The 48,622-nt window shown below is 66.7% G+C and carries 49 protein-coding genes and 1 pseudogene; 7 read left to right on the plus strand and 43 right to left on the minus strand.

Annotated features, from left to right (window positions below):
- Both phzG and phzM read left to right on the plus strand, forming a co-directional pair.
- Window positions 1–270: pseudogene (gene phzG, locus AC4OR5_RS30070) on the plus strand (phenazine biosynthesis FMN-dependent oxidase PhzG); the annotation flags it as partial.
- Window positions 271–523: 253 nt separating this feature from the next.
- Window positions 524–1,732: a pyocyanin biosynthetic protein PhzM gene (phzM, locus tag AC4OR5_RS30075; protein ID WP_003093633.1), complete on the plus strand. Its 1,209-nt coding sequence runs from the start codon at window positions 524–526 to the stop codon at window positions 1,730–1,732.
- 104 nt (window positions 1,733–1,836) lie between these two features.
- Here the strand turns inward: phzM and AC4OR5_RS30080 are convergent, their stop codons facing one another.
- The 10 genes from AC4OR5_RS30080 to pchR all read right to left on the minus strand — a co-directional run bounded on the left by AC4OR5_RS30080 (window position 1,837) and on the right by pchR (window position 22,418).
- Complete coding sequence (locus AC4OR5_RS30080; RefSeq protein WP_058160758.1) at window positions 1,837–3,081, minus strand: MFS transporter; 1,245 nt, start codon at window positions 3,079–3,081, stop codon at window positions 1,837–1,839.
- The gene (locus AC4OR5_RS30085; RefSeq protein ID WP_015502305.1) at window positions 3,074–4,579 is read right to left on the minus strand and encodes a PepSY-associated TM helix domain-containing protein; all 1,506 of its coding nucleotides are present in this window, start codon (window positions 4,577–4,579) and stop codon (window positions 3,074–3,076) included. The genes AC4OR5_RS30080 and AC4OR5_RS30085 overlap by 8 nt, the downstream gene beginning before the upstream one ends.
- A gap of 1 nt (window position 4,580) precedes the next feature.
- Complete coding sequence (locus tag AC4OR5_RS30090; protein WP_003111968.1) at window positions 4,581–4,862, minus strand: hypothetical protein; 282 nt, start codon at window positions 4,860–4,862, stop codon at window positions 4,581–4,583.
- The gene (fptA, locus tag AC4OR5_RS30095) at window positions 4,862–7,024 is read right to left on the minus strand and encodes a Fe(3+)-pyochelin receptor FptA (protein WP_003111969.1); all 2,163 of its coding nucleotides are present in this window, start codon (window positions 7,022–7,024) and stop codon (window positions 4,862–4,864) included. The genes AC4OR5_RS30090 and fptA overlap by 1 nt, the downstream gene beginning before the upstream one ends.
- 91 nt (window positions 7,025–7,115) lie before the next feature.
- Window positions 7,116–8,840, minus strand: a complete 1,725-nt coding sequence (gene pchI / locus AC4OR5_RS30100) for an ABC transporter ATP-binding protein PchI (protein ID WP_058160757.1) — start codon at window positions 8,838–8,840, stop codon at window positions 7,116–7,118.
- Entirely contained in the window at window positions 8,837–10,549 is a 1,713-nt protein-coding gene (pchH, locus tag AC4OR5_RS30105) for an ABC transporter ATP-binding protein PchH (RefSeq protein ID WP_058160755.1), read from the minus strand. Before pchH ends, pchI begins: the two co-directional genes overlap by 4 nt.
- Entirely contained in the window at window positions 10,546–11,595 is a 1,050-nt protein-coding gene (gene pchG / locus AC4OR5_RS30110; protein WP_003137472.1) for a pyochelin biosynthesis thiazoline reductase PchG, read from the minus strand. Before pchG ends, pchH begins: the two co-directional genes overlap by 4 nt.
- Complete coding sequence (gene pchF, locus AC4OR5_RS30115; protein ID WP_122379243.1) at window positions 11,592–17,021, minus strand: pyochelin non-ribosomal peptide synthetase PchF; 5,430 nt, start codon at window positions 17,019–17,021, stop codon at window positions 11,592–11,594. The genes pchG and pchF overlap by 4 nt, the downstream gene beginning before the upstream one ends.
- The gene (gene pchE / locus AC4OR5_RS30120) at window positions 17,018–21,334 is read right to left on the minus strand and encodes a pyochelin non-ribosomal peptide synthetase PchE (RefSeq protein WP_058160753.1); all 4,317 of its coding nucleotides are present in this window, start codon (window positions 21,332–21,334) and stop codon (window positions 17,018–17,020) included. Before pchE ends, pchF begins: the two co-directional genes overlap by 4 nt.
- A 193-nt stretch (window positions 21,335–21,527) precedes the next feature.
- On the minus strand, window positions 21,528–22,418 hold the full coding sequence (pchR, locus tag AC4OR5_RS30125; RefSeq protein WP_058160752.1) for a pyochelin biosynthesis transcriptional regulator PchR: 891 nt from the start codon (window positions 22,416–22,418) through the stop codon (window positions 21,528–21,530).
- Between the two features lie 229 nt (window positions 22,419–22,647).
- Here pchR and pchD point away from each other — a divergent pair, with 229 nt between their 5' ends.
- The 4 genes from pchD to pchA are packed head-to-tail and all read left to right on the plus strand — an operon-like array spanning window position 22,648 to window position 26,775.
- Complete coding sequence (gene pchD / locus AC4OR5_RS30130) at window positions 22,648–24,291, plus strand: pyochelin biosynthesis salicyl-AMP ligase PchD (protein ID WP_058160750.1); 1,644 nt, start codon at window positions 22,648–22,650, stop codon at window positions 24,289–24,291.
- Entirely contained in the window at window positions 24,288–25,043 is a 756-nt protein-coding gene (gene pchC, locus AC4OR5_RS30135) for a pyochelin biosynthesis editing thioesterase PchC (protein ID WP_003114687.1), read from the plus strand. The genes pchD and pchC overlap by 4 nt, the downstream gene beginning before the upstream one ends.
- Entirely contained in the window at window positions 25,043–25,348 is a 306-nt protein-coding gene (gene pchB, locus AC4OR5_RS30140; RefSeq protein ID WP_003106950.1) for an isochorismate lyase PchB, read from the plus strand. Before pchC ends, pchB begins: the two co-directional genes overlap by 1 nt.
- Window positions 25,345–26,775, plus strand: a complete 1,431-nt coding sequence (gene pchA, locus AC4OR5_RS30145; protein WP_058160748.1) for an isochorismate synthase PchA — start codon at window positions 25,345–25,347, stop codon at window positions 26,773–26,775. Before pchB ends, pchA begins: the two co-directional genes overlap by 4 nt.
- 88 nt (window positions 26,776–26,863) lie before the next feature.
- Here pchA and ssb read toward each other — a convergent pair whose 3' ends face one another.
- On the minus strand, window positions 26,864–27,361 hold the full coding sequence (gene ssb, locus AC4OR5_RS30150; RefSeq protein ID WP_003114685.1) for a single-stranded DNA-binding protein: 498 nt from the start codon (window positions 27,359–27,361) through the stop codon (window positions 26,864–26,866).
- Between the two features lie 16 nt (window positions 27,362–27,377).
- Window positions 27,378–28,766, minus strand: a complete 1,389-nt coding sequence (locus AC4OR5_RS30155; RefSeq protein WP_058160746.1) for an MFS transporter — start codon at window positions 28,764–28,766, stop codon at window positions 27,378–27,380.
- Window positions 28,767–28,979: 213 nt separating this feature from the next.
- On the opposite strand from AC4OR5_RS30155, the gene uvrA reads away from it, so the two are divergent.
- The gene (gene uvrA / locus AC4OR5_RS30160) at window positions 28,980–31,817 is read left to right on the plus strand and encodes an excinuclease ABC subunit UvrA (protein WP_003093663.1); all 2,838 of its coding nucleotides are present in this window, start codon (window positions 28,980–28,982) and stop codon (window positions 31,815–31,817) included.
- Between the two features lie 71 nt (window positions 31,818–31,888).
- Here uvrA and bfr read toward each other — a convergent pair whose 3' ends face one another.
- The 31 genes from bfr to AC4OR5_RS30315 all read right to left on the minus strand — a co-directional run.
- A complete protein-coding gene (bfr, locus tag AC4OR5_RS30165) occupies window positions 31,889–32,353 on the minus strand; it encodes a bacterioferritin (RefSeq protein ID WP_003093668.1) in 465 nt (154 codons plus the stop codon).
- Between the two features lie 130 nt (window positions 32,354–32,483).
- Complete coding sequence (katA, locus tag AC4OR5_RS30170; protein ID WP_003103909.1) at window positions 32,484–33,932, minus strand: catalase KatA; 1,449 nt, start codon at window positions 33,930–33,932, stop codon at window positions 32,484–32,486.
- Window positions 33,933–34,213: 281 nt separating this feature from the next.
- Window positions 34,214–34,603: a 50S ribosomal protein L17 gene (gene rplQ / locus AC4OR5_RS30175; RefSeq protein WP_003093672.1), complete on the minus strand. Its 390-nt coding sequence runs from the start codon at window positions 34,601–34,603 to the stop codon at window positions 34,214–34,216.
- A gap of 43 nt (window positions 34,604–34,646) precedes the next feature.
- Window positions 34,647–35,648, minus strand: a complete 1,002-nt coding sequence (locus AC4OR5_RS30180; RefSeq protein ID WP_003093675.1) for a DNA-directed RNA polymerase subunit alpha — start codon at window positions 35,646–35,648, stop codon at window positions 34,647–34,649.
- Window positions 35,649–35,670: 22 nt separating this feature from the next.
- A complete protein-coding gene (gene rpsD, locus AC4OR5_RS30185; protein ID WP_003093678.1) occupies window positions 35,671–36,291 on the minus strand; it encodes a 30S ribosomal protein S4 in 621 nt (206 codons plus the stop codon).
- Between the two features lie 16 nt (window positions 36,292–36,307).
- Window positions 36,308–36,697: a 30S ribosomal protein S11 gene (gene rpsK, locus AC4OR5_RS30190; RefSeq protein ID WP_003093689.1), complete on the minus strand. Its 390-nt coding sequence runs from the start codon at window positions 36,695–36,697 to the stop codon at window positions 36,308–36,310.
- Between the two features lie 18 nt (window positions 36,698–36,715).
- Entirely contained in the window at window positions 36,716–37,072 is a 357-nt protein-coding gene (rpsM, locus tag AC4OR5_RS30195) for a 30S ribosomal protein S13 (RefSeq protein WP_003093692.1), read from the minus strand.
- A gap of 130 nt (window positions 37,073–37,202) precedes the next feature.
- On the minus strand, window positions 37,203–37,319 hold the full coding sequence (rpmJ, locus tag AC4OR5_RS30200) for a 50S ribosomal protein L36 (protein ID WP_003093693.1): 117 nt from the start codon (window positions 37,317–37,319) through the stop codon (window positions 37,203–37,205).
- Between the two features lie 28 nt (window positions 37,320–37,347).
- Entirely contained in the window at window positions 37,348–38,676 is a 1,329-nt protein-coding gene (gene secY, locus AC4OR5_RS30205; RefSeq protein ID WP_003093694.1) for a preprotein translocase subunit SecY, read from the minus strand.
- A complete protein-coding gene (gene rplO, locus AC4OR5_RS30210; protein WP_003093695.1) occupies window positions 38,677–39,111 on the minus strand; it encodes a 50S ribosomal protein L15 in 435 nt (144 codons plus the stop codon).
- A 3-nt stretch (window positions 39,112–39,114) separates the two neighbouring features.
- The gene (gene rpmD / locus AC4OR5_RS30215) at window positions 39,115–39,291 is read right to left on the minus strand and encodes a 50S ribosomal protein L30 (RefSeq protein ID WP_003093696.1); all 177 of its coding nucleotides are present in this window, start codon (window positions 39,289–39,291) and stop codon (window positions 39,115–39,117) included.
- A gap of 2 nt (window positions 39,292–39,293) precedes the next feature.
- On the minus strand, window positions 39,294–39,794 hold the full coding sequence (gene rpsE, locus AC4OR5_RS30220) for a 30S ribosomal protein S5 (protein WP_003093697.1): 501 nt from the start codon (window positions 39,792–39,794) through the stop codon (window positions 39,294–39,296).
- Window positions 39,795–39,797: 3 nt separating this feature from the next.
- Complete coding sequence (rplR, locus tag AC4OR5_RS30225) at window positions 39,798–40,148, minus strand: 50S ribosomal protein L18 (RefSeq protein WP_003093698.1); 351 nt, start codon at window positions 40,146–40,148, stop codon at window positions 39,798–39,800.
- 10 nt (window positions 40,149–40,158) lie between these two features.
- Window positions 40,159–40,692 carry a 50S ribosomal protein L6 gene (gene rplF / locus AC4OR5_RS30230; RefSeq protein WP_003093699.1) on the minus strand — a complete coding sequence of 178 codons (534 nt, stop codon included), beginning with the start codon at window positions 40,690–40,692 and terminating at the stop codon, window positions 40,159–40,161.
- 11 nt (window positions 40,693–40,703) lie between these two features.
- On the minus strand, window positions 40,704–41,096 hold the full coding sequence (gene rpsH, locus AC4OR5_RS30235) for a 30S ribosomal protein S8 (RefSeq protein WP_003093700.1): 393 nt from the start codon (window positions 41,094–41,096) through the stop codon (window positions 40,704–40,706).
- Window positions 41,097–41,285: 189 nt separating this feature from the next.
- A complete protein-coding gene (gene rpsN, locus AC4OR5_RS30240; protein ID WP_003093701.1) occupies window positions 41,286–41,591 on the minus strand; it encodes a 30S ribosomal protein S14 in 306 nt (101 codons plus the stop codon).
- A gap of 13 nt (window positions 41,592–41,604) precedes the next feature.
- Window positions 41,605–42,144 carry a 50S ribosomal protein L5 gene (rplE, locus tag AC4OR5_RS30245; protein WP_003093703.1) on the minus strand — a complete coding sequence of 180 codons (540 nt, stop codon included), beginning with the start codon at window positions 42,142–42,144 and terminating at the stop codon, window positions 41,605–41,607.
- 19 nt (window positions 42,145–42,163) lie between these two features.
- Complete coding sequence (gene rplX / locus AC4OR5_RS30250) at window positions 42,164–42,478, minus strand: 50S ribosomal protein L24 (RefSeq protein WP_003093711.1); 315 nt, start codon at window positions 42,476–42,478, stop codon at window positions 42,164–42,166.
- 12 nt (window positions 42,479–42,490) lie between these two features.
- The gene (gene rplN, locus AC4OR5_RS30255; protein WP_003093714.1) at window positions 42,491–42,859 is read right to left on the minus strand and encodes a 50S ribosomal protein L14; all 369 of its coding nucleotides are present in this window, start codon (window positions 42,857–42,859) and stop codon (window positions 42,491–42,493) included.
- Window positions 42,860–42,882: 23 nt separating this feature from the next.
- Window positions 42,883–43,149, minus strand: coding sequence for a 30S ribosomal protein S17 (gene rpsQ, locus AC4OR5_RS30260; RefSeq protein WP_003093717.1), 267 nt, complete (start codon window positions 43,147–43,149; stop codon window positions 42,883–42,885).
- 2 nt (window positions 43,150–43,151) lie between these two features.
- Complete coding sequence (gene rpmC, locus AC4OR5_RS30265) at window positions 43,152–43,343, minus strand: 50S ribosomal protein L29 (protein ID WP_003093720.1); 192 nt, start codon at window positions 43,341–43,343, stop codon at window positions 43,152–43,154.
- On the minus strand, window positions 43,343–43,756 hold the full coding sequence (rplP, locus tag AC4OR5_RS30270) for a 50S ribosomal protein L16 (RefSeq protein ID WP_003093723.1): 414 nt from the start codon (window positions 43,754–43,756) through the stop codon (window positions 43,343–43,345). Before rplP ends, rpmC begins: the two co-directional genes overlap by 1 nt.
- Before the next feature lie 11 nt (window positions 43,757–43,767).
- Window positions 43,768–44,454: a 30S ribosomal protein S3 gene (rpsC, locus tag AC4OR5_RS30275; RefSeq protein WP_003093727.1), complete on the minus strand. Its 687-nt coding sequence runs from the start codon at window positions 44,452–44,454 to the stop codon at window positions 43,768–43,770.
- Window positions 44,455–44,466: 12 nt separating this feature from the next.
- A complete protein-coding gene (rplV, locus tag AC4OR5_RS30280) occupies window positions 44,467–44,799 on the minus strand; it encodes a 50S ribosomal protein L22 (RefSeq protein WP_003103908.1) in 333 nt (110 codons plus the stop codon).
- Between the two features lie 12 nt (window positions 44,800–44,811).
- Window positions 44,812–45,087, minus strand: a complete 276-nt coding sequence (gene rpsS, locus AC4OR5_RS30285) for a 30S ribosomal protein S19 (RefSeq protein WP_003093734.1) — start codon at window positions 45,085–45,087, stop codon at window positions 44,812–44,814.
- 16 nt (window positions 45,088–45,103) lie between these two features.
- A complete protein-coding gene (rplB, locus tag AC4OR5_RS30290; protein WP_003103878.1) occupies window positions 45,104–45,925 on the minus strand; it encodes a 50S ribosomal protein L2 in 822 nt (273 codons plus the stop codon).
- 11 nt (window positions 45,926–45,936) lie between these two features.
- Window positions 45,937–46,236 (minus strand): 50S ribosomal protein L23, encoded by a 300-nt coding sequence (gene rplW, locus AC4OR5_RS30295; RefSeq protein ID WP_003093736.1) that lies wholly within the window; start codon window positions 46,234–46,236, stop codon window positions 45,937–45,939.
- A complete protein-coding gene (gene rplD, locus AC4OR5_RS30300; RefSeq protein WP_003093737.1) occupies window positions 46,233–46,835 on the minus strand; it encodes a 50S ribosomal protein L4 in 603 nt (200 codons plus the stop codon). Before rplD ends, rplW begins: the two co-directional genes overlap by 4 nt.
- Window positions 46,836–46,848: 13 nt before the next feature.
- The gene (gene rplC, locus AC4OR5_RS30305; RefSeq protein ID WP_003103877.1) at window positions 46,849–47,484 is read right to left on the minus strand and encodes a 50S ribosomal protein L3; all 636 of its coding nucleotides are present in this window, start codon (window positions 47,482–47,484) and stop codon (window positions 46,849–46,851) included.
- An 82-nt stretch (window positions 47,485–47,566) separates the two neighbouring features.
- Window positions 47,567–47,878: a 30S ribosomal protein S10 gene (rpsJ, locus tag AC4OR5_RS30310; RefSeq protein WP_003103876.1), complete on the minus strand. Its 312-nt coding sequence runs from the start codon at window positions 47,876–47,878 to the stop codon at window positions 47,567–47,569.
- A 156-nt stretch (window positions 47,879–48,034) separates the two neighbouring features.
- The coding region (locus AC4OR5_RS30315; RefSeq protein WP_034059950.1) for an EF-Tu C-terminal domain-related protein at window positions 48,035–48,622 on the minus strand (588 nt) is incomplete at its 5' end.

A 48,622-nucleotide genomic window follows, 5' to 3' on the forward strand; every position in this document is an offset into this window, starting at 1 on the left:
GCCCAGTGGCTGAGCCGCCCGTACCAGACCCACCCGATGTCGATCGCCTCGCGGCAGAGCGAAACCCTCGCCGACATCCACGCCCTGCGCGCCGAAGCCCGGCGCCTGGCGGAAACCGATGGCCCGCTGCCGCGCCCGCCGGGCTACTGCCTGTTCGAACTGTGCCTGGAGTCGGTGGAGTTCTGGGGCAACGGCACCGAGCGGCTGCACGAGCGCCTGCGCTACGACCGCGACGAAGGAGGCTGGAAGCACCGCTACCTGCAACCGTGACGACACCGCTGCGCCGGCGTTTCATGGCGGATAACCGCACGCGGTTATTCGCCCTACGCGGCCTCGGAGCCCACCCGTTTCATGGTGGGTAACCGCACGCGGTTATTCATCCCACACGGCCCCGGAGTCGGGCCGTAGGGCGAATAACGCCACCGGCGTTATCCGCCGCTGCGCCGACGTTTCATCGCGGTAAACGGTCATCCGTCCCAGCCGAACACCCATCGATTCGAACACTCGAGAAAAGGAAGCACCCATGAGCGAACCCATCGATATCCTCATCGCCGGCGCCGGCATCGGCGGCCTCAGTTGCGCCCTGGCCCTGCACCAGGCTGGCATCGGCAAGGTCACGCTGCTGGAAAGCAGCAGCGAGATACGCCCCCTTGGCGTCGGCATCAATATCCAGCCGGCGGCGGTCGAGGCCCTTGCCGAACTGGGCCTCGGCCCGGCGCTGGCGGCCACCGCCATCCCCACCCACGAGCTGCGCTACATCGACCAGAGCGGCGCCACGGTATGGTCCGAGCCGCGCGGGGTGGAAGCCGGCAACGCCTATCCGCAGTACTCGATCCATCGCGGCGAACTGCAGATGATCCTGCTCGCCGCGGTGCGCGAGCGTCTCGGCCAACAGGCGGTACGCACCGGTCTCGGCGTGGAGCGCATCGAAGAGCGCGACGGCCGCGTACTGATCGGCGCCCGCGACGGACACGGCAAGCCCCTGGCGCTCGGTGCCGATGTGCTGGTCGGCGCCGACGGCATCCACTCGGCGGTCCGCGCGCACCTGCATCCCGACCAGGGGCCGCTGTCCCACGGTGGGATCACCATGTGGCGCGGCGTCACCGAGTTCGACCGCTTCCTCGACGGCAAGACCATGATCGTCGCCAACGACGAGCACTGGTCGCGCCTGGTCGCCTATCCGATCTCGGCGCGCCACGCGGCCGAAGGCAAGTCGCTGGTGAACTGGGTGTGCATGGTGCCGAGCGCCGCCGTCGGCCAGCTCGACAACGAGGCCGACTGGAACCGCAACGGACGCCTGGAAGACGTGTTGCCGTTCTTCGCCGACTGGGACCTGGGCTGGTTCGACATCCGCGACCTGCTGACCCGCAACCAGTTGATCCTGCAGTACCCGATGGTCGACCGCGATCCGCTGCCGCACTGGGGCCGGGGACGCATCACGCTGCTCGGCGACGCCGCCCACCTGATGTATCCGATGGGCGCCAACGGCGCTTCGCAGGCGATCCTCGACGGCATCGAGCTGGCCGCCGCGCTGGCGCGCAACGCCGACGTGGCCGCAGCCCTGCGCGAATACGAAGAAGCGCGGCGGCCGACCGCCAACAAGATCATCCTGGCCAACCGCGAACGGGAAAAAGAGGAATGGGCCGCGGCTTCGCGACCGAAGACCGAGAAGAGCGCGGCGCTGGAAGCGATCACCGGCAGCTACCGCAACCAGGTGGAACGGCCACGCTAGCAACACCGGGCAGGCCACCGCGCCTGCCCTCTCCCGCCTCTCCCGTCCGCGGGAGAGGCGGCATCCGTGCGGGTGCCGGGCGCTGCGCGCCTATCGGCAGCGCCTCAGGCCTCTTCCACCCGCCCCTTCCACTCCCCGCGCCCCTCGCCGGCCTGCAGGCGCAGGGCGAGCAGCAGGGCCAGCACCGCCAGGGCGCTGCCGGTGAGGAAACCGCCGGCATAGCCGATCTGCGCGGTGAGGCTGACCAGGAACGAAGACGCCAGCATCTCGCCGAGGTCTCGGGTGCTCTGCACCGCGGTGACATCGGTGCCGGCCTGGCCGCCCTGGCCGGCGAAGCGCATCGCCGCGGTGAGGATCGCCACCGAGGTGATGCCGGTAGCCAGCGAGCCGATCAGCACGCAGGTCCACGCCAATCCTTCACTCAGTGCCAACCAGCGACCGGCCTGCAGATACCAGAGCAGCGCCGAACAACCGGCGAGCACCACGCCAAGGGCGAAACCGCGCCACAGGCCGATCCGCCTGACCAGCCAGGCGCCGCCGCCGCAGCCGAGGAATACCGTGACCAGGCCACCGCTCATGCCCAGCCGGCCGATGTCCTGCAAGGCCCAGCCGGCATCGCTGAGGTACAGCTTGGACAGGCCGAAGCCGGATACCGCGGTCATCGCCGACAGCAGTGCCAGCGCCAGCAGCGAAGGCGCCAGCGGCCGACGCAGGAAGCGCAGCAGGCTGGCCTTGGCGGCCGGTGCCGGGGGGAGTTCGTGGGGGTCGCCGCGCCCCAGGGCGAGCACGCAGCACAGGCTTGCCAGCGGCACGCAGGCCATGACCAGGAACGCCGTGCGCTGGCCGAAATGCCCGGCGAGGATCAGGCTGCCGGCGCCGCCGCCGAAGAAGCCGATCATCACCCCGGCGATCTGTACCGCGTTGACCTTGGCCAGCAGCTCGCCGCTGAAGTGCTCCGCCGCCATGCCGTCGGTGGCGATGTCCTGGGTCGCGCTGGCCAGCGAAGCCAGCGCCAGCAGGCCGACCGCCCAACCGGCGCTGGCCACGCCGAGGCCGAGCGTCGCCAGGCCGAGCAGGCAGGCGAGGACGATGCATTGCATCGGCAGGATCCAGCTACGCCGCCGGCCGAGACGGCGCGACCAATGGTTGTCAACCCAGGGCGCCCAGAGGAACTTGACCACCCAGGGCAGCCCCACCAGGGGCAGGAACGCCAGCGCCTGCAATGGCGCGCCATCCTGGCGCAGTAGGGTGGGCAGGGCGTCCATGGCCAGGCCGATGGGAATGCCCTGGGACAGGTAGAGCAACGCCAGGGTGATGACCAGGCGGCGGTGGCGATACAGCTCAAGCATGGTGGTCTCCGGTGACACGGGGGTGGGCGGGTGGCGCGGCGGCGCGCGCCTGCATCCAGGCGTGCCGGATGAGCAGCGCGCCGCAGAGGATCAAGGTGAGGTCGGAGCCCAGGGCCGGCAGCCGGCCGCGCATGAGCCAGGGCGCCAGGTGCGCGACGGCGGCCGCCAGGCAGGCCAACCCGGCGACGCCGAGCAACCCGCGCGCCAGCGGCCAGTCGCCCGGCAGCAGCAACGCCGCCAGGCCAGCGGCGGCCCACAGGACAAGGAACAGCCGCCCCGGCCAGGGTCCGGCGAGTAGCTCCGAGGGGGCGAGTTGCAGCCCCAGCAGGAGCAACGCGGCCGCCGCCACCAGGCCGGCACAGAAACCCTGGCTCAGGCGCTGCAAGAGCCGTACGCGGGCGTCCGGCGCCGAGGCGCGTCGTTGCAGCCACAGGTACAGGCCGCTGGCGCAGAGCAGGCAGGCGCCGAGGCCCATCGCCAGGTGCAGGCCGCGCAACGCGGCGGACCAGCCCGGCCCGAGCCACTGGTACTGGGCGAAATGCAACGGCTGCACGGCGATGAAGGCACGCAGCCAGAACCCGCGCTGCGCCGAGCTGCGCTCGCCGAGCAGGGCGCCGTCGGCCAGCCGATAGCGGTGCCGCTCGAAGTTCGCGGTACTCGGCAGGCCACGCTGGATACCGGCGATCTCCACGCTGCCGGCGACATCCCCGGCATGGCTGAGGCTCAAACGCTGGGCGACGAAGCCGGGCGCCCGCACGGCATCGCCGGCAAGCAGGCGGTCGAGATCGATGCGGGACGCCAATGGCCGCCCCTCGGCGGCGGGCGGCGGCGGTCCCATCAACTCGACGAACACCCGGTTCGGTTCCTGCGGGTAGGCCACCGGCGCCAGCAGCAGGGTCCCGAGAGCGCCCAGCCCGCTGAGCGCGCCGGTGAAACCGAACAACAGCAGCCAGGGCAGTCCCCAGATGCCGATCAGGCCATGCAGGTCGAACAGCGCCAGGCGCAGCCCGCGATCCCGCCGCCAACGCCGCAGGTCGCGCCAGCGGCGGCTGTGCAGCAGCACGCCGGCCAGGCACAGCAGCAACAGCGATACGCCGAACAGGCTGACCAGCACCCGCCCGGGGAAGCCGACGAACAGGCTCTTGTGCAGGTTCAGCAGGAGGTCCAGCGCCGGCGTCGGTGGCAGCACCCGGCCGCTGGCCGGGTCGAGGTCCAGCCGGCAGTCCAGGCGCGCATCGCAGACGCTGAAGGCGGCATGGCCGGGAGCGGGCAGCAGCAGGGTCGCATCGCCGATGTCGACGCCTTCCTCGCCCGCCCGTTCGAGCAGGCGCTCCAGCGCAAGGGCTTCTCCTCCCGCCTGCGCCGGGGCCCGCAGCCACTCGCGCAGGTCGTCGTGGCCAAGACTCCAGGCGCCACTGAACAGCACCACGAACAGCAGCACGCCGAACAGCGCGCCGGCGCCACCGTGCAGCGAGAGCAGGAGAGGACGCGCCGCCACTTCAACCGCGCCCCGCCAGCAGCCACAACGCCAGGCCCAGTGCCAGCAGGCTACCGCCCAGGCGCCAGGCGAAGTTGCCCGGATCACGCGCCAGCAACCCGCCGACAAGCAGCAACAAGCCCACCCCGAGCGCGCCGAAGAGCCCGGCGTAGAGACGCTCGAGCGGGTCGTCCAGGGGCAGCCCGCGAGTCAACAGATAGCCGCTGGCGGTCGCCGCCGCCAGGCTGCCGGCGAGTGCCAGCGGAACCCGCCAGGCCCAGCCGAAGCCCGGCCGGCGCGGCATCAGAACGCGCCCCGCAGGCTGACGTTGAAGCTGCGCGGTTCGCCGTAGCGGTTGTTCCAGTTGGGGTTGGACAGGCTCTGGTAGTAGGTCCGGTCGAACAGGTTGTTGACGTTGACCGCCGCCGTCCAGTGCTCGTCGATCTTGTAGCCCAGGCGCATGTTGACCAGTGCGTAGCCGCCCTGGCGCATGCTCACGCCACGGTAGTCGACGCTGTAGTCGCTCTGCGCCTGGAGTCCGCCGCCGACGCTCCAGCGCCGATCCTGCCAGGGCAGGTCGTAGTTGCTCCACAGGCGCAGCAGGTGCCTCGGGGTGAAGGTGGAGTAGCGCGTCCCCGAGTCGTTCTGGCTGTCCTTGAGGTACTCGGTGCTGGTGTAGGTGTAGCCGGCCGAGAGACTCCAGTAGGGCGTCAGGTAGCCGGTGCCTTCCAGCTCGAAGCCCTGGCTGCGCACCTTGCCGCCGCTGATGTAGAACGGATTGTTGGGCGGCCCCGGATGGTCCGGGTCTTCCTGCGGATTGTTCTCCAGGTCGATGCGGAACGCCGCCAGCGACAGGTTCAGGCGGCCGTCGGCCAGTTCGCCCTTGATCCCGGTTTCGTAGGTCTTGCCTTCCACCGGGCTCAACGGCTCGCTGTTCCAGGTCTGGCGATCCGCCTGCGGCTGGTAGACCTCGGCGTAGCTGACATACCACGACCAGTCCCTGGCGAAGTCCCAGATCAGCCCGCCGTAGGGCGTGAACTGGCGACCGGGCTTGAAGCGAGTGGCCGGGGTGTCCTGGTCCCACCAGCTTTCGCGGCCGCCGACCACCAGGGTCAGCGGCTCGGCGAGCTTGATCCGACCCAGGGCATAGAGGCCTTTCTGGGTGGTGGTGGTGGTGCCCGGCGAAGTGTACTGGCCGATCTGCGGGCGCGGCACGCCGTGCGGGTCCCAGCGGTAGACATTGACCGGGGTGTTCGGCAGGTTGAGGAAGCGTGCGGTGTCCTGGCGGGTCTCGCCCTGGGCGTAGGTGACCCCACCGAGCAGTTCGTGGGTCAGGCCGAACAGTCGCACCGGCCCATTGAGGTTGGCGTCGAGGCTGCGCTGGATGCTCTTGAACTTGTAGGCGGCGCCCATCAGCTGGCCACCGTCGCCGGTCTGCGGGTCGATGGCGCCGAAGGAGCCGGCGTAACGCAGGCGCGAATCGGCTTCCTGGTATTCGGCGCTGACCTTGCCTTTCCAGCCGCCGCCCAGTTGCTGTTCGAGGGAGCCGAAGGCGCGGTAGGTGTCCCACTTGAAGCGGTCCCAGTCGACATCGAGGTAGGTGTCGCGGGACAGTCCGAGATTGGACCCATCCTTGGCCATCGGTACCCCGGCCATGTTGGTGATCGAGTCGATGTGCTGGTATTGCGCACCGACGGTGAGCAGGGTGTCGGGGCTCAGGTCGAACTCGGTCACCCCGTAGAGCAGGCGGGTGCCCTGGTCGGCCACGTCGTAGAAGTAGTCGCGGTCCTCGTAGGCGGCCACCGCTCGGCCGCGCACGTTGCCGCTGGCACTCAGCGGGCCGCCGACGTCGACCTCGGCGCGGTAGCGGTCCCAGCGCCCGGCGCTGAGGGTGGTGCTGGCGGCGAACTCGCGCTGCGGCCGCTTGCGCACCAGGTTGACGGTGGCCGCCGGGTTGCCGGTGCCATGCAGCAGTCCGTTGGAGCCGCGGAGGATCTCGACCCGCTCGTAGATCGCCATGTCCTGCGGCGAACTGGCGGTATTGCCGAGCAGTGCCGGCACCCCGTCCAGCTCGAAGGAGTCGACCTTGAAGCCGCGCACGTAGTAGGCGGTGGTCAGCAGCTGGAACGGCTGCACGGTGACCCCGGTGGCCTGCTGCATGGCTTCGTCGAGGCTGAACAGGTTCTGCTGTTCGAGGCGCTCATGGTCGATGACACTGGCGGACTGCGGCAGCTCGCGCGGCTTGAGCGGCACCTTGCCCAGGGTAGTCACCCCCGGCGGCTGGGTGGCAGACGTGCTTTCTCCGCTGATCACCATGTCCGGCAGTTCCGTCTCGCCGTCCTTGCGCGCGTCGGCCACGGCCGCGGCCAGCGGACTCAGCGCCAGCAGCAGGCCCAGGCACAACGGGGTGTGCCGATTGCGGGCGATGCCCTGGCGTCCCTTGATCACCTTCGTCTCCGTTTTCATCGTTCGAACAGCCTCGGGGGATATACGATTTGATAATGCTTATCATTATGAAGAAATCATCTCCGGGGCTTTTTCGATTGCCGGTCTTTCTTTATCGATCCACGGCCGTCGCGGAACTTTCCTCGCCCGCCAGCCCGACGAAGCCGGCATACCAGTCGTCCCGGACGAGCAGATCGGCGTGACGTCCGCTGAGGCGCAGGCGCCCCTCCTCCAGCAGCAGTACCTGGTCGGCCTGACGCGCCAGCGCCGGGCGGTGGGTCACTACCAGCAGGGTGCGCTGGCCGCGCAACCCGAGCAGGCTGCGCAGCACCTGCGCCTCGCTGGCGGCATCGAGGCTGGCGGTGGGCTCGTCGAGCAGCAGCAACGGCGCCGTCGAGAGCAGCCCGCGAGCCAGGCACAGGCGTTGCCGCTGGCCGCCGGAAAGCAGCGCGCCGCCGGGGCCGACGTCGCTGTCCCAGCCCTGCGGCCAGGCCTCGATCTCTTCCAGCAGGCCAACCGCCCGCGCCGCCTCGCGCAGCGCTTCGAGATCGGCGTCCGCTCGCGCCATGCGCAGGTTCCAGGCAACGCTGCCGCGGAACAGGCCGTTGTCCTGGAACACCAGGTTGCGACTGGCGGCGAGGGTCGTTTCGCTCAACCGGCGGATATCCACGCCACCCAGCAGGACACGCCCGGCATCGACGTCGTAGAGCCGCCCGAGCAGCGCCAGCAGGCTGCTCTTGCCGGCCCCGGAGGGTCCGACGAGGACGTTCAGCGAACCCGGCTCCAGCCTCAGGGAAATGTCCTCGAGCAAGGCGCGGCCATCTTCCAGGCGCAATTCCACGGCCTCGGCCGCCAGGCTGGCGTCGTGCGGCCGCTCGCCCGGCTCGGGGCTGTGCAACGGAGCCAGGGCGAAAACCCGCAGCAGGGTGTCCAGCGCCTGCCAGGCGCCGCGCAACGCCTGGTCGAGATGGGTGAGCTGGGCCAGCGGCTCGATGAAGCGCACCAGCAGCACCAGCACGGCCACCAGCCGCGCGCCGTCCAGCCATTGCCGCTCCACCGCCCAGGCGCCGCCGAGCAGGGCGAAGGCGAACGCCGCCTGCACCGCCAGGGCGAAGCCGAGGCCGCTGGGCAGGCTGCGCCGCAACAGTTCCAGGGTGCTGCGGTGGAGACTGCGCAAGGCCTCTTCCAGCCCCTGGCGGGCGACGCTTTCGCGCTGCGCCGCGCGCAGCAGCGGCTGGCGTTCGGCGAACGCCTGCAACTGCCGTGCAGCGTCGCGCTCGGCGGCCAGCCGGGCATCCTCCGCCGCCAGATTGCGCCGCCCGCTCCAGCGCAACAGCGCAGCAAGGACGGCACCGGCAAGGAGCAGGCCGAGGGCGATGGACGGGTCGATCAGGAACAGCCCGAGGATCACCCCGAGCGGCGTCACCAATGCGGCGATCAGCGGCCCCAGCAGGTGCGCCGGAATGCCCATCGCCTGCATCACCGGGCCGCGCAGCAGGCCTTCGGCCGGCGCGACCCGGCGCAGCGCCGGCGGCGCCAGGCGCGGCAAGCGCGCCACCAGGCTGCGCACCAGTCCAGCCGCCAGCGAGCCGCCGGCGGCGAAACCGCGACGCAGGGCCAGGTACTGCAACAGCGCCTGCGCCAGGCTCAAGCCGAGCAACGCGGCGACCCAGCGCCAGGGCAACGCGCCTTCGGCGAACCAGGCCTCGACCAGCGGCACCAGCAATACGCCGCAAGCGGCGTCCAGCAGCGCCGCCAGGACCGCCCAGGCGCTCGCCCGGCGCAACGCGGCACGGCAGTCTTCGGGCAGCGCACGCACTCGTTCGAACAGGGTCATGCCGCCACCTCCGCGCCGTTCTGTTCACGCCACAAGCGCGCATAGGCGCCGTCCGCCGCCAACAGCGCCGCGTGCTCGCCGCGTTCGACCAGACGGCCAGCGACCAGCACCAGGATCAGGTCGGCATCGCTGACTTCGGCCAGACGATGGGCGACGATCACCCGGGTCCGGCCGCCGCCGCGTTCGCGCAGGTTGCGCAGGACCTGCCGGGCGGTCTGCGGATCCAGCGCCGAGGTCGGCTCGTCGAGCAGCAACAGGCGCGCCGGCGATAGCAGCGCACGGGCCAGGGCCAGTCGTTGCAGTTCGCCGCCGGACAGTTGCAGGTCGCGTCCCGGCACGCTGTCGTAGCCACGCGGCAGGGCCATGATGCGCTCGTCGAGGCAGGCGTCACGGGCCGCCTGGCGAATCTCCTGGAGATCGGCATCGGGGCGGAACAGGGCGATGTTGTCGGCCAGGGATATCTCCAGCGCCGCCGCCTGCTGGCCGACCAGCGCGATATGCCGATGGCGCACGGCATCGGGCATGTCCTTCAGTGCCAGGCCGCCAATCTCCAGTTCGCCGCGCTGCACGTCCATGTAGCGCGCCAGCAGGTGCAGCAGGGTGCTCTTGCCGGAGCCCGAGGGGCCGACCAGGGCCACCAGGCTGCCATCCTCCAGCTCCAGGTCGATATCGGCCAGGACCTCCACGCCTTCATAGGCATGGCCCAGGCCGTGCAGCGCCACCGCGCCATCGACCGGCTCGCGGGTCGAGCGGCCCTCGGCCAACGGCGCCTGGTCGAATACCTGCTGCAGGCGCTCGGCGGCGGCGCGCGCGCCCAGCAGCGCGTCGCCGCCGTGGCCGAGCGCCTGCACCGGGGCGGCCAGGGCCCGCAGCAGGAGCAGGAAGGCACAGGCCTGGCCGAGCGCCAGCGGCACGCCGAGGGCATCCAGGACCAGCGCGCCGAGCAGGACCCAGGCCAGCAGCCAGGGCGTCGACAACTGCACGTAGACCAGCGCGGCGAGGTGGCCGACCCGCTTCACCCAGGCGCCGAACGCTTCGCCGAAGGCCGCCGCCGACGCCTCGGCGCCCTGTTGTATGCCGGCGCCGGGGTACTGTCGGGCCAGCAGCAGGTTGTGGGCGAATTCGCCATAGTCCGCCGAGAGCCTTTCCAGCGCGGCGTTGCGCCGCAGCACCAGGTCGCGGTAGCGCGCCGAGCGCAGCAGCAGGAAGCCGGCGGCGGCCAGCACCAGCGGCAGCAGGCAGAACAGCAACAGCCAGGGGTGCAGCCAGGCCAGCCAGAGCAACGCGACGAGCGGCACCACCAACAGGTTGCTGAGATCGTTGGGAGCGTGCGCGATCAGTTGGTGCAGGGCCCGCACGTCCTGCTCCACGAGGCGCGCCACGCCGTCCGGGCCCTGGCGACCGAACCAGTCCAGCGGCAGCCGTTGCAGGTGCGCCAGCAGGCGCAGGCGCAGGTCGTTGCAGAGGTCCGCGTCGACCCGGTGGGCCAGGTGCGCGGCCAGCGCCTGGCAGCCCAGCCAGGCCAGCACCGCCAGCAGCACCAGGGCCAGCAGGGCCGGCTGCGCCTGGCCGCGCGCCAGCGGCTCGGCGAGCCAGGCGAGAAGCATCCAGGGCAACAGCGAGCAGAGCCCGGCCAGGGCCTGCAACCCCATGGCCGCCGCCAGCCGCCAGCGATAGGCGCGCAGCAGGCGCCACAGCACCGGGGTCACGAGGCGTGCTCCAGCACCTGTTCCAGGCTCGCCGGCGCCAGCGACGCCGGCGGCGCCTCGGGGAAGCCAAGGCGCTCGCCGATCCGCTGCCACAGGGCGGCGACCTCCAGGCTGCGTTGGTTGCGCCGACGCACCTCGTCGCCGTCGGCGAGCAGCGCCAGCGCCTCGGCCGCCGCCGCCGGCCACAGGCGCTGGTGCACCTGGGCCCAGCTGCACGGTTCGGCATACCAGAGCTGGGCGCTGGGCAGCGGTTCGCCGGCTATCTCGTCGAACAGCGCGAACAGGCCGTCGTCATCCTCTGCCGGTACCGCCACCGCAGGCGTCCACAACAACGGGCCATGGGGGCTGAGCAGGCTCAGCGTGCCGCGATCGGTGGTCAGGCTGACGCGCTGCAACAAGGTCATGCGCCCATCGTCGGCGGCCGCCAGTTCGTTGAGCACGTGCAGGCTCAACGGCACTTCCGCCAACACCAGAGACAGCCCGCGCATCGCCGACAGGTCGTTCGAGGGCGACTCCAGCGACCAGGGGCCGACGCCCTCCAGCAACGCGGCGAGGATGTCCAGGGTGGCGAAACCGACCTGCACCCCGCAGGCCGCGTCCAGGTGGCGGATGCCGCGCCGGCGATGCAACTGGCGGCCCAGCTCGATGAAACGCGCCACCGCCGGCAACTGCGGATAGAAGGTGTTGAGCAGGCAGCGCCGGCCCAGGCGCTCGGCGCTGCGCAGCAGGTCCTGCCATTCGCGCGGCAGCAACGGATGCTCGATCAGCACGTCGATGCCACGCGCCATCAGCGCCTCGGCCAGCGCCGGGCCCTGCTCGCCGCGTGCCGCGCCGCCGACCGCGACGCAGGCCAGGCGGACATCGTCCGGCAACGCCTCGACCTCGCACCAGGTCTCCACCCCGAGGCGCTCGGCCAACGCCCGCGAACGCCGGCTGCCCTGGCCAAGGATGCCGCGCAGGACGAAGCGCGGATCGGCGGCGACGCCGGCGGCATAGAACTGGCCGAACCGGGAACCGGCGACCACCACGGAACGGACGTCGCTCATTGGCTCGCCTCCTCTGGCATGGGTTTCGACAGGGATTGCGCCAGGGCTTCGCCCAGGCAGTCGAAGTGCCCGCCGGGCACCTCGTAGATGCCGCACGCGCCGAGCGCGGCGGCCCGCCATTGGGTCTCCAGGGCCTCGGCGTAGCGCGGCACCAATGGGTTGCCGGCGTCCGGCACGAACAGCCGCAGCGCGCCGACGTAGGGCTCCGGCGCCTCGGCCTGGCTGGCACGCACCGAGTGACAGAACAGCCGATAGAGGGTGTCACGTTCGACGCTGGCGGCGTCGGCGCTACCGCTGGCCGCCTGTAGCACGCGGCCGCGCAGGGCGACGAGATCGGCCAGGCCCGGTAGCTCCGCCAGCGCCTCGGCGGCGAGTCCTTGTGGCGTCCGCGCCAGCGCCGCCTGCACCACCTGGCCGAGACATTCCGGCGCGGGGAAGCCGAGCGCCGCGGTATCCAGGCCGAGGGTCGCGGCGAAGCTGAACAACAGCAGGCGCTCGTCGTCCACCCGGTAGGGAATCCGGTAGCTGGAGACGATATCCAGCTGGCGCACGCGCACCCCGCGCTGGACCAGGGACTTGGCGGTCTCCAGGGCGACCAGCCCGCCGGAGCAGTAGCCGAGCAGGTCGACTTCACGCAGCCCGGCGCCATGGAGCGCCTCGGCGTAGCGGCGGCCGAGGCAGGCGTTGAGATGCTCGGCGGGGATCGCCAGGTAGGCGTCGCTGTCATGCACGGCCAGCCCCAGCAACGGCCGCCCCTCACCCAGGGCGCGAAGCAGCGGGCGGTACGGCAGCAGCGTGCCGAGGCCTTCGTGGACCAGCACCCGCGGCACGCCCTCGCCGGGCACCAGGCGCACCAGCGGGTCGAGCGCCACCGCGCCCTCGGCGAGCGGTGCGCGCGACACGCCGGCCTGCGCCGGGGCGACGCCGCGCGCCGTGGCCAGGGCTGGCCCACGGCCCTCTTCCGGCGCGCTGCGCAGGCGTTCGGCCAGGCCGCGCGGCGTCGGCTGGCTGAGCGCCCAGCGTAGCAGGCGATCGAACGGATGCCGACGGGCGCTTTCCAGTCGTTCGCGCAAACGGGCGATCAACTGAGCGATCAACAGCGAGTCGCCGCCAGCCCCGAAGAAGTCTTGCTCGACGCCCAGCGACGGGTTGTCCAGCACCTCCCGCCAGAGTGCCAGCAGCGCATTCTCCAGTTCGTCGGCCGGTGCCTGCGCGACGCCATGCCGAAGGTCCGCCTGGGGCTGGCGGGCAAAGCCGGTCAGGGCCTTGCGGTCGATCTTGCCGTTGCCGGTGACCGGCAGGCGTTCGAGCACGCGCAACTGCGCCGGGAGCATGTAGCGCGGCACCCGCGCTTCGACGAAGGCCAGCAGCTCGGCCGGCTCCAGGCGGGCGCGGTCGGTCTTGCAGCGGGCCAGCAGGACATCGTAGCCAAGCAGGTCGAGAGCGCTGCCCGGCGGCACCACCCCGCAAGCCAGGTCGCCGCCCTGTGCCGCCAGCCACTCCAGCCATTGCCCGGTGTGGACGAACAGTTGGCGGCGCTCGTCGCGGAGGTCGCGCGGGTTTTCCATCATCAGGCTCTGGCTGACGCTGATCTCGTTGTGCTCGCGCGTCAGTTCCTGGATCACCAGCCAGGCGTCGGCGCTCAGCAGCTCGCGCAGGCCGGCCAGCAGCGCCGGGGTGTCCAGCGCGTTGTTCAAGGCCCCGGAGCTGAGCAGGATATCCACCGAGTGCGGCGCCACGCCCTGGTCGAGAAGATCGCCGTTCATGTCGAAGCGGCCGAAGCGTACCCACGGCTGGTCGGCGAAGCGTTCGCGGGCGGCGGCGAGGAAGTAGCTGGAAACGTCGGTGAACAGGTAGTCCACCTCTGCCCCTCGCTGCACCAGCGGCGCCAACCGGGCGATCACCGCGCGGCTGGCGGCGGCGGTGCCGGCGCCAAGCTCCAGCAGGCGCCAGCGCCGTTGAGGCTGGCGCTCGACGATGGCAGCGATGGCCTCGGCCATGGCCTCGTGCAGCGCCTGGGCATGCAGGCCCTGGCTGTACATGGCCTCGGCGATGCGCGCCGAGCCCTGCGGGAACATCAGCGCCGCCGGGCTGATCCGCCCGGCCAGTTGCTCGCCGAGGGATTGCGCGCTGTCACGCAGGTAGGCGACCAGCTCGGCCGGCCAGAGCGCCGCCGGCGCGCAGCCGGCGAACGCCGTCCAGGCGTCCTCCGGACTCTGCGCGGGACGCTCGGCGCAGCCCAGCCAGCCCTCGCCCTCGGCGCGCAGGTAGCCGCCCTCCTCCAGCTGGCGCAACCAGTGGCGCAGCAGGCGCTGGCGCGCCTCGGCGATACCCAGGCGCTGGCACAGGGTGGCGAAGTCCAGCGGCGTCGCACTGGCGAACAGACCGCTGCCGGCCAGCCAGGCGGCCAACGAGGCGAGGCAGGCACGGTCGAGTGCGGCCACCGCCGCGGCGATGCCCTCCTCGCTGCCCCAGTCGCGGCGCAAGGCCTGGGCCGCCCGCTGGCGCACCGCGTCGAGCGCCGTACGCGGATCCTCGCCAGCCTCCACCGGCGCATGCAGGGTGACGAAGCTGGCCAGGCTGCGCTCGTGGGTCTCGCCGAGCACCACGGTGGCCGCCAGGTTGACCTGCGGATGGGCGCACAGCGCGGCGTCCAGCTCGGCCAGTTCGATGCGGTGGCCGCGAATCTTCACCTGGTCGTCCTCGCGGCCGAGGAACTCGATGCTGCCGTCGGCCAGGTAGCGGCCGAGGTCGCCGGTGCGATACAGGCGACGGCCATCGGGGTGACGGACGAAGCGTTCGGCGGTGCGCTGCGGATCGCCGGCGTAGCCGAGCGCCAGGCCCACCCCGCCGATATGGATCTCGCCGCGCACGCCCGGCGGGCAGCGCCGCCCGCGGGCATCCAGGACTTCCACGCTCTGCCCGCGCAGGGCGTGGCCATAAGGGATGCTGGCCAGCTCGGTGTGCTGCGGGCGGATCGGTTGCTCGATCGACCAGATCGCCGCCTCGGTGGCGCCGCCCAGGCTGAACAGCGCGCTGTCCGGCCAGCGCCGCCACCAGCGGGTCGGCAGGCTGACCGGAATCCAGTCACCGGACCAGAGCACGCAGCGCGGTCCCGGCAGGTGGCGTTGCGGCTCGCTCTCCAGGTAATCGATGAGCATCTGGCCCTGGGCCGGCACCGAGTTCCACAGGGTGATGGCGTGGCGTTCCAGCAGTTCCGCCCAATGCGAAGGATCGCTGCCACGCGCCGGGTCCGGCAGGACCACCTGGGCCCCCGCCGCGGTGGCGCCGAAGAAGTCGTAGACCGAAAGGTCGAAGCTCAGCTCGGCGAGGCCGAGGACGCGGTCGTTGGCGTCGACGCCGTAGCGCTGGTTGATGTCGAGCAGCGTGTTGCTCACCGCCGCATGGCTGAGCATCACGCCCTTGGGCGTGCCGGTGGAGCCGGAGGTGTAGATCACGTAGGCGAGGTCGTCCGCCGCCACCTCCGCCGCGGACGGCGGCGGCCAGTCGCTGTCGGCGGCCAGCCGGTCGATGGCCACGCAGGCGCAGCCGGCGTCCGGGACATCGCTTTCCAGGCAGACCAGCGCGACCACTTCGGCGCTGGCGAGGATCGCCTGGCGCCGCAGCAACGGCTGGCGGATGTCCACCGGCACATAGGCGGCGCCGGCCTGGAGGATGCCGATCACCGCGACCAATTGCGCGGCGCTTTTCGGCAGCATCACCGCGACCCGCCGGCCACGGCCCGCGCCGTGCGCTTCCAGGACACGGCGCAGGGCGCTGGCGTGCTGGGCGACCTGGCGGTAGCTGTAGCTGCCGGCGGCATCGTGGATCACCGTGGCGTCGGGGGTCAGCAGGGCACGCTCGGCGAAACCGGCGGCGATGCTCCGGGCACTACCGGGCAACGCCTGCGGCGGCGCCTCGACGGGTTCCGTGGCATCACCGTCGGTCCAGGCGCGCGGGCTCTGCGCCAGGCGCCGGAGCAGCCCGACGAAGTCGTCGAACATGGCTTCCGCCTGCCCCTCGGGGAACAACCCGAGGCGTACGTCCCAGCCGATCTCCAGGCCGCCGAACTGGTCGGTGACCTGGCAGTCCAGCCAGACCTGCGGGGTCTGGCTGATCATGTAGCGTGGCGCGCGCGGCGCCTCGCCATCGCCGAGCAGGCGCTGCACGCTGCCGATGCCACTGGTGAACACCACCGGCATCAGGTCGGCGCCGCGACCGCGCCGGCGCGCCAGTTCGCGCAGCAGGTCGACGCCGCTGAAGGTCGGGTGGTCGAGGTCGTCGAACATCTGCTCGCCGATGCGGCGGGCGCGCTCGACGAAACTGTCGCCGTGGCGGCTGTCCACCGCCAGCAGGCTGAGCGCGGTGAAGTCACCGAGCACCTGCGCCAGCTGCGGATGCAGCGGCGGCCGGTTGAGTACCGTCAGGTTGAGACAGAACGCCGGTGCCTGGCTCCAGCGACCGATGGTCTCGGCGAAGGCCGCCAGGGCCACGCCGGCAGCGCTCAGGCCGTGTTCGCCGGCGCGCGCGCCGAGCGCCTGCCAGGCGGCCTCGTCGAGGCGCGCGTGGAAGTGCCGGAAGCGCGTGGACCGGGTGTCCGGCTGCGCCCGCAGCGGCAGGTCGGGACGCCCCGGCAGCGCGTCGAGGCGCGCCAGCCACCAGTCGCGGTCGCGCTGCCAGGCCGGCGACTGGCGTCGGCGCTGCTCGACGCCGACATAGTCGCGGAAGGTCGCCTCCAGCGGTTCCGCCGTCCATTGCGGATCGAGATAGCGGCGGCGCCATTCGCCAAGCAGCAATTGCAGGCTGGCGTAGTCGACCAGGGTGAAATCCACCGAGCAGTGCAGTACGCAGGCATCCCGGCCGATACTCAGCTCGGGGCGCAGGACCGGCCACTGGTCGAGCGCCGCGCAGGCGTGGTCGAGGCGTTCGCGGACCCGCTCCAGGTGCGCCTGGAAAGCGGCCTCGTCGAGCCCCGCGCAGGCATGTACGGTCAGCCGCTGCCAGGGCACCTCGGGCAGGACGCGCTGCCAGGCGTTGTCCTCGATCACCGCGCGCAGCATCGGGTGGCGCTCGACCATGGCGTTCCAGGCCGCCTCCAGGCGCGCCGGATCGGTGTCGGCCGGCCAGTCGTACTCGGCGTACAGCTGGCAGGCGTTACCGCCGTAGTCGAAGGCCGCCTGGCGGCCCAGCACGTAGGCGGCCTGCACCGGGGTCAGCGGGAAGCGCTGGTGGGCCAGGTCGGGTTCGGCGCGCCAGCCAGGGCCGCCTTCCAGGTGTTCCAGCAGGGCCTCGCGCTCGGCCCGCAGGCGCTCGGCGAGGCCGGCGTCGAGGGCGCCCTGGGGGGCGCGATAGCGCAGGCGGCCCGCCTCGCTCCAGAGTTCGATGCGCCGGCTGCGGCAGGTTTCCAGCAGTTCGCCGAGGCTCATAGCACGCCCTCCTCCAGTTGGGTTTCCTCGATCTCGACGGTCTGCGCCTGCAAGTGGCGGGCAAGCCCGGCCAGGGTCGGCTGGCGATAGAAGTCGGCCATGCCCAGGCGTACGCCGAAACGCTCACGTATGCCGGCCAGCAGGCGGGTCGCCAGCAGGCTGTCGCCGCCGAGGCTGAAGAAGCTCGCCTCGCGACGACGCACCGGGCGTTTGAGGACCGCTTCCCAGCACTCGGCCAGCGCCTGCTCATGGGCTTCCAGCGGCTCCTCCGCCGAGGGCTCGTCACGACACTCGCCGAGTGCGCGGGTCATGCTCTCGGCCAGGCGGCGACGATCGACCTTGCCATTGCCGTTCAACGGCAGGCTTGGCAGGCACCACAGGCGTTCGGGCCGCATCGCCTGGGGCAGGCGTTGCTCCAGACCGGCCTGGAGCGCGGCGGCGTCGAGACCGAGCCCCGGCGCCAGCGCCTCGACCAGGGCGATCCGCTCGCTGCGCCACAGGCAACGCGGCGCCAATCCCGCAGCGGCGAGATCGGCCAACAGGCTCGGCAGCTCCGCCAGGCGCAGCGGCCGGTCGTCGAGCAAGGCCGCACCGAGCAGCGCCAGTGGCGACTCGCATAGCAGGTCCACCAGCAACAGGCGGCCCTGCGGGCGCAGCAGCGCCGCCGCCAGCGCCAGGCCTTCGCGGCTGGCCGCGTAGGCGTGCAGCGCGGCGAAGCTGATCACCCGGTCGTAGCGACCGAGGTGCTCGGCAGGTAGCAGGCCGTCGTCCAGCGCCTGCACCACGATCCGTTCCGGCAAGCGGGTGGCGGCGGCGTCGAGGAGGACGCGGCTGCGTTCGAAGAGGGTCAGTTCCAACCCCGGGCGCAACAGCGAGGCCATGCCCTGGTCGAGCCAGAGCCCGGCGCGGGTATCCAGCACCGCCACCCGCAGGCGTTCGCCGGCAGCCGGCGTCGGCAGCGCTTCGAGCAGGCGCGCCAGGGCCTCGCGGCCGTCCGGCAGGCGCGCGGCCACCGCCTGCGGCGCCAGCCAGGGATCGAGGAGCAGCGCGGCCGGCGCCTGTTCGCCGGCGAGCAGGCCGCGCAGAGCGTTGCCCATCGCGGTCAGCCCCGCGGCCTGCCAGCCGAGCCGGCGCAACGCCTCGTCGAGCGGCGGCAGCGCGCTGGCGGCGGAGTCCGCCAGCCAGTCCAGCCAGCGCCGGCGCAAACCGTCGTCTAGCTCCAGCGGCGCCTCCAGCAGCGCGCCGAGGATTTCCCGGGTGAGTACCGCCTCGGCCTCTGCCAGGCCGGCGAAGGGCTGTGCGGCCGGCAGTTCCATGGAGCCTTCGGCCCGTGGCGCCAGGCGCGGTACCAGCACCGCGCCGAGGCTCGCCACGCCACCGCCGAGCACCGCCGCGCAGGCGCTCTCCACGCCAGCCTGGGCGCACAGCGCGGCCTCCACCTCGCCCAACTCGATGCGCTGGCCGCGCACTTTCACCTGCTGGTCGACCCGACCGAGGAATTCCAGGGTACCGTCGCCCCAGTAGCGACCGCGATCGCCGGTGCGATACCAGCGGCCCTGGGCATCGTGGACGAAGCGCCGGGCGCTGAGTTCGGGATCGTTGCGATAGCCGCGGGCCAGGCTGGCGCCGCCGATCCACAGCTCGCCGACCACCAGGTCCGGCACGTCGCGCCCGTGGGCGTCGACCACCCGGTAGGCCTGTCCCGGCAATGGCCGGCCGTAGGGAATCGAACGCCAGTGCGGCGGCACCGTATCGACGCTCTGCAGGTTCGACCAGATGCCCGCTTCGGTAGCGCCACCCAGCACATGCAGGCGGCAGCCTTCGGCACAACGTGGGCGCAGGCGGCCGGGCAGGTCCAGGGCCACCCAGTCGCCGGACAGCAGCACCGCCCGCAGACTGCGATAGTCGGCCTGGCTCGCCGGCAGGCTGAGGGCCATCTCCAGCAAGGCCGGCGCCGAGTTCCACAGGCTCACCGCATGCCGCTGGATAGCCTCCGCCCAGGCGGCGGCATCGCGCGCCTGTTCCTGGGCCGGCAGGACCAGGCTGGCACCGGCGCCGAGGCCGCCGAACAGGTCGAAGACCGACAGATCGAAGTCCAGCGCGGAGACCGCCAGCAAGCGGTCCGCTGCGTCCACCCGCAGCAGGTCGAGCAGCGCGTCGATGGTATTGATCGCCGCCGCGTGGCTGACCTCGACGCCCTTGGGCACCCCGGTGGAGCCCGAGGTGTAGATCACATAGGCGCTGGCCTGCGGCGCCAGCGGCGCGGGGGCGGCCAGCGCCGGGCCGCGCAGCAGGCGCTGGACATCCAGGCGCGGCGGCAAGGCCTGCGGATCGTCCTCCTCGGTGATCGCCTGGCATACCCCGGCGGCCTCTTCGATCAGGCGCCGCCGTGCGGGCGGCTGGTCGATGTCCAGCGGCACGTAGCAGGCGCCTGCGGCGAGCACACCGAATACCGCCGCGACCTGCTGCGGTCCGCGCGGCAGGCTGACCTCGACCGCGTCGCCGGGGCGCACCCCGGCTTCGCGCAGGCCGCCGGCGATGCGCAGCGCACGCTCGGCCAGTTCGCCGCGGGTGACACGTTGGTCGCGATAGAGCAGCGCGTCAGCATCCGGCGCCTCGGCGGCGCGAAGGAAGAAGTCGCGATGCAGGGTGCGCGCCGTGGCGCATGCCGGCTGGCCGTTGAGCAGGGCCCGGCGCGCCTGCTGCGCCCAGGGCAACGGCAGATCGGCGGGCTGCTCCCAGGCGCTGTCGCAGAGACGCTGGAGCAGCCCCACGTAGGCTTCGAACATGGTTTCCGGCAGACCTTCGGGGAACAGGCCGACGACGCTGTCCCAGGCCAGCAGGATACCGTCGCCCACCCGGTAGAGCTGGTGGTCGAGCCAGACCTGCGGGGTCTGCGAGAGCATGTCGTGGAGATCGCCGAAAGCGTCGCGGAAGGCCGCCGGGACGAAGCCCTCCTCGCCCAGGTTGCTGGCGAACACCACCGGCGCCGAGCGCGGCTGGCCCCGCCGGCGCGCCTCGCGGAGCACCTCCAGGGCGGGGAATGCGGCGTGGTCGATGGCTCCGTGGAGGTTGCGCTGGAAGCTCTTCACCGCCTCGGCGAAGGACACCCCGGCCTGCATCCGGCACTCCAGCAGCAAGAGGGTGGTGAAGTCGGCGATCACCTCGCCGATACGCGGGTCGTCGGCATGCCGATCGAACAACGGCACGTTGAGGAGAAATTCCGCGCTTTCGCTCCAGCGCGCCAGGACCAGCGCGAAGGCGCAGCCGAACACACTGGACAAGGTCACGCCATGCTGCGCGGCAAGACGCTCCAGGCGCCGGCTCTCGCCGGCGGAAAGCTGGAATGCCAGGCGCCGGGTGCGCGGCTGGCGGATGCTTTCCGGCGCGCAGGCCAACGGCAGGGCCGGCGCGTCCGGCAAGCGTGGCAGGCGTTCCAGCCAGTAGTCGCGGGCCCGCGCCGCGGCCTCGGCGCGTTGCGCCGCACGGCGCGCCAGGTAGTCGGCGAAATGCAGCGCCGGCGGCTCCGCCAGGCGCTCCGGCGCCAGGTAGGCAACGCCCAGTTCGGCCAGCAGCAGGCGCAGGCTTTCGACATCGGCGGCAAGCAGGTCGAGACTCAGCCAGAGGCGATCCTCGCCGCCCGGCATGCGCACCAGCCCGAGCAGGAACACCTGGCCACGCTCCACCGCCAGGCATTCATGGGCGCGCCAGTCGCGCAGCGCCTGCCAGTCGCGCTCGGCCTCGTCCACCTGCAAGGTGCGCCAGTCCTGCAGGTCGAAGCAGGGCAGCGGCGGCGTCGGAAGGATCTGCTGGCGACCGTCGAAGAAGCGCGCCCGCAGCATCGGGTGGCGTTGACGCACGCACTCCGCCGCCACGGCCAGGCGCTGCGGGTCGACATCCCGCGTGCGGAATTCCAGGAAGGCATGGCAGCTGACGTTGCCCAGCACCTCGCCGGCGCCACGTCCCAGCCAGTAGGCCTGCTGCACGGAAGACAGCTCGAACGGCTGGTCGCGATCCTGCGCCGTCGGCAGCGCGACCGTTGCCGGGGCGGACAGCCGGTCCGCGCAGGCCAGCAGGTCGAGCCAGGCCCCCAGGCAGGGGCGCTGCGCCAACTGGGCGAAGTCCAGCGTCGAGCCACGCGCGCGCAGGCGTTCCTGCAGGTACATCAGGCGGATCGAGTCGAGGCCGCAGCCCAGCAGGTCGTCGTCGTCCGCCAGGGCGCGCACGTCGGCAAGCGGTTCGCCGAGCAGGTCGGCGAGCTGCTCGGTCAGCCAGTCGCGCAGGGCGGTACGGGAATCGGGGGGCAGATCCATGGGGGCTCCCTAGGGCAAGCATCTGAAGTCGGTTGCCAGTTCCTGGCAACGATTATCAAATGCGACCTTATCTCACTTGCCTGGGAGGCCTGGCCGGCAATGCTTTAGACAGCCGGACTGTTTCGTTAGATGCAGCGTCATCCCGCAGCGGCGACGCCCCTCCCGTGGCCGGGCCGGGGGTCGTCGCGGAGACTCAGCGGATCTCGCTGGGGGAGATGCCGTAGCGCTTGCGGAAAGCGATGGAGAAATGCGCCGGGCTGTAGCCCACCCGGTAGGCCACCGTGGAGACGTTCGCCTCTTCGTCGCAGAGCATCCGGTGCGCCTCGCGCAGGCGGTACTCCTGCAGGTAGCCGAATACGCTGGCGCCGAACACCTTGCGGAAGCCGGCGGTCAGCTTGCGCGGGTTCATGCCCACGCGGCTGGCCAGCGTGTCCAGCGACGGTGGTTCCTGCAAGGCGCCGACCAGCAGGTCGCGGGCGGCGTGGATGCGCTCGACCTCGGAGCAGGTGATGCGCGGCTTCTCGACGGGGCGCCCCTCGCCGGAAAGGAACTGGGCGCTGAGCGCGGCCAACTCCAGGGCCTTGCCGCCGAGGTAGAGATCGCGGGTCGGACCGAGCATCTGGCAGGTGGCGATCTGCGAGGCCAACGCCTGCATCGCCCGCGGCGCCGGGCAGCTCATGATCCGCGGATCGCCGCCGGGACGGCGTATCAGTTGCTCGGGCAGCCAGCCGAGGCGGCTGTCCAGGGCTTCGACGCCGAGCTGGACGATGGTGTAGCGCAACGGCTTGTCGGTGCCGTAGATCTGCGCCGAGGTGAAGTCGCCGTCGTTGGCGATGGTGCACAGGCTCGGCCCCTCGATGAGGTGCTCGGGCTGGCCGGGGATCCGGCAGCGCAACTGGCCGCTCTGCACGAGGATCAGGCGCAGGCCGCGCTCCAGCGGTTCCTCGAACCAGTCCTCGCTGGCCGAACAGAAGGTTCCGGTCACCAGCTTCATGTTCGGATCGATGTGCGCGATGCCGGGCCGGTTGCCCGGTGCCGGCGCGGCGGCATCGGCCTGTGGCGGAGCAATGATGGTGATGGTCATCAGGTTTTCCTGTAGCCCGGGCGCTGCCGACGCGGCGACGCCTTCCTGGATACGTGGGGGCAGGGGGACTTTTTAGCGGAGATGGACAAAGCGCCCTGCACTCCGCCCCTGCAGCGAATGAAAAAGCCCCGCAATCGAAAGGCGCGGGCTTGCGCGGTCCCTGCCGCCCGCCAATGATAATAAATCTCATTTCCCAGCAATGGCAATCGACCGCATCCACGGAGATCGCATGACTTCCTCGCCCGTCACCCCATCAGCCGTCGACGACGCCCCCGACTGGCCCGCCGCCTTCGTCCGCCGCTATCTCGACGCCGGCCACTGGCAGGACCAGAACTTCGCCGAAGCCCTGGCCGCCAGCGCCGCGCGCCATCCGCGGCGGATCGCGCTCTGCGACGACGACCAGCGGCTCAGCTATGCCGACCTGCTCCAGCGCTGCCGCCGCCTGGCAGCCGGACTGCGCCAGGCCGGCCTCGCACATGGCGACACGGTGGTGCTGCACCTGCCCAACGGCATCGCCTTCGTCGAGACCTGCTTCGCCCTGTTCCAGCTCGGCGTACGCCCGGTGCTCGCCCTCCCCGCCCATCGCCAGCATGAGATCAGCGGTTTCTGCCGCTTCGCCGAGGCCAAGGCCTACATCGGCGCCGAACGGATCGACGGCTTCGACCCACAGCCGATGGCCCGTGAGCTGCTCGCCAGCGGCGCCTGCCGGATGGCGCTGATCCACGGCGAGGCCGAGGCGCCGCTGCAAGCGCTGGCACCGCTGTACCAGGCCGACGCGCTGGAAGACTGCGCCGCCCGCGCCGAGGATATCGCCTGCTTCCAGTTGTCCGGCGGCACCACCGGCACGCCGAAGCTGATTCCCCGGCGTCATCGCGAGTATCTCTACAACGTCCGCGCCAGCGCCGAGGTCTGCGGCTTCGACGAGCACACGGTGTACCTCACCGGCTTGCCGATGGCGCACAACTTCACCCTCTGCTGCCCCGGAGTGATCGGCACGCTGCTGGCCGGCGGCCGCGTGGTGGTCAGCCAGCGCGCCGATCCCGAGCATTGCTTCGCCCTGATCGCCCGTGAGCGGGTCACCCACACCGCCCTGGTACCGCCGCTGGCGATGCTCTGGCTGGATGCCCAGGAAAGCCGCCGCGCCGATCTATCCAGCCTGCGTCTGCTCCAGGTCGGCGGTTCCAGGCTCGGCAGCAGTGCCGCGCAACGCGTCGAACCGGTGCTCGGCTGCCAGTTGCAACAGGTGCTGGGAATGGCCGAGGGGCTGATCTGCTACACCCGCCTGGACGATCCGCCCGAGCGCGTATTGCATACCCAGGGCCGGCCGCTGTCGCCGGACGACGAAGTGCGGGTGGTCGACGCCGAGGGCCGCGAGGTCGGCCCCGGCGAGGTCGGCGAACTGACCGTGCGCGGTCCCTACACCATCCGCGGCTACTACCGCCTGCCCGAACACAACGCCAAGGCCTTCAGCGCGGACGGCTTCTACCGCACCGGCGACCGGGTCAGCCGCGACAAGGACGGCTACCTGGTGGTGGAGGGCCGCGACAAGGACCAGATCAACCGCGGCGGCGAGAAGATCGCCGCGGAAGAGGTGGAGAACCTGCTGATCGCCCATCCGCAGGTGCACGACGCCACCGTCGTGGCGATGCCCGACAGCCTGCTCGGCGAGCGCACCTGCGCCTTCGTCATCCCGCGCCAGCCGGCGCCCTCGGCGCTGAAGCTGAAGCAATACCTGCACGCCTGCGGGCTGGCCGCGTTCAAGGTGCCGGACCGCATCGAGCTGGTCCCGGCCTTCCCCCAGACCGGCATCGGCAAGATCAGCAAGAAGGACCTGCGCGAGCGCCTGCGCCGCGAGCTGGAGGCCCGCGCATGAGCGCCGCCTGGGTCCGGCCGTTCCGCCTGACGCCGATGCCGCGCCTGCGCCTGGCCTGCTTCCCCCATGCAGGCGGCAGCGCCAGCTTCTTCCGTAGCTGGAGCGAACGCCTGCCGCCAGACATCGACCTGCTTGCCCTGCAGTACCCGGGTCGCGAGGACCGCTTCAACGAGGCGCCGGCCACCCGCCTGGAAGACCTCGCCGACGGCGCCGCCCTCGCCCTGCGCGATTTCGCCGACGCGCCCCTGGCGCTGTTCGGCCACAGTCTCGGCGCGGCGCTGGCCTACGAAACCGCCCTGCGCCTGGAAAGCGCCGGCGCGCCGCTGCGCCACCTGTTCGTCTCCGCCCATCCGGCACCGCACCGGCAACGCGGCGGCGCATTGCACCGCGGCGACGAGGCGGCGCTGCTGGAGGACGTCCGCCGCCAGGGTGGCGCCAGCGAGCTACTCGAGGACGCCGACCTGCGCGCGCTGTTCCTGCCGATCCTGCGCGCCGACTACCAGGCGATCGAGACCTACCGACGGGCGCAGCCCATCGCCCTGGCCTGCGCCCTCGACGTCCTCCTCGGCGAGCACGACGAGGAAGTCAGCGCCGCCGAGGCGCAGGCCTGGAGCGACGCCAGCCGGACTCCCGCCAGGCTGCGGCGCTTTCCTGGCGGCCACTTCTACCTGAGCGAGGGGCGCGACGCGGTGATCGAGCACCTGCTGCGCCGCCTCGCACATCCCGACGCCCTTTCCCGAGAGGTTGCATGATGAAAACTCCCGAAGACTGCACCGGCCTGGCGGACATCCGCGAGGCCATCGACCGGATCGACCTGGATATCGTCCAGGCCCTCGGCCGCCGCATGGACTACGTCAAGGCGGCGTCGCGCTTCAAGGCCAGCGAGGCGGCGATTCCGGCGCCCGAGCGGGTCGCCGCGATGCTCCCCGAGCGCGCCCGCTGGGCCGAGGAAAACGGACTCGACGCGCCCTTCGTCGAGGGACTGTTCGCGCAGATCATCCACTGGTACATCGCCGAGCAGATCAAGTACTGGCGCCAGACACGGGGTGCCGCATGAGCCGGCTGGCGCCCCTGAGCCAGTGCCTGCACGCCTTGCGCGGCACCTTCGAGCGCGCCATCGGCCAGGCGCAGGTGCTCGATCGTCCGGTCCTGGTGGCGGCGTCGTTCGAGATCGACCCATTGGACCCGCTGCAGGTATTCGGTGCCTGGGACGACCGGCAAACGCCCTGCCTGTACTGGGAACAGCCCGAGCTGGCGTTCTTCGCCTGGGGCTGCGCCCTGGAGCTGCAAGGCCACGGCGAACAGCGCTTCGCCCGGATCGAGGAAAACTGGCAATTGCTCTGCGCCGACGCCGTGGTCGAGGGCCCGCTGGCGCCGCGCCTGTGCGGCGGATTCCGCTTCGATCCGCGCGGCCCGCGCGAGGAACACTGGCAAGCCTTCGCCGATGCCAGCCTGATGCTCGCCGGCATCACCGTGCTGCGCGAGGGCGAACGCTACCGGGTACTCTGCCAACACCTGGCCAAGCCCGGCGAAGATGCCCTGGCCCTGGCCGCCTACCACTGCTCGGCGCTACTGCGCCTGAGGCAGCCGGCCAGGCGCCGGCCCCCGGGGCCGACCGCTGGCGCGCAGGGCGACGCTTCGACGCTGGAGCGCAGGCAATGGGAAGCCAAGGTAAGCGACGCGGTAAGCAGTGTCCGCCAGGGACGCTTCGGCAAGGTCGTGCTGGCCCGCACCCAGGCCCGGCCTCTCGGCGACATCGAGCCGTGGCAGGTCATCGAACACCTGCGTCTGCAACATGCCGACGCCCAGCTGTTCGCCTGTCGCCGCGGCAACGCCTGCTTCCTCGGCGCCTCCCCGGAACGCCTGGTCCGCATTCGCGCCGGCGAGGCGCTCACCCATGCCCTGGCCGGAACCATCGCCCGCGGCGGCGATGCCCAGGAAGATGCGCGGCTCGGACAGGCCCTGCTGGACAGCGCCAAGGACAGGCACGAACACCAGTTGGTGGTGGAGGCGATCCGTACGGCCCTGGAACCCTTCAGCGAGGCGCTGGAAATCCCCGATGCGCCCGGCCTGAAACGACTGGCGCGAGTCCAGCACCTGAACACGCCGATCCGCGCCCGCCTCGCCGACGCAGGCGGCATCCTGCGGCTGCTGCAGGCGCTGCATCCGACCCCCGCGGTGGGCGGCTACCCACGCAGCGCGGCGCTGGACTACATCCGCCAGCACGAAGGGATGGACCGTGGCTGGTACGCCGCGCCGCTGGGCTGGCTCGACGGCGAAGGCAACGGCGATTTCCTGGTGGCGCTGCGCTCGGCCCTGCTCACGCCGGGCCGGGGCTACCTATTCGCCGGCTGCGGCCTGGTAGGCGATTCGGAACCGTCCCACGAGTATCGCGAAACCTGCCTTAAGCTCAGTGCCATGCGGGACGCTCTGTCCGCCCTAGGCGGCCTGGACGAAGTGCCCTTGCAGCGCGGCGTCGCCTGAAAACGAAGACCCCCTGCGGCCCGAGGGCGGCAGGGGGTCTTCGAAGGTCTGCCCGTGGCGCGGACGGGCCGCGCCGCAAGGGCGTCGCTTAGAACGGAATGTCGTCGTCGAAGCTGTCGTAGTCCTGGGCCGGCTGCGGCGCCGGTTGCTGCTGCGGGGCCGGACGCGACTGCTGCTGCGGGGCCTGCTGCGGGCGCTGCATGGGCTCGCGCGGGGCACGCTGCGAGTCGTCGCCGGAGGGGCGGCCGCCGAGCAGTTGCATGTTGCCGTTGATGTCGACCACGATCTCGGTGGTGTAGCGGTCCTGACCGTCCTGGCCCTGCCACTTGCGGGTGCGCAGGCTGCCTTCGACGTAGACCTGGGAACCCTTGCGCAGGTACTCGCCGGCGATCTCCGCCAGGCGGCCGAAGAACACCACGCGGTGCCATTCGGTGCGCTCCTGTTGCTGGCCGGTCTGCTTGTCCTTCCAGCTCTCGCTGGTGGCGAGGGTGATGTTGGTCACCGCATTGCCGTTGGGCATGTAGCGGGTTTCCGGGTCACCACCGACGTTACCAACCAGAATGACTTTGTTAACCCCACGGGCCATGACGTTCTCCTAAGGTTCAGCATCCGCCCGGCGCGGCCTGGGCCAGGCGCTCGAGGGCGGTGCGATCCACTTGTTGGGTATCCACTTTGACATAGGCGGCGGCCTCCTCGGCCACCACCATGGCGTCTGCCACACCGGGCAACGCCCTGAATCGCTGGACCAGCGCCGCGTCCTGCAGCGCGGCGGGCGCGAGCGGCAGGCGAATGCTGGTCACATAAGGCGGTTCGCGCATGGTAACAGCAATCGCCAGCCAGAGGGCAGCGAGCACCGCGCATCCGATGAACACCATGCTCAGCCCGCCGTGCTGGAACATCCAGCCGCCGAGGATGCCGCCCAGCGCCGCGCCGAGGAACTGGCTGGTGGAATACACCCCCATCGCCGTGCCCTTGCCGCCGGCCGGCGAGACCTTGCTGACCAGCGACGGCAGCGAGGCTTCGAGCAGGTTGAAGGCGGTGAAGAACACCACCGTGCCGACCACCAGCATGGCCAGGCTGTGACCGAAGACCAGGAAGAACAGTTCGCAGGCCAGCAGGGTCGCCACCGCGCCGGTCAGCACGCGCTTCATGCGACGCTTCTTCTCGGCGTAGATGATGAACGGCACCATGCCGAAGAAGCCGACCAGCAGCGCGGTCAGGTAGACCCACCAGTGCTGCTCCTTGGGCAGGCCGCCCTCGTGGACCAGCGCCAGCGGCAAGGCGACGAAGCTGGCCATGAGGATGGCGTGGAGGATCAGGATGCCGGCGTCCAGGCGCAGCAGGTCGCCGTGCTTCAGGGTCGGCAGCAGGGCCTGGCGCGCCACGCTGGATTCGCGGTGCTGGGTCATGTGGTTCGGCTGCGGGACGAAGAACAGGATCAGCAGCAGGCCGACCAGCGCCATCCCGGCGGTGAACCAGAACAGCCCATGCAGGCCGAACAGATGGGTCAGCACCGGGCCGAGCACCATGGCCACGGCGAAGGAGACGCCGATGCTCATGCCGATCATCGCCATCGCCTTGGTCCGGTGCTGCTCGCGGGTGAGGTCGGAGAGCAGTGCCATCACCGCCGCCGAGATCGCCCCGGCGCCCTGCAGGACGCGGCCGGCGATCACCCCCCAGATGGAGTCGGCATTGGCCGCGAGGGCCGCGCCGGCGGCGAAGATCAGCAGCCCGACGACGATCACCGGGCGCCGGCCGATGCGGTCGGAAATAGTCCCGAAGGGAATCTGCAGGATCGCCTGGGTCAGGCCGTAGGCGCCGATGGCCAGGCCGATCAGCGCCGGGGTCGCGCCGGCCAGGTCCTGGCCGTAGGTGGCCAGCACCGGCAGGACCATGAACATGCCGAGCATGCGGAAGGCGAATACCAGTGACAGCCCGACGGCCGCTCGCGTTTCGGTACCGCTCATCCGCTCAGTATGTGAGTCGTGCATAACACCCTCATGGAAGAAACCGCTGCAGGGCAAGGCCTCATGCCCCTGCCGATGGCGCCGCCGCCCGCTCCTGGGCGGCCGGGGCAATGCCCGCGCCGGAAAAATGCCGCGCATTCTACCAGTCCGCCCCCTCGCGGCACAGGCGCGCCACTTTGCCGCGCGCTAGCGGCCAGCCGTATAATCAGCGGTTTTCGCCCGCCATGCGAGGCCGCTGTGGATAAGATCCTGATTCGTGGGGCGCGTACCCACAACCTGAAGAACGTCGACCTCACACTGCCACGCGACAAACTGATCGTGATCACCGGTCTTTCCGGTTCCGGCAAGTCTTCCCTGGCTTTCGACACGCTCTATGCGGAAGGCCAGCGGCGCTACGTGGAATCCCTCTCGGCCTACGCCCGGCAGTTCCTGTCGATGATGGAGAAGCCGGACGTGGACACCATCGAAGGGCTGTCGCCGGCGATTTCCATCGAACAGAAGTCCACTTCCCACAACCCGCGCTCCACCGTGGGTACGATCACCGAGATCTACGACTACCTGCGCCTCCTCTACGCCCGCGTCGGCACCCCGCGCTGCCCGGACCACGACATCCCGCTGGAGGCGCAGACCGTCAGCCAGATGGTCGACCAGGTCCTGGCCCTGCCGGAAGGCAGCAAGCTGATGCTGCTGGCGCCGGTGATCCGCGAGCGCAAGGGCGAGCACCTGGCGGTGTTCGACGAGATGCGCGCGCAGGGTTTCGTCCGCGCCCGGGTCGACGGCAAGCTCTACGAACTCGACGAAGTGCCGAAGCTGGATAAGCAGAAGAAGCACAGCATCGATGTGGTGGTGGACCGCTTCAAGGTTCGCGCGGACCTCCAGCAACGCCTGGCCGAGTCGTTCGAGACCGCCCTGTCCCTGGCCGACGGTATCGCCCTGGTAGCACCGATGGACGAGGACGAGGATGTCGAGGAGATCATCTTCTCGGCGCGCTTCGCCTGCCCGGTCTGCGGCCACTCGATCAGCGAGCTGGAACCCAAGCTGTTCTCCTTCAACAACCCGGCCGGCGCCTGTCCGACCTGCGACGGCCTCGGCGTGAAGCAATTCTTCGACGCGCGCCGGGTGGTCAATGGCGAGTTGACCCTGGCCGAGGGCGCGATCCGCGGCTGGGACCGGCGCAACGTCTATTACTTCCAGATGCTCGGCTCGCTGGCCCAGCATTACGGCTTCAGCCTGGAAGAACCCTTCGACGAACTCGGCGCCGAGCACCAGAAGGTGGTGCTCTACGGCTCCGGCCGGGAAAACGTCGACTTCCGCTATCTCAACGACCGCGGCGACATCGTCAAGCGTTCGCATCCCTTCGAAGGCATCCTGCCGAACCTTGAGCGGCGCTACCGCGAGACCGAGTCGGCCACGGTCCGCGAGGAGCTGGCCAAGTTCCTCAGCACCCAGCCCTGCCCGGATTGCCACGGTACCCGCCTGCGCCGCGAGGCGCGGCATGTGTGGGTCGGCGACCGGACGCTGCCGGCGATCACCGCGATGCCGGTCGGCGAAGCCTGCGAGTATGCCGCCGGACTCAGCCTGACCGGCCGCCGTGGCGAGATCGCGGCGAAGATCCTCAAGGAAATCCGCGACCGCCTGCAATTCCTGGTCAACGTCGGCCTCGACTACCTGACCCTCGACCGCAGCGCCGACACCCTGTCCGGCGGCGAAGCCCAGCGCATCCGCCTGGCCAGCCAGATCGGCGCCGGCCTGGTGGGAGTGATGTACATCCTCGATGAACCCTCGATCGGCCTGCACCAACGCGACAACGAACGCCTGCTCGGCACCCTCACCCACCTACGCAACCTCGGCAACACGGTGATCGTGGTCGAGCACGACGAGGACGCGATCCGACTCGCCGACTACGTCGTCGACATCGGTCCGGGGGCCGGCGTGCACGGCGGCCAGGTAGTGGCGGAAGGTACGCCCGACCAGGTGATGAACCACCCCGACTCGCTGACCGGCAAGTACCTTTCCGGGCGCAAGAAAATCGCGGTTCCGGCCAAGCGCACCCCGCGCGACAAGAAGAAGCTGCTGAAGCTGAAAGGCGCCCGCGGCAACAACCTGCAGAACGTCAACCTGGAAATCCCGGTCGGCCTGTTCACCTGCATCACCGGGGTCTCGGGCTCCGGCAAGTCGACGCTGATCAACAACACCCTGTTCCCGATCACCGCCACCGCGCTGAACGGCGCGACTACCCTGGAAGTGGCGCCGTACGACTCGTTCGACGGCCTGCAGCACCTGGACAAGGTGGTCGACATCGACCAGAGCCCGATCGGTCGTACCCCGCGCTCCAACCCGGCGACCTATACCGGCCTGTTCACGCCGATCCGCGAACTGTTCTCCGGCGTGCCGGAGGCCCGCTCGCGCGGCTACGGTCCCGGCCGCTTCTCGTTCAACGTCAAGGGCGGCCGTTGCGAGGCCTGCCAGGGCGACGGCGTGATCAAGGTGGAGATGCACTTCCTGCCGGACATCTACGTTCCCTGCGACGTCTGCAAGGGCAAGCGCTACAACCGCGAGACCCTGGAGATCCGCTACAAGGGCAAGAGCATCCACGAGGTGCTGGAGATGACCATCGAGGAAGCCCGCGAGTTCTTCGACGCCGTCCCCGCCCTGGCGCGCAAGCTGCAGACACTGATGGACGTCGGCCTGTCCTACATCAAGCTGGGCCAGAGCGCGACCACCCTCTCGGGCGGCGAGGCACAGCGGGTCAAGCTGTCCCGCGAGCTGTCCAAGCGCGACACCGGCAAGACCCTGTACATCCTCGACGAACCGACCACCGGCCTGCACTTCGCCGACATCCAGCAACTGCTCGACGTGCTCCACCGCCTGCGCGACCACGGCAACACCGTGGTGGTGATCGAGCACAACCTGGACGTGATCAAGACCGCCGACTGGCTGGTCGACCTCGGTCCCGAGGGCGGCTCCAAGGGTGGTCAGATCATCGCCAACGGCACGCCGGAGCAGGTGGCCGAGATGCCCCAGTCGCACACCGGCCACTTCCTCAAGCCGCTGCTGGAACGCGATCGCGCCTGATTGCCGGGCGCTCATGAAAAAGCCCCTGCGGCCGTGAGGCGCAGGGGCTTTTTCGTATCCGCGGGGTAGGGTCAGATCTGCGATTGCAGGTAGTTCTCCAGGCCCATCCTGGCGATCAGGCCAAGCTGTTGCTCCAACCAGTAGGCGTGGTCTTCCTCGGTGTCGGCCAACTGGGCCTTGAGGATGTCGCGGCTGACGAAGTCCTTGTGCTGCTCGCAGAGGGCGATGCCCTTGGCCAGCGCGGCGCGGACATGGCGCTCGAGCTTGAGGTCGGCCTCGAGCATCTCCGGCACCGTGGTGCCCGGGTGGATATCGTCGGGACGCATGCGCGGCGTACCTTCGAGCAGGAGGATACGGCGCAGCAGGGCGTCGGCATGCTGGGTCTCCTCCTCCATCTCGTGGTTGAGGCGCTCGTAGAGCTTGCTGAAGCCCCAGTCCTCGTACATGCGCGAGTGGATGAAGTACTGGTCGCGCGCGGCCAGCTCGCCGGTCAGCAGCGTGTTGAGGTAATCGATGACTTCCGGATGGCCTTGCATCGGGGGGCTCTCCCTGGAGAAAACTAGGAATCTAGCCGCATATGCTCCCGGCTCCGCCTGATCCGGGTCAAGCCAATGCAGATAAAAAAGCCCCCTTCCTAGGAAGGGGGCCGGGGGCCTCATCAGGCCATCAGTCCAGCTTCAGGCCGAGGGCGTCGGCGACGCCTTTGCCGTAGGCCGGATCGACCTTGAGGAACAGGCCGATCTGGCGACGCTGGATCTGTTCCGGTACATCGCGGATGTCTTCGGCGATGTTGGCGAACAGCCGCTGCTTCTGCTCGTCGGTGAACAGATGGAACAGCGCGGCGGGCTGGCTGTAGTAGTCGTCGTCCACCCGGTGGTTCCAGTGGTCCGCCGCGCCCTCCAGGCTCAGCGGCGGCTCGGAGAAGTCAGGCTGCTCCTGCCACTGGTTGAAGCTGTTCGGCTCGTAGGTGACGCGCTGATGGGCGTTGTTGCCGTCCACCCGCATGCCGCCATCGCGGTGGTAGACCTGGTGCGGGCAACGCGCGGCGTTCACCGGGATCTGGTGGTGGTTGACGCCCAGGCGATAGCGATGGGCGTCGCCGTAGGAGAACAGACGGCCCTGGAGCATCTTGTCCGGCGAGAAACCGATACCGGGCACCACGTTGGCCGGCGTGAAAGCGGCCTGCTCGACCTCGGCGAAGTAGTTGTCCGGGTTACGGTTCAGCTCGAAGAAGCCCACTTCGATCAACGGGTAGTCACCGTGGGGCCAGACCTTGGTCAGGTCGAACGGGTTGTAGCGATAGGTGGCCGCTTCCTTCTCGGGCATGATCTGCACGTACATCTTCCAGCGCGGGAAGTCGCCTTTCTCGATGCTCTCGTACAAGTCGCGCTGCGAACTCTCGCGGTCCTGGGCGATCACTTCGGCGGCCTCGGCGTTGGTCAGGTTCTCGATGCCCTGTTGGGTCTTGAAGTGGAACTTGACCCAGAAGCGCTCGTTGTTCGCATTGATGAAGCTGAAGGTATGGCTGCCGAAACCATGGATGTGCCGATAGCTCTTCGGCAGGCCGCGGTCGCTGAAGTCGATGGTCAACTGATGCAGCGACTCGGGGAGGTGAGAGAAAAAGTCCCACTTGAAGGTCGCATTGCGCAGGTTGGTGCGCGGGTCACGCTTCACCACGTGGTTGAGATCGGGGAACTTGAGCGGGTCGCGCAGATAGAACACCGGGGTGTTGTTGCCGACCAGGTCCCAGTTGCCCTGCTCGGTGTAGAAACGCATGGAGAAGCCGCGGATGTCTCGCTCGGCATCCGCCGCGCCACGCTCACCGGCGACGGTGGAGAAGCGCAGGAACATATCGGTCTTCTTGCCGACCTGGGAGAAGATCTTCGCCCGGGTGTAGGGGGTGATGTCATGGGTGACGGTGAAGGTGCCGTAGGCCGCGGAGCCTTTCGCATGCATGCGGCGCTCGGGGATCACTTCGCGATCGAAGTGGGCGAGCTTCTCGAGGAACCACACGTCCTGCAGCAACATCGGGCCACGCGGACCGGCGGTCTGCACGTTCTGGTTATCGACCACCGGTGCGCCAGCGGCAGTGGTCAGGCGGGTCTTCTCTTCCATTTACTCTCTCCTCAACGGCTAACGTGCTATGAAGCGAAGCGGCTACACGGAAATCATCAGCGTGGACCAGGGATTGGCGGAGGACAACCTGTCGGCTGAACCAAGCGCCCTTTGCATTGATCTCGCTTATCCGAACGTAGCTTTTCGTAAAAGCAGGTTAAGGATGAATGACAGCCCTCCCGCAATCCAATTTATTAAAGACAGCGATCCGATAGATAAAAACTTTAAGGCAGGTAATAAAAAAACCGGGCCTAGGCCCGGTTTCTTGTGCAGCAGATGCCTTATTCGGCAGCTTCTACGACTTCACCGCCGACAGGACGATCAACCAGCTCGACGTACGCCATGGGGGCGTTGTCGCCAGCGCGGAAACCGCACTTCAGGATGCGCAGGTAGCCGCCCGGACGGTTGGCGTAGCGCTTGCCCAGGTCGTTGAACAGCTTGCCAACGGCAGCTTTCGAACGGGTACGGTCGAAAGCCAGGCGACGGTTGGCGACGCTGTCTTCCTTGGCCAGGGTGATCAGCGGCTCGGCAACGCGACGCAGTTCCTTGGCCTTGGGCAGGGTGGTTTTGATCAGTTCGTGTTCGAACAGCGACACCGCCATGTTCTGGAACATAGCCTTGCGGTGCGCGCTGGTGCGGCTCAGGTGACGACCACTTTTACGATGGCGCATGGTTCAATTCCTTTCCAAACTTTACGTTCGGTAGTTACGACGATCAGGCAGTGGCCTTGTCGTCTTTCTTAAGACTTGCCGGCGGCCAGTTATCGAGGCGCATACCGAGGGACAGACCACGGGAAGCCAGAACGTCCTTGATTTCGGTCAGGGACTTCTTGCCCAGGTTCGGCGTTTTCAACAGCTCCACTTCGGTGCGCTGGATCAGGTCACCGATGTAGTAGATGTTTTCCGCCTTCAGGCAGTTGGCCGAACGTACGGTCAGTTCCAGGTCATCGACCGGGCGCAGGAGGATCGGATCGATCTCGTCTTCCTGCTCTTCAACGACGGGTTCGCTGTCGCCCTTGAGGTCCACGAACGCTGCCAGCTGCTGTTGCAGGATGGTAGCGGCGCGACGGATAGCCTCTTCGGGATCCAGGGTGCCGTTGGTTTCCAGGTCCAGGACCAGTTTGTCCAGGTTGGTGCGCTGCTCGACACGGGCGTTTTCCACCACGTAGGAGACACGACGGACCGGGCTGAACGATGCGTCGAGCTGCAGACGGCCGATGCTGCGGCTTTCGTCTTCGTCGCTCTGACGTGCGTCGGCAGGCTCGTAGCCACGGCCACGAGCTACCTTCAGCTTCATGTTCAGCGCGCCGTTGTCTGCCAGGTTGGCGATAACGTGGTCACCGTTGATGATCTCAACATCGTGATCCAGCTGAATATCGGCAGCAGTCACAACACCCGAGCCCTTCTTAGCCAGGGTCAGCGTCACTTCATCACGACCGTGCAGCTTGATGGCCAGACCTTTCAGGTTCAGCAGGATCTCGATTACATCTTCCTGCACACCTTCGATCGCCGAGTACTCGTGGAGTACGCCGTCGATCTCGGCCTCGACCACTGCGCAGCCAGGCATGGAGGACAACAGGATGCGACGCAGCGCGTTGCCCAGGGTGTGACCAAAACCACGCTCGAGAGGCTCGAGCGTGATCTTGGCGCGGGTTTGACTGACCACCTGCACATCGATGTGGCGGGGGGTCAGGAACTCATTTACCGAACTCTGCATGGATGCACCTATTTTCTAGCCCTTACTTGGAGTAGAGCTCGACAATCAGGTTTTCGTTGATATCAGCGGACAGGTCGCTGCGAGCCGGAGCACTCTTGAAGGTACCAGCCTTCTTGTCGAGGTCGACTTCGACCCACTCGACGCGACCGCGCTGGCCACAGAGTTCCAGAGCCTGAGCGATACGCAGCTGGTTCTTCGATTTTTCGCGAACAGCTACGACGTCACCGGCCTTCACTTGGTAGGAAGGGATGTTGACGGTCTGACCGTTGACGGTGATGGCCTTGTGGGATACCAGCTGGCGGGATTCCGAACGAGTGGAACCGAAGCCCATGCGGTATACGACGTTGTCCAGGCGGCACTCGAGCAGTTGCAGCAGGTTCTCACCGGTAGAACCCTTGCGACGGGAAGCTTCCTGGTAGTAACCGCGGAACTGACGCTCCAGCACGCCGTAGATGCGACGTACTTTCTGCTTTTCACGCAGCTGCAGACCGTAGTCGGACAGACGGCCACGACGCTGGCCATGCTGGCCAGGAACGTTTTCAGCCTTGCACTTCGAGTCGAGGGCGCGGGCGCCGCTCTTCAGGAACAGGTCGGTGCCTTCACGGCGAGACAGTTTGCACTTGGGACCAATGTAACGAGCCATTTCTCACTGTCTCCTATTACACGCGACGCTTTTTCGGCGGACGGCAGCCGTTATGCGGGATCGGGGTTACGTCGGTGATGCTGGCGATCTTGTAGCCGCAAGCATTCAGAGCGCGAACGGCGGACTCGCGGCCCGGGCCCGGGCCCTTGACGTTGACGTCCAGGTTCTTCAGACCGTATTCCAGGGCAGCCTGGCCGGCACGCTCGGCCGCTACCTGGGCAGCGAACGGGGTGCTCTTACGCGAGCCGCGGAAACCGGAACCACCGGAGGTCGCCCAGGACAGTGCGTTGCCCTGACGGTCGGTGATGGTCACGATGGTGTTGTTGAAAGACGCGTGGATGTGGGCGATCCCATCGACCACTGTCTTTTTGACTTTCTTACGGGGACGAGCAGCAGGTTTTGCCATGACTAGATTCCTACGCGATTACTTGCGGATCGGCTTACGCGGGCCCTTGCGGGTACGCGCGTTGGTCTTGGTACGCTGACCGCGAACCGGCAGACCGCGACGATGACGCAGACCGCGGTAGCAACCGAGGTCCATCAGACGCTTGATGTTCATGTTGATTTCGCGACGCAGGTCACCTTCGGTGGTGATCTTCGCGACTTCGTTACGCAGCTGATCGATCTGCTCGTCGCTCAGGTCCTTGATCTTGGCAGCCGGGTTTACGCCGGTGGCTGCGCAGATGCTCTGAGCAGTAGTGCGACCAACACCATAGATGTAGGTCAGCGAGATAACAGTGTGCTTGTTATCCGGAATGTTGACGCCTGCAATACGGGCCATTCAGAAAAACTCCAATTGACAGCTACCCTGCGCCCAGGAAGCCAAGAAAGGGCGCGGATATTAGCGCTGTAATAGCAAATAATCAACCCGGCAGCACACTAGCTGCCGGGTTATCACGCGTGGATCACAATCAGCCTTGGCGCTGCTTGTGACGCGGTTCCGCGCTGCAGATCACCCGCACGATGCCATCGCGACGGATGATTTTGCAGTTACGGCACAGCTTCTTGACCGATGCACGAACTTTCATCACCAACTCCTCGAACCTTACGGGTCTATCAGCGCAGCATGCCGCTGCCGTAGCCCTTCAGGTTGGCTTTCTTCATCAGGGATTCATACTGGTGAGAAACGAGGTGAGATTGCACCTGGGCCATAAAGTCCATGACAACCACGACCACGATCAACAGCGAGGTCCCGCCAAGATAGAACGGCACGTGCGCCGCAACCACCAGGAACTGGGGCAGCAGGCAGACAGCCGTCATGTACAGAGCACCGAACATGGTCAAACGGGTCAGCACGCCATCGATGTAGCGAGCGGACTGTTCGCCCGGACGGATGCCCGGAATAAATGCACCGGACTTCTTGAGGTTCTCCGCCACGTCCTTCGGGTTGAACATCAGCGCTGTATAGAAGAAGCAGAAGAAAACGATCCCTGCAGTGAACAGCAAGATGTTCAGCGGCTGCCCCGGAGCGATCGCTTGCGCGACGTCCTGCAACCAACCCAAGCCTTCCGACTGACCGAACCAGGAGCCCAGGGACGCCGGGAACAGCAGGATACTGCTGGCGAAAATCGCGGGAATCACACCCGCCATGTTCACCTTCAACGGCAGATGGCTGGTCTGCGCTGCAAACACCTTGCGGCCTTGCTGGCGCTTGGCGTAATGCACCGCGATGCGACGCTGGCCACGCTCGATGAACACCACGAACGCGATGATCGCCACGGCCAGCAGGCCGACGCCGATCAGGGCGAAGATGTTGATGTCACCTTGACGGGCAGACTCGAAAGACTGACCGATGGCGCGCGGCAGGCCTGCAACGATACCAGCGAAGATCAACATCGAGATGCCGTTGCCGACACCGCGCTCGGTGATCTGCTCGCCCAGCCACATCATGAACATGGCACCAGCCACGAAGGTGGTGACAGCCACGAAGTAGAAGCCGAAGTCGTTGGAGAAGGCTACGCCCTGGCTGCCCAGGCCAACGGACATGCCGATGGCCTGGACCAGTGCCAGGACTACAGTACCGTAGCGGGTGTACTGGCTGATCTTGCGACGCCCAGACTCACCCTCTTTCTTCAACTGCTCCAGCTGCGGGCTGATAGCGGTCATGAGCTGCATGATGATCGAAGCCGAGATGTACGGCATGATCCCCAGTGCAAAGATACTCATGCGCTCCAGCGCGCCGCCGGAAAACATGTTGAAGAGGCTAAGAATGGTCCCCTCGTTCTGCCGGAACAGTGCCGCCAAGCGATCGGGGTTGATGCCCGGAACTGGGATGTGCGCGCCGATCCGATAGACGATGATCGCCAGGAACAGGAAACGCAGACGTGCCCAGAGCTCGGACAGACCGCCGTTGCTTAGCGCAGAGAGAGCACCTTGCTTAGCCATTTAGTCCTCGAATTTACCGCCAGCTGCTTCGATAGCCGCACGCGCACCCTTGGTGGCGGCGATACCTTTCAGGGTGACCGCACGACCAACTTCGCCGGACAGCATGACTTTGACGCGCTGTACGTGCTGGTTGATCAGGTTGGCATCCTTCAGGGTCTGCAGGCTGACGACGTCGCCTTCGACCTTGGCCAGCTCGGAGGTGCGCACTTCAGCACGATCCATGGCCTTCAGGGAAACGAAGCCGAACTTCGGCAGGCGACGGTGCAGAGGCTGTTGACCACCCTCGAAGCCCGGAGCGACCTTGCCACCGGAGCGGGAGGTCAGACCTTTGTGACCACGGCCACCAGTCTTGCCCAGACCGCTACCGATGCCACGGCCCGGACGGTGCTTTTCGCGACGGGCACCCGGCGCGGAACGCAGATCGTTCAGTTGCATGGATTAACCCTCCACACGCAGCAGGTAGTAGGCCTTGTTGATCATGCCGCGGTTCTCAGGAGTGTCCTGAACTTCGACGGTATGATTGATGCGACGCAGGCCGAGACCCTTGACGCAAGCCTTGTGGTTGGCCAGACGGCCGTTCAGGCTCTTGACCAGAGTGACTTTGACAGTTGCCATGGTTAGAGAATCTCCTCGACGCTCTTGCCACGCTTGGCCGCTACTGCTTCCGGAGCCTGCATGTTCTTCAGGCCCTTGAAGGTGGCGTAAACCACGTTCACCGGATTGGTGGAGCCATAGCACTTGGCCAGGACGTTCTGCACACCAGCCACTTCCAGAACGGCACGCATGGCGCCGCCGGCGATGATGCCGGTACCTTCCGAAGCCGGCTGCATGTACACCTTGGAGGCGCCATGGGCGGACTTGGTCGGATACTGCAGGGTGGTGCCGTTCAGATCGACTTGGATCATGTTGCGGCGAGCGGCTTCCATTGCTTTCTGGATGGCGGCCGGCACTTCACGCGCCTTGCCACGACCGAAACCAACGCGACCCTTGCCATCACCCACCACGGTCAGTGCGGTGAAAGCGAAGATACGGCCACCTTTTACGGTTTTGGCGACGCGGTTAACCTGAACCAGCTTCTCGATGTAGCCTTCGTCGCGCTTTTGCTCGTTGTTTGCCATAACTTAGAACTCCAGTCCGCCTTCACGAGCGGCATCAGCCAGCGCTTTCACACGGCCGTGGTACTTGAAGCCAGAACGATCGAACGCCACCTGGGTGACGCCGGCCGCTTTGGCGCGCTCGGCGACCAGTTGACCAACTTTCTTGGCTGCATCGATGTTGCCGGTGGCACCTTCGCGCAGGTCTTTGTCCAGGGTCGAGGCGCTGGCCAGGACCTTGCCGCCGTCGGCCGCAATGACCTGGGCGTAAATGTGCTGGGAAGAGCGGTACACGCAGAGGCGTACGGTTTCCAGCTCGCGCATCTTCAGGCGTGCCTTGCGAGCGCGACGCAGACGGGTTTCTTTCTTGACGCTCATTTGCTATGCCCTACTTCTTCTTGGCTTCTTTACGACGGACGACTTCGTCGGCGTAACGCACGCCCTTGCCTTTGTAAGGCTCCGGCGGACGGAAGTCGCGAATTTCGGCAGCAACCTGACCGACCAGCTGCTTGTCGATACCCTTGATCAGGATATCGGTCTGGCTGGGGGTCTCAGCGACGATGCCGGCCGGCAGTTCGTAATCAACCGGATGGGAGAAGCCGAGGGACAGGGACAGCACTTGGCCCTTGGCCTGCGCTTTGTAACCAACGCCAACCAGCTGGAGCTTGCGCTCGAAGCCCTGGCTGACGCCGACTACCATGTTGTTCACCAGAGCACGGGTGGTACCAGCCATGGCGCGAGTCTGCTGGTCGCCGTTACGCGCAGCAAAACGCAGCTCACCGCTGTCCTGGATCACTTCGACCGAAGGATGGACCTTGAGCTCCAGAGCACCTTTGGCGCCCTTGATGGACAGTTGCTGACCAGCCAGTTTGATTTCAACGCCGGCAGGCAGCTTGACGGGGTTCTTAGCAACGCGAGACATGCTGATTCCCCTTAGAACACAGTGCAGAGCACTTCGCCGCCAACACCAGCAGCACGGGCAGCACGATCGGTCATCACACCTTTGTTGGTGGAGACGATCGACACACCGAGGCCGCCACGAACTTTCGGCAGTTGCTCAACGGATTTGTACTGACGCAGGCCAGGACGGCTGATGCGCTTGACCTCTTCGATGACAGGCTTGCCTTCGAAGTACTTCAGTTCGATGGACAGCTGGGGTTTTACTTCCGAGCTGATCTGGAAATCCGCAATATAGCCTTCGTCCTTCAGGACTTTGGCTACCGCCGCTTTCAGTTTCGAGGACGGCATGCTTACGACGGTCTTTTCAGCCATCTGGGCATTACGGATGCGAGTTAGCATGTCTGCTAACGGGTCCTGCATACTCATGGGCTTAACGCTCCTGATACAAAAGAATAAGCCTTCAACTTCAATTCGCCCATAAACGCCAGGCGAAACAAACCCAGGCTCAGGGGAGCCGGGTATTCTAGAGATCGCGCCAAAACGAATCAAGCCCCATGAGGGGCTTGATTCGATGTCGCGATCAACGGTGCCGACTGGCGACACCGTTCGCTGCGATTACCAGCTGGCTTTCACCAGGCCCGGTACGTCGCCGCGCATGGCGGCTTCGCGCAGCTTGTTACGGCTCAGGCCGAACTTGCGGTAGAAGCCGTGCGGACGGCCGGTCAGGCGGCAACGGTTACGCAGGCGGCTGGCGCTGGCGTCACGCGGTTGCTTCTGCAGGGCGACCTGGGCATTCCAACGCTCTTCCGCAGAGGAGTTCGGATTAGCGATGATCGCTTTCAGCTCGGCACGCTTCTTGGCGTACTTGGCTACCGTCAGCTGACGCTTCAGCTCGCGGTTCTTCATGCTCTCTTTAGCCATGTTCCTACTCCAATCAGTTACGGAACGGGAATTTGAAAGCACGCAGCAGGGCGCGACCTTCGTCATCCGTACGAGCGGTGGTGGTCAGGGTGATGTCCAGGCCACGCAGCGCATCGATCTTGTCGTAATCGATTTCCGGGAAGATGATCTGCTCTTTCACGCCCATGCTGTAGTTGCCGCGACCATCGAAGGACTTGGCATTCAGGCCGCGGAAGTCACGCACGCGCGGCAGGGAGATGGACAGCAGACGATCCAGGAACTCGTACATCCGGTCGCTACGCAGGGTGACCTTGACGCCGATCGGCCAGCCTTCACGGATCTTGAAGCCTGCGATGGACTTACGAGCGTAAGTCACGACCGGCTTCTGACCAGTGATCTTTTCCAGATCGGCTACGGCGTTCTCGATGATCTTCTTGTCACCGACCGCCTCGCCAAGACCCATGTTCAGGGTGATTTTGGTAACGCGCGGAACTTCCATCACGTTCGCCAGCTGAAGCTCTTCTTTCAGCTTGGGCGCGATTTCCTTCCGATAAATTTCTTTCAATCGTGCCATGGTGATCTACCTAGCAGCCTCAAGCCTGAACCGGTTTCTGGGTCGACTTGAAGACACGAATTTTCTTACCGTCTTCTACCTTGAAGCCAACGCGGTCAGCCTTGCTGGTTTCAGTATTGAAGATGGCGACGTTGGAGACGTGCAGAGGCGCCTCCTTCTCGACGATACCGCCCTGTTGGCCGAGCATCGGATTGGGCTTGGTGTGGCGCTTGATCAGGTTCACCCCGCCGACGACCAGACGGTCGTCAGCGAGAACCTTCAGCACCTTGCCACGCTTGCCCTTGTCCTTGCCGGCAATGACGATTACTTCGTCGTCACGACGAATCTTTTGCATGACGGCTACTCCTTACAGCACTTCGGGGGCGAGCGAGACGATCTTCATGAACTTCTCGGTACGGAGTTCACGAGTCACTGGCCCAAAGATACGGGTGCCGATCGGCTCCTGCTTGTTGTTCAGCAGGACGGCGGCGTTGCCGTCGAAGCGGATGATGGAACCGTCGGTACGACGTACGCCGTGCTTGGTGCGAACGACCACGGCAGTCATGACCTGGCCCTTCTTCACTTTGCCGCGCGGAATCGCTTCCTTGACGGTGACCTTGATGATGTCGCCGATGCCGGCGTAACGGCGGTGGGAACCGCCGAGCACCTTGATGCACATCACACGACGCGCGCCGCTGTTGTCAGCGACATCGAGCATGGATTGAGTCTGAATCATATAATTTCTCCGACCCCTAGTCCTTAGACTTCCACCGCGCGTTCAACGATATCAACCAGGGTCCAGGCCTTGGTCTTGGCCAGCGGACGGGTTTCGCGAATGGTGACCAGGTCACCAATGCGGCACTGATTGGATTCGTCGTGTGCGTGCAGTTTGGTCGAACGCTTGACGTATTTGCCGTAGATCGGGTGCTTGACGCGACGCTCGATCAGTACGGTGACGGTCTTGTCCATTTTGTCGCTGACGACGCGGCCGGTCAGCGTACGGACGGTTTTCTGAGCTTCAGCCATGATCACTTACCTGCTTGCTGATTGAGCACAGTTTTAACGCGAGCGATGTCGCGCTTAACCTGCGAGAGCAGGTGAGACTGCCCCAACTGGCCAGTTGCTTTCTGCATGCGCAGATTGAACTGGTCGCGCAGCAGGCCGAGCAGTTGCTCGTTCAGCTGCTCAACGGATTTTTCACGAAGTTCATTCGCTTTCATCACATCACCGTCCGCTTAACAAAGGAGGTGGCGAGGGGCAGCTTTGCAGCAGCCAGGGCGAAAGCCTCACGCGCCAGCTCTTCGGAAACACCCTCGATCTCGTACAGGACCTTGCCCGGCTGGATCTGGGCTACCCAGTACTCGACCCCACCCTTACCTTTACCCATACGAACTTCGAGGGGCTTCTTGGTGACAGGCTTGTCAGGGAATACGCGGATCCAGATCTTGCCGCCACGCTTCACGTGACGGGTCAGCGCACGACGCGCGGACTCGATCTGACGAGCAGTAAGGCGGCCACGGCTAGTGGCCTTCAGTGCGTACTCACCGAAGCTGACCTTACTACCACGATGAGCCAGACCACGGTTGTGGCCGGTCATTTGTTTGCGGAACTTCGTACGCTTGGGTTGCAGCATTTGCGTACTCCTTACCTAGCAGCTTTTTTACGAGGAGCGGGTGCTACCGGCTTCAGCTCTTCCTGGCGGCCACCGATGACCTCGCCCTTGAAGATCCAAACCTTGACACCGATCACACCGTAAGTGGTGTGCGCTTCGTAGGTGGCATAGTCGATATCGGCGCGCAGGGTGTGCAGGGGCACACGACCTTCGCGATACCATTCGGTACGGGCGATTTCAGCCCCACCCAGACGACCGCTGACCTGAATCTTGATGCCCTTGGCACCAATGCGCATGGCGTTCTGTACGGCGCGCTTCATGGCGCGACGGAACATTACGCGACGCTCCAGCTGCTGGGCTACGCTCTGCGCAACCAGCATGGCATCGAGTTCCGGCTTGCGGATTTCCTCGATGTTGATGTGCACGGGCACACCCATTTGCTTGGTCAGGTCCTGGCGCAGTTTCTCAACATCTTCACCTTTCTTGCCGATCACGATGCCGGGACGAGCGGTGTGGATGGTGATGCGTGCGGTTTGAGCCGGACGATGAATATCGATACGGCTTACGGACGCGCTTTTTAGTTTGTCTTGGAGGTACTCACGCACCTTCAGGTCGGCAAACAGGTAATCCGCATAGTTCTTGCGGTCTGCGTACCAAACGGAGGTGTGCTCCTTGACGATACCCAGGCGAATGCCATTGGGATGTACTTTCTGACCCATCTGTCGACTCCGTTACTTGTCCGCAACCTTGACCGTGATATGGCAAGACCGCTTCACGATGCGATCAGCACGGCCTTTGGCACGCGGCATGATGCGCTTGAGCGAACGACCTTCGTTGACGAAGACGGTGGAGACCTTCAGGTCATCCACATCGGCGCCTTCGTTGTGCTCAGCGTTGGCAACGGCCGACTCCAGCACTTTCTTCATGATCTCGGCGGCTTTCTTACTGCTGAAAGCCAGGAGGTTGAGCGCTTCGCCCACCTTCTTCCCGCGGATCTGGTCGGCGACCAAGCGGGCTTTCTGGGCGGAGATACGAGCGCCCGACAGCTTAGCGGCTACTTCCATCTTCCTTACCCCTTAACGCTTGGCTTTCTTGTCCGCAGCATGCCCGCGGTAGGTGCGGGTAGCGGCGAACTCGCCCAGTTTGTGGCCGACCATGTCCTCGTTGACGAGAACCGGTACGTGTTGACGGCCGTTGTGCACGGCGATGGTCAGACCAACCATATGCGGCAGAATCATCGAACGACGCGACCAGGTCTTGATCGGCTTGCGGTCGTTCTTTTCCACCGCGACTTCGACCTTCTTCAACAGGTGAAGATCGATAAACGGACCTTTTTTCAGTGAACGTGGCACTGTGGTATCCCTCTATTTACTTGCGGCGGCGGACGATCATGTTATCGGTACGCTTGTTCGAGCGAGTCTTCTTACCCTTGGTCTGAAGACCCCACGGCGATACCGGATGACGACCAGCAGAGGTACGGCCTTCACCACCACCATGCGGGTGGTCGACCGGGTTCATCGCCACGCCGCGAACGGTCGGGCGAACACCACGCCAGCGCGTAGCACCGGCTTTACCCAGCGAACGCAGGCTGTGCTCGGAGTTCGAGACTTCACCCAGGGTCGCACGGCACTCAGCCAGGACTTTACGCATTTCACCGGAGCGCAGACGCAGGGTTACGTACGCACCTTCACGCGCGACCAGCTGGGCGGAAGCGCCAGCGGAGCGAGCGATCTGAGCGCCTTTACCCGGCTTCAGCTCGATACCATGAACAGTGCTACCCACCGGGATGTTGCGCAGAGGCATGCTGTTGCCTGCCTTGATCGGCGCACCGATACCGGAGATCAGCTGGTCACCTGCAGCAACGCCCTTGGGGGCGATGATGTAGCGACGCTCGCCGTCTGCATACTTCAGCAGAGCGATGTGTGCAGTGCGGTTCGGATCGTATTCGACGCGCTCAACGATGGCAGGGATGCCATCCTTGTTACGACGGAAGTCGACCAGACGGTAGTGCTGCTTGTGACCACCACCGATATGACGGGTGGTGATACGACCGTTGTTGTTACGGCCGCCAGACTTGGATTTCTTTTCCAGCAGCGGTGCGTAGGGAGCGCCTTTGTGCAGCTCCTGATTCACCACCTTGACGACAAAGCGACGACCAGCGGAAGTCGGTTTGCACTTAACGATTGCCATGATGCACCCCTTTACTCAGCGCTGGTGGCGAAATCGAGATCTTGGCCCGGCTGGAGAGCGATGTACGCTTTTTTCCAGTCGTTACGCTTGCCCAGACCGCGAGCGGTGCGCTTGGTCTTACCCTTGACATTCAGGGTAGTGACGCGCTGTACCTTCACGCTGAACAGGCTTTCTACGGCCTTCTTGATTTCCAGCTTGGTTGCATCGGTGGCAACCTTGAAAACGAATTGGCTCTTGCCGTCCGCGAGACCCGTGGCTTTCTCGGAGATGTGCGGACCAAGCAGCACTTTGAATACGCGTTCCTGGTTCATCCCAGCAGCTCCTCGAACTTCTTCACGGCGGACACGGTGACCAGCACCTTGTCGTAGGCGATCAGGCTGACGGGGTCGGAACCTTGGACATCACGTACATCGACGTGCGCCAGGTTGCGCGCAGCGAGGTACAGGTTCTCGTCGACACCATCGGTCACGATCAGCACGTCTTTCAGACCCAGGGTGTCCAGCTTGGCAACCAGGCCCTTGGTTTTCGGTGCATCGACAGCGAAGTCGGCAACGACGACCAGACGGTCCAGACGAACGAGCTCGGCAAGGATGGAGCGCAGTGCTGCGCGGTACATCTTCTTGTTCAGCTTCTGTTCGTGGCTACGCGGTTTAGCGGCGAAAGTGGTGCCGCCCCCACGCCAGATGGGGCTACGGATGGTGCCAGCGCGAGCACGACCGGTGCCCTTCTGACGCCACGGCTTCTTGCCACCACCAGAGACTTCGGAGCGAGTCTTCTGCGCCTTGCTGCCCTGACGGCCGCCAGCCATGTAGGCCACGACTGCCTGGTGCACCAGGGTCTCGTTGAATTCGCCACCAAAGGTACGCTCGGAGACTTCGATAGCCTGAGCGCCGTTCACATTCAATTGCATCTCAGCTTCCCCCTTAACCGCGAGCCTTGGCTGCCGGACGCACGATCACATCACCGCCGGTAGCGCCGGGAACGGCACCCTTGACCAGCAGCAGATTGCGTTCAGCATCGACGCGCACGATCTCCAGGGATTGAACGGTTACCCGCTCCGCACCCAGATGACCGGACATTTTCTTGCCCTTGAACACTCGACCAGGAGTCTGGCACTGGCCGATGGAACCCGGGACGCGGTGGGAAACGGAGTTACCGTGGGTGTTATCCTGACCACGGAAGTTCCAGCGCTTGATGGTGCCCGCGAAGCCCTTACCCTTGGACTCGCCGGTAACGTCTACCATCTGGCCTGCCTGGAACAGATCGACAGTGATCTGGTCACCAGCGGCATACTGCTCTTCGCCCAGACGGAATTCCCACACGCCGCGACCGGCGGCGACATTCGCCTTGGCAAAGTGACCAGCTTGCGCTTTGGTAACGCGAGAAGCGCGACGCTCGCCGGCGGTGACTTGCACTGCACGGTAGCCATCGGTTTCTTCAGTCTTGAACTGGGTGACGCGATTCGGCTCGACCTCGATGACCGTAACCGGAATAGAGACACCTTCCTCGGTGAAAATGCGGGTCATGCCGCATTTACGACCGACAACACCAATTGTCATGTTGTAAACCTCTTGAGTGTACGGGGCTTTCACCCGCTATGGCCGCCCATTTCAGAGCGTTACACGACCAATGCCGAAGGCATTAGCCGAGGCTGATCTGTACTTCAACGCCTGCAGCAAGATCGAGCTTCATCAGCGCATCGACGGTTTTATCCGTCGGCTGGACGATGTCCAGTACACGCTTATGTGTACGAATTTCGTACTGATCACGCGCATCTTTGTTGACGTGCGGAGAGATCAGCACGGTGAAACGTTCCTTGCGGGTCGGCAGAGGGATTGGACCACGCACCTGAGCACCAGTACGTTTCGCGGTTTCCACGATTTCCTGGGTTGATTGATCGATCAGGCGATGGTCAAAAGCCTTCAACCGAATCCGGATTTGTTGGTTTTGCATTTGACCTCAGACTCCAATTTACCATTCCCAACGGACGGACTACGCCCGTTAAAAGGAGGCGCAATTGTACGGATGCCCCCACAGGGTGTCAATATTTAACCAACGAACGAAAAAAGGGGCCCCGAAGGGCCCCTTTTCTGATGGCAGGATCAGCGATTACTCGATGATCTTGGCAACCACGCCGGCGCCAACGGTACGGCCGCCTTCGCGGATCGCGAAGCGCAGGCCATCTTCCATGGCGATCGGAGCGATCAGGGTGACAACCATCTTGATGTTGTCGCCCGGCATTACCATCTCTACGCCTTCCGGCAGCTCGCAGTTACCGGTCACGTCGGTGGTACGGAAGTAGAACTGCGGACGGTAGCCCTTGAAGAACGGGGTGTGACGACCACCTTCTTCCTTGGACAGCACGTACACTTCGCACTCGAACTTGGTGTGCGGCTTGATGGTGCCCGGCTTGGCCAGAACCTGGCCACGCTCTACGTCTTCACGCTTGGTGCCACGCAGCAGGATACCAACGTTCTCACCAGCACGACCTTCGTCGAGCAGCTTGCGGAACATTTCAACGCCGGTGCAGGTGGTCTTGGTGGTCGCCTTGATGCCGACGATTTCCACTTCTTCCTGGACCTTGATGATGCCGCGCTCTACACGACCGGTTACCACGGTACCGCGGCCGGAGATCGAGAACACGTCTTCGATCGGCATCAGGAACGGCTGGTCGATGGCACGAACCGGCTCCGGAAT

Source organism: Pseudomonas sp. YA1 (assembly GCF_058680555.1).

Coding starts and splice junctions, on each gene's coding strand:
- pchG (WP_003137472.1), bottom strand. CDS start 11,595: ATGAGCGACGTCCGTTCCGTGGTGGTCGCCGGTTCCCGGTTCGGCCAG.
- rpsD (WP_003093678.1), bottom strand. CDS start 36,291: ATGGCTCGTTACATTGGTCCCAAGTGCAAACTGTCTCGCCGTGAAGGC.
- pchD (WP_058160750.1), top strand. CDS start 22,648: ATGACTTCCTCGCCCGTCACCCCATCAGCCGTCGACGACGCCCCCGAC.
- rplF (WP_003093699.1), bottom strand. CDS start 40,692: ATGTCTCGCGTTGCTAAGAACCCCGTCAAGCTGCCTGCCGGCGTTGAA.
- rpsJ (WP_003103876.1), bottom strand. CDS start 47,878: ATGCAAAACCAACAAATCCGGATTCGGTTGAAGGCTTTTGACCATCGC.
- rpsN (WP_003093701.1), bottom strand. CDS start 41,591: ATGGCTAAAGAGAGCATGAAGAACCGCGAGCTGAAGCGTCAGCTGACG.
- AC4OR5_RS30080 (WP_058160758.1), bottom strand. CDS start 3,081: ATGCTTGAGCTGTATCGCCACCGCCGCCTGGTCATCACCCTGGCGTTG.
- rpmC (WP_003093720.1), bottom strand. CDS start 43,343: ATGAAAGCGAATGAACTTCGTGAAAAATCCGTTGAGCAGCTGAACGAG.
- rpsH (WP_003093700.1), bottom strand. CDS start 41,096: ATGAGTATGCAGGACCCGTTAGCAGACATGCTAACTCGCATCCGTAAT.
- rplX (WP_003093711.1), bottom strand. CDS start 42,478: ATGCAAAAGATTCGTCGTGACGACGAAGTAATCGTCATTGCCGGCAAG.
- pchC (WP_003114687.1), top strand. CDS start 24,288: ATGAGCGCCGCCTGGGTCCGGCCGTTCCGCCTGACGCCGATGCCGCGC.
- pchI (WP_058160757.1), bottom strand. CDS start 8,840: ATGACCCTGTTCGAACGAGTGCGTGCGCTGCCCGAAGACTGCCGTGCC.
- rplQ (WP_003093672.1), bottom strand. CDS start 34,603: ATGCGCCATCGTAAAAGTGGTCGTCACCTGAGCCGCACCAGCGCGCAC.
- AC4OR5_RS30180 (WP_003093675.1), bottom strand. CDS start 35,648: ATGCAGAGTTCGGTAAATGAGTTCCTGACCCCCCGCCACATCGATGTG.
- rplC (WP_003103877.1), bottom strand. CDS start 47,484: ATGACAATTGGTGTTGTCGGTCGTAAATGCGGCATGACCCGCATTTTC.
- rplR (WP_003093698.1), bottom strand. CDS start 40,148: ATGAGCGTCAAGAAAGAAACCCGTCTGCGTCGCGCTCGCAAGGCACGC.
- rpsK (WP_003093689.1), bottom strand. CDS start 36,697: ATGGCAAAACCTGCTGCTCGTCCCCGTAAGAAAGTCAAAAAGACAGTG.
- pchR (WP_058160752.1), bottom strand. CDS start 22,418: ATGACCATCACCATCATTGCTCCGCCACAGGCCGATGCCGCCGCGCCG.
- AC4OR5_RS30090 (WP_003111968.1), bottom strand. CDS start 4,862: ATGCCGCGCCGGCCGGGCTTCGGCTGGGCCTGGCGGGTTCCGCTGGCA.
- phzM (WP_003093633.1), top strand. CDS start 524: ATGAGCGAACCCATCGATATCCTCATCGCCGGCGCCGGCATCGGCGGC.
- rplW (WP_003093736.1), bottom strand. CDS start 46,236: ATGAACCAGGAACGCGTATTCAAAGTGCTGCTTGGTCCGCACATCTCC.
- rplP (WP_003093723.1), bottom strand. CDS start 43,756: ATGCTGCAACCCAAGCGTACGAAGTTCCGCAAACAAATGACCGGCCAC.
- pchB (WP_003106950.1), top strand. CDS start 25,043: ATGAAAACTCCCGAAGACTGCACCGGCCTGGCGGACATCCGCGAGGCC.
- pchA (WP_058160748.1), top strand. CDS start 25,345: ATGAGCCGGCTGGCGCCCCTGAGCCAGTGCCTGCACGCCTTGCGCGGC.
- AC4OR5_RS30155 (WP_058160746.1), bottom strand. CDS start 28,766: ATGCACGACTCACATACTGAGCGGATGAGCGGTACCGAAACGCGAGCG.
- secY (WP_003093694.1), bottom strand. CDS start 38,676: ATGGCTAAGCAAGGTGCTCTCTCTGCGCTAAGCAACGGCGGTCTGTCC.
- bfr (WP_003093668.1), bottom strand. CDS start 32,353: ATGCAAGGCCATCCGGAAGTCATCGATTACCTCAACACGCTGCTGACC.
- rplE (WP_003093703.1), bottom strand. CDS start 42,144: ATGGCACGATTGAAAGAAATTTATCGGAAGGAAATCGCGCCCAAGCTG.
- ssb (WP_003114685.1), bottom strand. CDS start 27,361: ATGGCCCGTGGGGTTAACAAAGTCATTCTGGTTGGTAACGTCGGTGGT.
- rpsC (WP_003093727.1), bottom strand. CDS start 44,454: ATGGGTCAGAAAGTACATCCCAATGGCATTCGCCTGGGTATCGTCAAG.
- rpsE (WP_003093697.1), bottom strand. CDS start 39,794: ATGGCAAACAACGAGCAAAAGCGCGACGAAGGCTACATCGAGAAGCTG.
- pchF (WP_122379243.1), bottom strand. CDS start 17,021: ATGAGCCTCGGCGAACTGCTGGAAACCTGCCGCAGCCGGCGCATCGAA.
- fptA (WP_003111969.1), bottom strand. CDS start 7,024: ATGAAAACGGAGACGAAGGTGATCAAGGGACGCCAGGGCATCGCCCGC.
- rpmJ (WP_003093693.1), bottom strand. CDS start 37,319: ATGAAAGTTCGTGCATCGGTCAAGAAGCTGTGCCGTAACTGCAAAATC.
- rplO (WP_003093695.1), bottom strand. CDS start 39,111: ATGCAACTGAACGATCTGCGTTCCGCGCCGGGTGCCCGTCGCGAAAAG.
- rplB (WP_003103878.1), bottom strand. CDS start 45,925: ATGGCAATCGTTAAGTGCAAACCGACTTCCGCTGGTCGTCGCTTTGTC.
- rplD (WP_003093737.1), bottom strand. CDS start 46,835: ATGCAATTGAATGTGAACGGCGCTCAGGCTATCGAAGTCTCCGAGCGT.
- katA (WP_003103909.1), bottom strand. CDS start 33,932: ATGGAAGAGAAGACCCGCCTGACCACTGCCGCTGGCGCACCGGTGGTC.
- pchE (WP_058160753.1), bottom strand. CDS start 21,334: ATGGATCTGCCCCCCGATTCCCGTACCGCCCTGCGCGACTGGCTGACC.
- rpsM (WP_003093692.1), bottom strand. CDS start 37,072: ATGGCCCGTATTGCAGGCGTCAACATTCCGGATAACAAGCACACTGTT.
- rpmD (WP_003093696.1), bottom strand. CDS start 39,291: ATGGCAACTGTCAAAGTCACTCTGGTCAAGAGCCTGAACGGCCGTCTG.
- rplN (WP_003093714.1), bottom strand. CDS start 42,859: ATGATTCAGACTCAATCCATGCTCGATGTCGCTGACAACAGCGGCGCG.
- rpsQ (WP_003093717.1), bottom strand. CDS start 43,149: ATGGCTGAAGCTCAGAAAACCGTCCGTACGCTGACCGGCCGCGTCGTC.
- rplV (WP_003103908.1), bottom strand. CDS start 44,799: ATGGAAGTAGCCGCTAAGCTGTCGGGCGCTCGTATCTCCGCCCAGAAA.